Raw genomic sequence first — 55,648 nt, forward strand, 5'->3', positions numbered from 1 at the left:
ATTCCCCCCAATGGGTGCCGCCTTCTTCTGTCTCCGGCGCCGGCTGCAGGTGGCCGCCGGGGAGTATTCGAATATCGCTTATAGTTCTGCCACTATCAGCTCTATGCTTCTGAGATGACCGATCTCTTCCTGGCCGTCGTCGTCGACATCGTGGGTTCCCGCCGTCTCGACGATCGCACCCGCGCTCAGCGTGCGATCCAGGACGTCTTCCTCCAGGTGGAGGCCACCTGGCCCGCCGAGCAGCCGCTGCGTCCCACGGTCGGCGACGAGTTCCAGGTCGTCTACGCGGACGTCGCGACCGCACTGCGTGCCACCACCCTCGCGCGACTCCTGTTCCCTGCCGAGGTCGACTGCCGGTTCGGCCTCGGCTGGGGTGAGGTCACGGACATCGACGCCGGGCAGGACGCGCTCATCCAGGACGGCTCCGCCTGGTGGCGGGCCCGGGCCGCCATCGACGAGGCCCATCGGAGGGAGGACAAACGTCAGCCGTACCTGCGATCGTGGTTCGAGGGCGAATCGCCCCAGGACGGAGACTCCATCGTGAACGCACTCCTCACCCTGCGCGATCACACGATCGATCAGATGCGGAACCCTCGACAGCGACAGCTCGCCGCGGGTGCGCTCCTCGGCCGATCGCAGGAGTCGATGGCGGCCGAGGTCGGCATCTCGCAGTCCGCGGTGTCGCAGAACCTGCAACGATCGGGCGGCGCCGCGCTCGTCTCGGCCCTCGACCTGCTCGCCGGAGCGCCGATTCGATGATCACGGCCGTCCTGCTGCTCATGATCGGGGTCGCCGACATCTGTCGTGGACTGATCCGGGGACCGCGCTGGTCGCCGGCGATCGGGCTGGTGGTGGTCTGGCTGTTCGCCGTGCTGGGCCTCGGGCTCGACTGGTGGTGGCCGACGCTGACCGGCCTCGTCGCCCTCGGGTGGATCGTGGCGATGCCGTCCTCGGACACCTCGCGACCACGCGGACTCTGGCCCGTGCTGCTGCTCGGTCTCCTCGTCGTCGCCTCCATGCTCGTGTTCGGGGCGGGCGGGACGGCCGACAGCGCCGCAGCGCAGGTCTACGCGGGCTTCGACCTCGGCGTGCTGCAGGAGGTGCCCCTGGCCCTCGCCGTCGCGGCCGGGTCGACCCTCGTCTTCCTCACGCGGAGCAGCAACCTCATCGTGCGGGCGTCGCTGCGCCGCGCGCGTGAGGACGATGAGCCGCAACCGGCCGCGGCACCCGCCTCCGCCTGGACGGTCAGGATCCGCGGTCGAGAGTTGGGGAGCGTCGAGCAGGGCGGCACGCCGCTGCGTCCGACGACGCAGCTGCTCGGTGGCCGACTCATCGGCCCGCTCGAACGGGTCTTCATCGTCGTCCTCGCGCTGAGTGGTACCGGCATGGTGATCGCCGCCATCGTCGCGGCCAAGGGGATCGTGCGCTTCCCGGAGATCTCCGAGGATCGCGGTGTCGGCGGCAAGGCTGAGGAGTTCCTCGTCGGCAGCTTCACGAGCTGGGCGATCGCCGCTGCTGCGGTGCTCTACCTCTGGGTGATCGCGGCCGGGTGAGGCGCCACGGGGTCCCGCGTCGGTTCACGAGGGACCCCGTGGCTCATCGCTGCTCGAGGAACGCCGCGAGCTGCTCCTGATCGGGGTATGAGGCCTGGGCGCCGGCCCCGGTCGCCGCGTAGCTGCCGACGGTCGAGGCGAATCGGGCCGCGTCGACGAGCTCGTCTCCGGCAGCGAGTCGCAGCGCGAGGGCGCCCATGAATGCGTCGCCGCAGCCGGTGGTGTCGACGGCGTCCACCGTCGGCGACGGAACCGACGTCGGGTCGGCCTCGCCGTCGATCACGACACTGCCTGCGGCCCCGGTCGTGACGACGGCTCGGCGGATGCCGTGGCTGCGCAGTGCCGTGGCGGTCGCCTCCCACCCGGCCTCCTCCGGGTCGACCCCTGCGAGGTCGGCCGCCTCGTGCTCGTTCACGAGGAGGACGCCGGTCGCCTGGAGGAGCTCCTCCGGCACCGGACCGTAGGGGGAGAGGTTGAGGAGCACGAGCGCGCCGGCCGAGGCGCCCCGCCGGGCCGTCTCGAGCACGGTGTCGATCGGCACCTCGAGGCACAGGCAGACGACACCGGCACCGTCGAGAGCCGTCCACGCCTCGCCGATCCGATCCGGCGTGAGGGTGCCGTTCGCCCCGGGCGACACGATGATCGTGTTCTCCCCGGCGTCGTCGACGGTGATGACCGCGGTGCCCGTCGCGACGTCGTCACGTCGGGCGATCCGGGTGACGTCGACCCCGGAGCTCGACAGCGACTCGAGCAGGAGGGACCCGTGCGCGTCGTCGCCGACCGCGCCGACCATGGTGACGTCGCCGCCGAGTCTTCCCGCGGCGACCGCCTGGTTGGCGCCCTTGCCGCCGGGGATGACGGCGAGTTCGGATCCGGTGAGCGTCTCCCCGGGCTGCGGGAAGCGTGCCGTGCGGACGACGAGGTCCGCGTTCAAGGACCCGACGACGACGATGCGTGGACTCTGCATGGTGACCTTCCTAGGCTGCCGAGGCGGTCTCGGCCGGACGGACCTCGGCGCCCGCGGGCTTCGGGATGAGGAACGACACCAGCAGGGCGACCGCGGTGATGCCCGCGCCGACCAGCATGGCACTCGTGTACCCGGCCGTCGACGTGCCTCCGGCGGGTGCGACGGCGATCTGGACGGCGGGGAGGACGACGAAGCTGAGGCCGGCGCCCAGGTTGAAGGCGCCCGCGTTCAGTCCGGGCAGGAAGCCCGGGTTCTCCTTCGGCGACAGGACGATGCCCAGCCCGTTGAGCATGATGTTGCCGATGCCCGCGTAGGTCGCACCGATGAGGACGGTCGTCGCGATGAGCACGGGGAGCGAGTGCACACCGACGAGCGCCATGATGACGATCGAGACGATGCTGCCGATGAGGCCGATGCGGAGCACGTTCAGGTAGCCGAGCGTGGGCGCGAGACGACCGGCGAACGGGCCGACGAGCCAGCCGACGAGGGCGTACGGCGTCAGGAACGCGAGGGAGGCGAGGTCGGCCTCCATGCTGAAGCCCGCGTCGGCGTTCTGGGCGATCGAGGTGACGAGGCCGTTGGCGACGGCGAAGACACCGGTCATCGTGAGCAGCGTCGTGAGCAGGAGTGCCCAGGTGCTGCGCTGGCGGAGGTACTTCGTGGCGACCAGCGGTTCGGCGACGCGGTTCTCGACGGTCCAGAAGATCGCGAACGCGACGAGGGCGAGGACGATGAACCCGCCGACGAGCAACCAGTTCGCCGCTGCGAGCTTGCCGGCCTCGTTGAACGCGGTGAGCAGTGCGGCGATCGACACGACGAGCGGGAGCACGCCCCACCAGTCCATCCTCGTACCCTTCGAAGGCTGCGAGTTCACGGCCCACAGGACGACGAAGACGATCGCGACGGCTGCGACGACGGCCATGGTCCAGAAGACGGACCGGAAGCCGTGGTTCGTGACGAGCCAGCCGCCGGCGAGGGCGTCGATCCCGGCGATGCCGCCGTTGACCGCGGTGATGAGGCCCATCATGGCGCCGTACCGCTTCGGGTCGGTGACCTCGGCGCGCAGCATGAGCAGGGTGATGGGCACGACCGGCCCGGAGACGCCCTGGATGATGCGGCCGACGAACAGCATCTCGACGTTCACGGCGAGGGCTGCGACGACGGTGCCGACGAGCATGATGACGAGCATGCCCGTCAGGACACGCTTCCGTCCGATGATGTCGCTGAGGCGGGGGAGGAAGACGGAGAACAGCGCCGCCGTGGTGAAGAACATCGTCTGCGACAGGCCGATGGTGGCGTCGTCGGTCTGCAGTTCGCGCGCCATGCTGACGAGCGCGGGGCTCAGCATGCTGGCGTTCAACTGGAACGCGACGCAGGCGGCGAGCAACGCCGTCATGAGGGCGCCGATGCGGACGGCGGGCTTCGTGGAGCCCAGGAGGTCGCTCACAGCTCGATCTCCCCGATGTTCTCGAGGGCGTCGGTGACGAGGCCCCAGAAGCGTGCGTGGTCGAGCTCGGTCGCGGCCCAGGTGCTGCAGTCGTCCGGAGCCGGGCTGCGGAAGTCGGCGACCGTCATGCCGAGGGTGAGCGTGCCCGTGAGTTCGATGTCGATCGGCACCTTGACGGTCCGCACGATCGTCGGGTCGATCACGTAGGCGACCGCGCACGGGTCGTGCACCGGCGGGCTGTCGAAGCCCTGCGCGTCCTTGTAGGTGGTGCCGAAGAACTCGAGCAGCTCCTCGACGAAGCGCGCCGGGCCGGTGCCGATCGCGGCGATCCGCTCGACGACCTCCGGGGTGGCGAGGGCCTGGTGCGTGAGGTCGAGGCCGACCATGACGACGGGCCAGCTCTCGTTGAAGACGATGTGCGCGGCCTCGGGGTCGATCTTGATGTTGAACTCGGCCACCGCCGACCAGTTGCCGACGTGGTACCCGCCGCCCATGAGGACGACCTCCTTGACGCGCTCCACGATGCGCGGCTCCTTGCGGGCTGCGAGGGCGATGTTCGTCAGGCCGCCGGTCGGGACGAGGGTGATCTCGCCCGGCTCGTGCGACATGACGAGGTCGATGATGAGGTCGATGGCGTGCCGGTCGTCGAGGGCGATCGTCGGTTCGGGGAGGACGGGGCCGTCCATGCCCGATTCGCCGTGGATGTCCGGCGCGTTCTCGAGCGGGCGCACGAGCGGGCGGTCGGCACCGGCGGCGAACGGCACGTCGGTGATCCCGGCGATGCGGGCGACGGCGAGGGCGTTCCGGGTGACCTTCGGGAGCGTCTGGTTGCCGACGACGGTCGTGACGGCGAGCAGCTCGATCTCGGGGTTGCCGTGTGCCAGGAGGATCGCGATCGCGTCGTCGTGGCCTGGGTCGCAGTCGAGGATGATCTTGCGGGGCATGGTTCTCCACATCGTTGGGGTGCTGGGGAAGCGGGCGACACGGCACGTAAAGCGCTTCAGGTCCGCCGGGAGCAGCCTACGTCAAGCGCTTTAGGTTCGCCAAACCGGGTTGTTCGGCCCAGGGTTCCGCGGCCCCGATACGATCGACGGGTGCCCCTCGAACCGAACGATCCCCGGCCACGCGCCGCCCGTCGCGTCACGGCGGCGATGGTGGCGGAGCGGGCCGGGACCTCGGTCGCGACCGTGTCGCTCGTCGCCAACGGCAAGGATGCCGGGCACGTCTCGGCACAGAACGCCGAACGGGTGCGCCAGGCGATCGCGGAGCTCGGCTACGTCGCCGACCACGCCGCGCGGGCGCTCGCGAGCGGGTCCAGCAACCTTGTCGTCTTCGTGACGCCGGATGCGTCGAACCCCTATTTCGGTGCGGTGATCCGCGGGCTCCGGGCCGGCCTCGGCGACGCGTACCAGTTGCTCGTGTCGGTGACCGGGGAGGGCGACGTGCCGACGGCGGCGGCGCTCGGCCGACTCGCGGCCCTCCGACCGGCCGGGGTCGTGGTCGACGCGCCGAGCGAGGCCTTCCTGGACGAGCTCCGGCTCGACACCGCGCTCGTGTTGCTCGACGCACCCCGCCTCCCGACGACGACGGCGGAGGCAGCGTCCGGTGCCGTCGTCACCGACCGACGCGCCGTCTCCGTCGACTTCGACCTCCTCGGCGGTGTCCGAGCACTCCTCGACCACCTCCACATCCTGGGTCACCGGCAGCTCGGGTACCTCGGCGGCCGCACGGCGACGGACACGTTCCTCCTGCGTCGATTGCTGCTCGAGCGCGAGGCTGCCGTGCGCGGTATGCGGGTGCACGCCGACGATCGCGCGGAGAGCATCATCGATCTCGAAGCGGCGGCCGCGGCATTCGTCGACAGCTGGCCGCGGTGGCGCGACTCCGGGGTGACCGCGCTGGTCTGCGCAACCGACACGCACGCGTACGGGGTGCTGCAGTCGGCGCGGGCGATGGGCATGCCGGTGCCGGGGGAGCTCGCGGTGGTCGGGTTCGACGACCTGGCGTCGTCGGTGGTGAGCGATCCGCCGTTGACGAGTGTGCGGTTGCCCGGTGAGGCGCTCGGTCGCGCGGGCGCCGAGCAACTCCTCGCCCGGATCGAGGGCCGGACGGTGGAACCCGCCCCGGTGATCGCTGCGGACCTCGTCATCCGCGCCTCGACGATCGGTCGCTGAGGCGGGGCGACGTCCGCCTGACCCCGCTCCACAACCGCGACCGTTCGCGTGACGTCGTGTGGTCCGCGCCTCCACACTGCGGTGCTCGTACGGGCGCGCCTACGCTCGCCGCATGTCCGATCGCTTCGTCGTCTCCGTCCCGCCCGATGCCGCTCCGCCCGACCCGCCGGGGGCGGCGGCCGACACCGAGCCCGCGCGTGCGGCCGAGTCGCGCGGGGTCACGGCGCTCGCCGACTTCGGGGCTCTTGCTCCCTACCTCGCCGATCCGGGGGTCACCGATCTCTTCGTGAACGGTTCGTCCGGCCTCTGGCTCGACCACGGTGCCGGGCTCGTCCGGGAGGCGGGGTGGCGCTCCGATGAGGCGACCATCCGAGCGCTCGCGGTGCGCCTGGTGGCGAGGGGCGGGCGGCACGTCGACGAGGCGACCCCGTGCGTCGACGTGCGTCTGCAGGACGGGGTGCGGGTGCACGTGGTCCTCCCGCCGGTGTCGACCCGGGGGACGTTGCTGTCCATCCGGGTGCCGCGGGACGAGGCGCTGGGGTTCGATGCGCTGCAGGCCGCCGGGATGTTCCCGGCGGCGGTCGCCGAGCTGCTGCGCGACGCGGTCGCGGCCCGGACGAACATCCTCATCACCGGCGCGGGTGGCTCCGGCAAGACGACGCTCCTCGGCGCCCTGCTCGGCCTCGCCTCACCCGCCGAGCGGCTCGTCGTGATCGAGGACGTCGCGGAGCTGAGGGTCCTCCACCCGCATGTCGTCGCACTCCAGTCGCGCCAGGCCAACCTGGAGGGGGCCGGCGGCATCGACCTCGAACGCCTCCTGCGCGAGGCCCTCCGCATGCGTCCCGACCGGCTCGTCCTCGGCGAGTGCCGGGGGCCCGAGGTGCGCGAGCTGCTGTCGGCGCTCAACACCGGGCACGACGGTGGTGCCGGCACCCTCCATGCGAACTCCGTGACCGACGTGCCCGCCCGTTTGGAGGCGCTCGGTGCGCTCGCCGGCATGAGTCAGGAGGCCGTCGCCCGTCAGGCGACGAGCGCGATCGGACTCATCGTGCACCTGGCACGGCTCCCGGTCGGCCGACAGGTGGTCGCGGTCGGCCGCCTCCTGATCGACGAACACGATCGCCTCTCCGTCGAGGAGCTACCGTGACCCGGCTACGGGTCCTGCGGCGAGTGCTCGCCGCGCTTCCCGGTGCGGCCCAACCCGATGACGACGGCCCGGCACGCGTGGCGCGCACCACCCGTCGTCTGGCCGTGCTGCTGGGTGCCGGCGTCGCACCCGGCAGCGCTTGGAGGCATCTGGCCCTGGAAGCGGACGCCGATGCGCGGACGCGATCAGCAGCGGGGTCCGTCGGGCTCGCGACGGATGAACCGGACGACGAAGCCGGCCCGACGAGCGATCATCGGGCCGACGCGGCGGTGCTGTCAGCGGTGGCCGATGCTGCAACGCACGGCGGCGACCTGCCGGCGGCGATCGCCGCCATCGCTGATCAGGAGACGGGTGCTGGCGCGCGCACAGCCTGGGCGGGCCTGGCAGCCGCTTGGCAGGTCGCTGCGATCAGCGGCGCACCACTCGGCGTCTGTCTGCGCGACCTCGCCGGGTCGCTGCGCGAGTTGGACCGCATCGGTCGCGACGTCGGCACAGCGCTCGCCGGACCGTCCGCGACGGCGAGGCTGGTGCTCTGGTTGCCGCTCGTCGCCGTCCTCCTCGGGATGGCCCTCGGCTTCGACACACTGCGGACGCTCTTCGCGACGCCTCCTGGGCTCTGCTGTCTCGCGGCGGGCGTGGCGTTCCTCGTCGTCGGTGCGCGCTGGAGTTCGGCGCTCAGTGCACGGGCGGCCAGGCGCGACCCGGCACCGGGGTTGTCGCTCGACCTCGTCGCGGTGGCGATGGCGGGTGGGGGAGCGGCGCCGGCGGCCCGGTCGATCGTCGAGGAGGCGTGCGAGCGGTTCGCCGTCCCCTACGACGGTGCCACGATCACGAGCGTCCTCGCCCTGTCGGCCAGGGCGGGCATCCCCGCCGGTGAGCTGCTGCGCAGCGAGGCGGAGCAGCAGCGTGATCAGGCGCGGTCCGACGGTGAGCGGGCAGCCGCGATCCTCGCGACCCGCCTCATGATCCCGCTCGGGGTCTGCATCCTGCCGGCCTTCCTCCTCGTCGGTGTGGCTCCGCTCCTCCTCAGCGTCGTCACGTCGACGACGCTCGGCTTCTGACGAACTGTTCGCCGCAGACCCGCCTTGCTGCAGTGGCGTTGCTGCTTCAGTCGCGCGAGCGTGGCAGTGCACGCCAGCAGCGTGCACCGACGAGCACGGCGACGGCGATGATCACGATCGGCACGAGGATCCACGCGACGTCGCCGGACCAGCCGACGCCGATGCCGTCTTCGTTGGCGAAGGCGAGCACGTCGACGAAGAAGAACCGTGCGTGCGCTTCATCGAGTGTCGACTGCTCGACCACCGAGAGCATCCCGAGGGTGAACAGGGCGAACGAGAACCAGTAGGCGAGGATCGCGACACCGCCCCAGATGACCCCGATCGACCAGGTCGGTCGCAAGCGGGCCGGGTCGTCGGCGTAGCGGGCGGCCAGAGCGCGTGGTGAGCCGAGGTCGGCCACGGCGATCGTCATCGGTCGCTGATCGACCGAGAGCTCGTCCCGGAGTGAACGGATGATCGAACGGCGTTCCCGCCCCGTGACCACGGCCTCGAGGTGCCAGTCGAGGCGCTGCAGGTACGAGTCGCGTCGCCAGCGGTCCGCGACGCTCAGTCCGCGTGCAGCGCGCTCGGCGAGCAGGTCGTCCGGGGTGGCGTGCTTCTGGTCGATCATGCTGATGCTCCTTCAGGGTCGATTCCTCGTTCGGCGATGTCGGTCATCGCCCTCCAGCGGGCGATGGCGTCGAGCCTCGCCGCGTCTCCTCGTTCGGTGATCGCGTAGTACTTCCGTGCTGGTCCGCCCGAGGAAGCGACCCGACGCGCGGTCACCAGTCCGTCGCGTTCGAACCGGCTGAGGACCGGGTAGACGACCCCGGTCGCCAGATCGGCCAGGCCGAGTGCTCGGAGCCGCTCGACGAGCTCGTATCCGTAGGTCTCGCCCCGGTGCACGGTGGACAGGATGAGCATCGGCAACACACCTCGGAGGAGTTGCGAGTCGCGCGCCGCCAGCTGTTCATCCATGACTATTATTCAAGCATGAATAGTGGTTCGGTGCAAGGCGAGTTCGCTCCACAACCGGCCGGTCGACCCGGCCCGTCGCCGACGTCGGATCCGCCCGCGCGTCGTTGGACGCGGTCGCCGAACATGGAGGTGTTCGTGCCACGAGCGCAGCACTCCGGTGCGGGGAAGGAACATCATGATCACGATCGGTCGTCGAGTCGAGCAGCGTGTCACGCGCGAGGTGCGGCGCGTCCTGCAGGACGAACGGGGGTCCGCCACGGCGGAGTACGCGGTGGCCACGATGGCGGCCGTCGGGTTCGCCGGGCTCCTCGTCGCCATCCTCCGCGGAGACGAGGTGCGGGGCATCCTCACCGACCTCATCCGACGAGCCCTGACGGCGAACGGTTGAGCCGTGCGGCTGAAGGTACCGACGTGCCGTTCGGAGGACGGCGCGGTGACGGCGGAGTTCGCTGTCGTCGTCCCGGCCGTCGTCCTCGTGCTGGCCATGGGACTCTCCGCGGTGCAGGTGGGGCTGACCCAGCTCCGTGCGACCGACGCAGCGGCCGACGCCGCCCGGAGCCTGGGGCGAGGCGACGACGCCGGGACCGCGGCGGGTCGGGTCGCGCGCGTCCTGCCGGGGGCCACTATGACGAGTGGCGTGGAGGGCGACCTCGTCTGCGTGCGCGTCGACGCCGTCGGCGGGTCCGGCCTGGCCGGCGTCGTCCCGGTGTCGGCATCCTCATGCGCCATGGGCGGCGGCCGATGAGCGTGAGGTGGCGCCGCCTGGTCCTCCGCGCGGCGCGAGACCTGCGCGACGAGACCGGAGCAGGGTCGGTTCTGGCGGCAGGCATCCTCGGGGCGCTGGTCGCCGTCCTCCTGGCGACGCTGCCCGTGGTGACGCTGTTCGCCGCTCATCAGCGAGCGGCCAACGCGGCCGACGCAGCCGCGTTGGCGGCAGCCGACACCGCGTCCGGTCGTCTCCCAGGCTTCCCCTGCGAAACTGCTCGCATGGTCGCGGCGCGCAATGCGGCGTCGCTCGGCACCTGCAGTGTGGAGGGCGTCACCGTCCTCGTCGACGCCACTGTCGACACGGCCTTCGGCGCCATCACGGTCGCCGCGAGAGCCGGACCTCCTCCGGAGGCGTCCGGCGCCGTCGTCGGGGTGCCCGCGACCGCCACCTATTAAGAGGTAGCGGTGCGATCGGTCAGCCCTGACCGGAGTCGGTCGTGAAGACCGCCTCCAGGAAGCGGTAGTCGACGGCGCTCGGGGCACCGGAGTCGTCGTACTCCTCGCCGGTCGTCCGGGCGTACCGGTAGACCTTGCCGGCGGTGCCGCTCGGCACGTCGACGGTGGGCGTCGGTGATCCGCGGTCGCTGAGTCGGGCGCTGATCGTCTTGCCCTCCAGTGGACCGTCGGTCAACTTCACGGTGTAGTTCGTCTGGGTACTCATGGCAGACATTCTGCTCCGAACGCCGCAGAACGCAAGGGGATGGACACGCACGTGGCCGCCCCACGATTGGACAAGCCTGCTGTGCACGTGTGTATGGTGTGCCTGATGGAAGGAGCCTCGTGGCAGGCAAGAAACTCGTGATCGTAGAGTCACCGACCAAGATGAAGTCGATCGCCGGATATCTCGGTGACGACTACGAGGTGCTGTCCTCGGTCGGTCACATCCGCGACCTCATCGAGCCGAAGAACCTTCCCGCCGAGCTCAAGAAGGGCTCGCTCGGCAAGTTCTCGGTCGACGTCGACAACGGCTTCGAGCCGTACTACGTCGTCTCCGACGCGAAGAAGAAGACCGTCGCGGACCTCAAGCGCGCACTCAAGAACGCCGACGAACTCCTCCTCGCGACTGATGAGGACCGCGAAGGCGAAGCCATCGCGTGGCACCTCCTGCAGGTCCTGCAGCCCAAGGTCCCCGTCAGCCGCATGGTCTTCCACGAGATCACCAAGGACGCCATCCTCGCCGCGAAGGACAAGACGCGGCCCCTCGACACCGACCTCGTCGACGCCCAGGAGACCCGCCGCATCCTCGACCGCCTGTACGGGTACGAGATCTCGCCCGTGCTCTGGCGCAAGGTCGGCCCCGGGCTGAGCGCCGGACGCGTGCAGTCCGCCGCCACCCGACTCGTCGTCGACCGGGAGCGGGAGCGCCTCGCCTTCCGCGCCGCCTCCTACTGGGACGTCATCGCTCGCTTCCTCCCCGAAGCCGACGCCACCGGAGCGCCCTTCACCGCACGTCTCGTCCGGCTCGAAGGCGACCGCGTCGCCACCGGCCGCGACTTCGACGACCTCGGACAGCTCAAGGGCAGTGCCGTCCCGCTCGACGAACAGCGGGCCACGGCGCTCGCCGCAGCACTTGAGCAGTCGAAGGCGACCGTCCTCTCCGTCGAGTCCAAGCCGTACTCCCGCCGGCCGGCGGCTCCCTTCACGACCTCCACGCTCCAGCAGGAGGCCGGTCGCAAGCTCCGGTTCTCCGCTCGCCAGACGATGAGTGTCGCGCAGTCGCTGTACGAGAACGGCTACATCACGTACATGCGTACCGACTCGCCGTCGCTGAGCAAGCAGGCGATCGACGCGGCCCGGAAGCAGGCTGCTGCCCTCTACGGTGCCGAGACGGTGCCCGACAAGCCGCGCCTCTACAGCGGCAAGAGCAAGAACGCGCAGGAGGCGCACGAGGCGATCCGTCCCTCTGGCGACACGTTCCGCACGCCGTCCTCGCTCGCCTCGACGCTCCGCGGCAACGACTTCAAGCTGTACGACCTGATCTGGAAGCGCACCGTCGCCAGCCAGATGGCCGACGCGAAGGGCTCCACCGCGACGATCACGCTCGAGTCGAAGACCGACGTCGGCCGCGCCGAGTTCACCGCGTCCGGCACCGTCATCACCTTCCGCGGCTTCCTCGCCGCCTACGAAGAGGGCCAGGACGAGGACCGCAACTCCCAGGACGACGCGTCCGAGGCGAAGCTGCCCCCGCTCACCGAAGGCCAGCAGCTCGGCATCGAGGACCCGGAGGCGAAGGGGCACGAAACCTCGCCGCCGCCGCGCTACACCGAGGCCAGCCTCGTGAAGCGGCTCGAGGAGCTCGGCATCGGCCGACCGTCCACGTTCGCATCGATCATCTCCACGATCATCGATCGCGGCTACGTGACGCAGCGCGGCCAGGCGCTCATCCCCAGCTGGGTGGCGTTCAGCGTCGTCCGTCTCCTGGAGGAGTACTTCGAGGAACTCGTCGAGTACGACTTCACCGCGGAGATGGAGAACGACCTCGACCGGATCGCCGGCGGCTCGGTCGACCGCGTCGACTGGCTCAAGGGCTTCTACTTCGGCGACGATTCGGGTCGCGGCCTGCGTCAGGTCATCGACAACCTCGGCGACATCGACGCCCGCCGCATCAACTCGATCGTCATCGACGACGGGGTCACGCTCCGCATCGGCAAGTACGGCCCGTACCTCGAGGTCACGCCCGACGGTCCGCCGCCGGCCGAAGGAGAGGAAGCCCCGACGCCGCGTCGGGTCAACCTGCCCGAGGACCTCGCGCCCGACGAACTGACGCCCGCGAAGGCGCACGAGCTCATCGACGCACCCGTCGTCGGCGATCGCGTCATCGGTGTGAACCCGACGACCGGCAAGGAGATCGTCGCGAAGGACGGACGCTTCGGCCCCTACATCACCGAGGTCGACCCGGAGCCCGAGGCGGAGCTCTCCGTCGACACGGCGACCGGCGAGGTGACCGAGCCTGCTGCGAGTGCCAAGAAGAAGGCCCCCGCCAAGAAGAAGGCGGCAGCCGAGAAGCCCCGCACCGCGTCGCTCTTCAAGTCGATGGACCTCGCGACCATCGACCTCGAGACCGCGCTCAAGCTCCTCGACCTGCCTCGCGTCGTCGGTGCCGATCCTGAGTCCGGCGAAGAGATCCTCGCGCAGAACGGTCGCTACGGTCCGTACCTGAAGAAGGGCACCGACACCCGGTCGCTCACCTCCGAGGACGACATCTTCGCGGTCGACCTCGCCGGTGCCGTCGAGCTGTTCGCACAGCCCAAGTACGGAGCCCGGAAGGCGTCGAGCGCCCTCAAGGAGTTCGAGGCCGACCCCGAGAGCGGGAAGCCGATCAAGATCAAGGACGGCCGTTTCGGCGCCTACGTGACGGACGGCGTGACCAACGCGACGATCCCTCGTGGCGAGGAGGTCGAGGACGTCGACTTCGAGCGAGCGGTCCAGCTCCTGGCGGACAAGCGTGCGAAGGGCCCGGCGAAGCCGAAGGCCGGTCGCAAGGCTCCCGCGAAGAAGGCACCCGCGAAGAAGGCTCCGGCCAAGAAGACCGCCGCCGCGAAGACGGGGACCGCCAAGACAGCGGCCACGAAGTCCGCGACGGCCACGTCGACCGCCCGTTCGGAAGCGGCGAAGAAGGCTGCCGCGACCCGCGCCGCGAACAAGGCGGCTGCGGCGAAGGCCGACGCCGTCACGTGAGCGAGGGAGAACGCCCTCGGGGCCTGTTCATCACCCTCGAGGGCGGCGACGGTGTCGGGAAGTCGACACAGGCGCGGCTCCTGAGCGACTGGTTCGAGCAGCAGGGACGGACGGTCGTCCGGACTCGCGAGCCGGGCGGCAGCGAGCTCGGTGTCGAGATCCGCGAGATCGTCTTGCATCACCGGGGCGACATCAGCCCGCGTGCCGAGGCCCTGCTCTACGCAGCGGACCGTGCTCACCACATCGCCACCGTGGTGCGCCCGGCCCTCGCGAGGGGCGAGGTCGTCCTGCAGGACCGGTACCTCGACTCGTCGGTCGCCTATCAGGGCAGCGGACGCGTGCTCGACGCCGAGCAGATCCGCAGCATCTCGCTCTGGGCCGCCGAGGACCTCCTGCCCGACGTCACCGTCCTCCTCGACCTGGACGTCGCGGTCGCCCGTGGTCGTCTCGACAACGCCAACAAGCGGTTCGACCGGCTCGAGGCCGAGGCGCAGGACTTCCACACCCGGGTGCGGGAGTCGTTCCTCGCCCTCGCGGCCGCGGAACCCGAGCGGTTCCTCGTCGTCGACGCCGCGCTCCCGCCCGAGCGACTGGCCGCCGACATCCGGGCCCGCATCGCGCCGCTCCTCTGAGCGCACCCCACTCCGGTCCCTGAGCCTGTCGAAGGGCACATCCTCCCGGTCCCTGAGCGCACACCGTTCCGGCCCCTGAGTGCACACCGTCCCAGCCCCGCCGGCTCAGGTCGGTGCCGCCCGGTATCGTAGAGGCATGGCTTCCTGGACCGACTTGACGGGTCAACGCGACGCGATCGAGCTCCTCCAGTCGGCGTCGGACCCGGTCACGCCCAAGGGCCTCACCCACGCCTGGCTCATCACCGGGCCGCCCGGTTCCGGCCGGTCGACCCTCGCCTACGCGTTCGCCGCCGCGCTCCTCAGCCGCGAGCCCGGGGGCGACGACGTCACCCGTCGTCAGGTGGAGGCGCGCACCCACCCCGACCTCTCCGCGCTGAGCACCGATCGCGTCATCATCACGATCGACGAGGTCCGCGACCTCGTCCGGAACGCCTACCGCGCGCCGTCCGTCGGTCGCTTCCGCGTCATGGTCGTCGAGGACGCCGACCGCATGACCGAGCGCACGTCCAACCTGCTGCTGAAGTCGCTCGAGGAACCGCCGAGCAGCACGATCTGGGTGCTGTGCGCGCCGAGCGAGGCCGACCTGTTGCCCACCATCCGGTCGCGCGTCCGCTCGGTCCGCCTCGGCGTCCCCACCATCGACGACGTCGCCGAGCTGCTGGAACGGCGCGACGGTGTGGCACCTGAACTCGCCGAACGCGCCGCTCGCGAGGCGCAGAGCCACGTCGGCATGGCTCACCGTCTCGCGACCGACCCCGGCGCTCGGCAGCGCCGTGAGTCCACGCTCCGTGCCGTGCTCGACATCAGGAGCGCGGGGCAGGCTGTCGTCACCGCTGGTCGCCTCCTGGAGCTGGCGGGCGACGATGCGAAGGCGTACACCTCGCTCCGCGACGAGGCCGAGCGGGAGAGCACACTGCGCTCACTCGGCGTCGAGCCCGGTCAGTCGGTCCCGCCGGCCCTCCGCTCGCAGGTGCGGGCGATGGAGGAGGACCAGAAGCGGCGTGCCACCCGCAGCCTGCGCGACGGGCTCGACCGGATCATGGTCGACCTGCTCTCGCTGTACCGCGACATCGTGCTCCTGCAACTGGGGCACGACGCCACGATCATCAACCGTGAATTGCGTCCGGAACTCGAGGAAGCCGCTCGCCGGACGACGCCTGCGGTTACGATCGAAACCTTGGAGGCGATCTCCGTCGCCCGCACACGAATCGAAGGGAACGTCGCCCCGGCGCTGGCCTTGGAGGCCATGCTCGTGTCGGCGGTCCGGTAGGGAGCCTCTGTGACTTCGCCCAGGCAGCAGCCGTCGGACTCGACGGGATCGATCGGTGCACCCCGTCGCAGGGGCCCCGGTGCGCGCCGTGCGGCGCGGGTCGCCCTGGTGGCCGGTCTCGCGGTCGCGGCACTCACCCTGAGTGGGTGCGTGACGGCCTTCCTGCCGCCGAAGGCCGCCGAGCCGACGACGTCGTCCTCCTCGCCGGCGACGAGCGACGTCGACGCCGAGCTGAAGCCCTTCTACGAGCAGAAGCTCGACTGGAAGACCGGCGGCTGTGCCGACGGCTTCGAGTGCGCCACGGCGAAAGCGCCCATCGACTGGGACAACCCCTCCGACGGCGAACTCTCCCTGGCGCTCGTGCGTCACCAGGCGACGAACGGCAAGCCGATCGGTTCGCTCTTCATGAACCCCGGCGGCCCGGGGGGTTCCGGCTACAGCCTCGTCGCCGACAGCCTGGACTTCGCGGTCGACAAGGACCTCCAGGAGAACTTCGACGTCGTCGGCTTCGACCCCCGCGGTGTCGGAAAGTCGACGCCGGTGACCTGCCTGACCGACTCGGAAATGGACGCGTACCTGTACGACGTGACGCCGGGGAAGCGCGGCTCCGACGAGTGGATCGCCGCGAACGAGAAGGCCGCCAAGGACTTTGGCGACGCGTGTGCGGAGGAGACGGGCAAGATGCTCGAGTTCGTCGATACGCAGAGCGCCGCGAAGGACCTCGACATGCTGCGCGCCGCCGTCGGCGACAAGCAGCTCTACTACCTCGGGTACTCGTACGGCACCTTCCTTGGCGCGACGTACGCGGAGCTCTTCCCGAAGAACGTCGGGCGCCTCGTGCTCGACGGTGCGATCGACCCGTCGACGTCGAACTTCGAGGTCGTCAAGGAGCAGGCCAAGGGCTTCGAGAGTGCTCTGCGCGCCTACCTCGAGGACTGCATTACGGGCAAGGACTGCCCGTTCAGCGGCTCCGTCGACAGTGCGATGACCGAGATCAAGACGCTCCTCGACGAGGTCGACGCGAACCCGATCCCCGGCGACGACGGACGTGAACTGGGCGGCAACACCCTGCTCACGGCGATCATCTACCCGCTGTACCAGGCCGATGCGTGGCCGTACCTCAGCCAGATGTTCGACGAGGTCATGCAGGGCGGGACCGACATCGCCTTCCAGTTCGCCGACGGCTACAACGGTCGCAACGAGTCCGGCAAGTACGCCGACAACCAGACCGAGGCCTTCAACGCGATCAACTGCCTCGACTACAGCTACGACGACGACAAGACGAAGATGGCCGACGAGGCGAAGCAGCTGGAGGAGGCGGCTCCCGTGATCGGCCAGTACATGGCCTACGGTGACACGTTCTGCGCCAACTGGCCGTACCAGACGCGGACCGAGCGTGGGGAGATCCACGCGAAGGGTGCTGCGCCGATCCTCGTCGTCGGGACGACGAACGACCCGGCCACGCCGTACGTCTGGGCGCAGAATCTCGCGGAGCAGCTCGACAAGGGTCAGCTGATCACCTACAAGGGTGAGGGTCACACCGGCTACAACAAGGGCAGCGACTGCGTGAACCAGGCGGTCGACCAGTACCTCATCGACGGCACGGTGCCGTCGAAGGACCCGATGTGCAGTTGACGGCGGGATCCTGATGACCATGACGGCGCCGGCTGAACTCGGGCTCCGCGAGCGGAAGCGGCTCGCGACGCGTCGGGCGATCCAGCACGCGGTGTTGACGCTCGCGAGTGAGCAGGGGCTCGAGAACGTGACGGTCGAGGAGGTGAGCCGTCGGGCGGAGGTCTCGCCGCGGACCTTCTTCAACTACTTCGGGACGAAGGAGGAGGCGCTGATCGGCGACATCCCGCTGATCCCGGACGGCGACGCCCTGCACGCATTCCTCACCGCGGGGCCCGCCACCGACGTGCTCACCGATCTGGGGGAGCTCCTGGCCCGGACCGTCGGTGACGCCGACGAGGACGTCGAGATCCACCATCTCCGCAAGGACGTCCTGCGCGACCACCCGCACCTGCTGGGTGCGCGGATCGCGAGCATGCGCGGCTTCGAGGAGGGCCTGTACAAGGTCGTCGAGCGGCGGGTGCTGAACGACGACCCGACGCTCGCGGAGGACGCCGAGGCACTGTTCGACCGCTGCTGGATGGTGACGATGGTGGGCTTCGCCGGCCTGCGTCATGCCTGGCGCTGCTGGGCCGATGCGCCGACACCAGGGTCCCTCGCCGAGCGGATCCGTCGTTCTTTCGCCGAGCTGTACACGACGGTCCAAAAGCTGCGCTAACATGGATACTCGTGCGCCGGGCGACCAGCGCACGCGCCGCCCTAGCTCAGTCGGCAGAGCATCTCACTCGTAATGAGAAGGTCAAGGGTTCGATTCCCTTGGGCGGCTCCACCAGCATCACCCGGCCGTTGCCCTGGAAACCCCAGGTCAGCGGCTGTTCTGGTTTTCGGGAGGCTCCTCGTCCGCCGCCGAATCCTGTGCGGAGACAGCCGTAGGATGACCGGATGGGTGCACTCGCCAGAACCACGGACGCACAGATCGATGCCGTCTGCGAGGCCTTCACGTCGGTGTCGTGGCCGCTGGGTCGCGACGACTTCACGGCGCTCGCGGAGCGTCTCGGGTGGCAGTTCAAACTGGAGACGTCGAGCGGTGTGCAGCACCGTTCCGGGTATCACGTGAACCTGCCGACCGTTCGTTCGCTCGTCGCAGATGAAGCGATCGCCCAGGTCGTGATCGCGGTCTCCGACAAGAGCGACGACCCCGGCGCGCTGCGGAGCGCCGCACAGGAGTTGCAGTCGGCGCTGAGCGCGCATCTTGGTCAGTCCTCCGGAGCCCAGGCCGGCGACCCGTACTGGGAACTGGCGAACGGCGGCAGGATCTGGCTCAAGACGGTTCCCAAGAAGGTGCTGCTCGTCGTCGAAGGGCAGCGGTTCGCCGACGTGGAGCGGGGCGAGGAGCGGCTGGGCATCGATCCCGGCCGTATGCCGGGCGCCGTTGACGACACTGACTGATCCCGTCTGGTCGACTGCGGTGTCATGACGACCCGTCCGCCGGCCTGATGAACACGCTCGCGATCGCGGTGAGGAGGATGAGCGCCGCGGCGATGACGAGGCTGAGTTGCAGCCCGGCGATGAATCCCGTCGAACCGGTGAGGAGCGCCCCGAAGACCGCGATGGCGACCGCACCGCCGAGTTGCCGGAAGGTGTTGAACACCGCACTCGCGGTGCCGGCGCGCGATGCCGGGACGCTCGCGAGGACCACGGAGGTCACCGGGGGCATCGCCACGGAACCTCCCGCGGCGGTGAAGCACGCGAAGACACCCACCCAGATCGGCGACCCCAGGTGCGCAGTGGCGACGGTGCCGACGAGCCCGACCACCATGAGGAGCAACCCCGCCACGATCGGCACGCGCACCCCGAAGCGGTTGGCGACGGTGCCACTGACGATGTTGCCGACGACGGCGAAGAGGGCCGACGGAAGGAACACCAGGCCCGCGAGCAGCGGCGGCAGCCGGAGCTGCTGCTGCAGGAACAGACTCAGAACGAACACGGTCCCGAAGTTGCTCACCATGAACGCGAATCCAACGGCGAGGGCGATGCGCATACCGCTCGATCGGAACAGATCCAACGGCATCATCGGGTGCGCGCTCCTGGCCTGGATGACGAGGAAACCGACGATGCCGACCAGCGCGACGCCGAGGCTGGCGACCGCGACGGTACTGGCGAACCCGTCCGCCCCGCCCTCGATGAGTCCGAACACCAGCGCCGTCGACGCGATGAGCCAGACGAACTGTCCGGCCCAGTCGAACGGCTCGGGCCGTGACGGGGATGATGCGACCGTCCTGAGCAGCAGGAGCATCATGATGCAGACGGGCAGGTTGATCGCGAACACCAGTCGCCAGTCGAGCGTCGTCAACGCGCCACCGAGGACCGGCCCGAGCGCGGTGGCGACCGCGCCGCCGACCGCCCAGACACCCAGCGCGCGAGCGCGCTCGCGAGCTCCCGGGAACGCCTCACGGATGAGCGCCATGGACGCCGGCAGCATCAACGCCGCTCCGGCACCCTGTAGGGCTCGAGCGGCGATGAGGACACCGATCGACGGGGCCTCCGCACACGCGATCGACGTGACGAGGAAGACGGTGATGCCGACGCCGAACGCCCGCTTCGCGCCGAACCGCTCCGAGAGGTTGCCGGCGAGGAGCAGGAGGGCCGCGAACAGCACCGTGTAGGCGTCGATCACCCACTGCAGCGATGCCGTCGTTCCGCCGAGGTCTCGCGCGATGCTGGTGAGCGCGATGGTGACGATGAGGATGTCGAGGGTGATCAGGAAGAACCCGAGCGCAGCCAGCAGCAGCGTCAGGCGTTGTCGCGGCTTCCGGCCTTCACGGTCGGCGAGGTCGTCGTCCGGGGCCGGTGATGACACGCGGTGTGCTGCCGCGTTCCCGTGGTCGATCTGCATCCCTCGATCACACACCACCGGCGATGAAGCAGGGATACTCCGCCAGGGCACGTCTCACGGCGGCGCGAGCACGTGCGACGCTGCGCGCCTGCTCGGACGGCTTCCACGAGGTCGAGGATGGGTGTCCTGCGGGAACACCCCAGCGCCGGAGGCCGCGTCATATCGTTGTCGGCATGGACAATCGAGACGAGGTGCGCGAGTTCCTGACGACCCGTCGGGACCGACTCACGCCAGAGCAGGTGGAGCTGCCTGGCGGAACGAATCGACGCGTGCCTGGGCTGCGTCGCACCGAGGTCGCGATGCTCGCCGGAGTGAGCGTCGAGTACTACTCGCGTCTCGAGCGCGGGAACCTCTCGGGGGTGTCGGAGGCGGTCCTCGACGCGATCGGCACCGCACTGCGGTTGGACGACGCGGAGCGCTCCCACCTCATGGACCTCGCTCGTGCGGCGAACGAATCGCCGATCCGGGCCCGCCGACGGTCTGCGCCGGCCGGCGTGCGGCCCGGTATGCAACTCGCCCTCGACTCCATCACCGCAGGCCCGGCGTTCGTCCGGAACGGTCGGATGGACGTCCTCGCCGAGAACGCGCTCTTCCGCGCGCTGTACGCCGACCTCTACGCGCTCCCGGAGCGCCCGGTGAACCTGGCTCGGTTCGTGTTCCTGCACCGCGACCTCGCGGAGGCGTTCTATCCGAGCTGGTCGACCTCAGCCGACATCAACGTCGCCATCCTCCGCACCGAGGCGGGGCGCAACCCGCACGATCGGGCCCTGCAGGACCTGGTGGGTGAGCTGTCCACGCGCAGCGAAGAGTTCCGCGTCCGTTGGGGCGCGCACAACGTCCGCCATCACACGTCCGGCGAGAAGGTGTTCCATCACCCGGTCGTCGGCGAGCTCCGCATGATCTACGAGGCGATGGAGCCGATGGATCAGCCCGGCCTGAACTTCCTGATCTACAGTGCCGAACCCGGCTCACCGAGCGAGGAGTCACTCAAACTCCTCGCCAGCTGGGCGGCCACCTCCGAACACCCCTCGCCCCACCACTGACCCAAGGAGCACCAAGCATGGAGTACACCCGCCTCGGAGCGACCGGCCTCCGCGTCAGCCGCCTCGCACTCGGTTGCATGACCTACGGCGATCCGAACCGCGGACTCCACCGTTGGACCCTGGACGAAGCGGCGTCCGCGCCGTTCTTCCGGCAGGCGGTCGAGCTGGGGATCACGTTCTGGGACACTGCGAACGTCTATCAACAGGGCAGCGGCGAGGAGTACGTCGGACGCGCGATCAAGCGGTTCAGTCGCCGTGAGGACATCGTCCTCGCGACGAAGGTCTCGGGGAGGATGCATGACGGGCCCGGGGGTTCGGGACTCTCCCGAACGGCCATCCTCGAACAGGTCGACGCGTCGTTGCGACGACTCGGGACCGACCACATCGACGTGTACTACGTCCACCGTTTCGATGAGGAGACGCCGGTCGAGGAGACGATGCGAGCGCTCGACGACATCGTCCGCGCGGGGAAGGTGCGCTACCTCGGCGCCTCCTCCATGTACGCCTGGCAGTTTGCGAAGCTGCAAACGGCCGCAGCGGTCAACGGGCTGACGTCCTTCGTCGCGATGGAGAACCAGTACAACCTGCTGAAACGCGAAGAGGAACGGGAGATGATCCCGATGTGCGCGGACACCGGCGTCGGTCTCACGCCGTACTCGCCGAACGGCAAAGGACGACTGGCCCGGCCGCGCGGCGCAGCCACGGACCGCTCGAACATCGACGAGGTGGCGAAGGCGTTCGACACGGACGCCGACGGCCCGATCATCGACGCCGTCGAGGAGATCGCCGTCGAGCGAGGAATCCCGATGGCGCAGGTCGCACTGGCCTGGGTCCTGCGGAACCCGACGGTCGCAGCTCCCATCATCGGTGCCAACAAACCGGCACACCTCACGGATGCCGCCGCCGCGCTGGACGTGCAGCTGACGGACGACGAGGTCGCCAGGCTCGAATCCCCCTATGTGACGCAAGCGCCCTTCTGGTGGTGAGCACCGCTCGGCCCGGGCGCCGGTGAGGACATCAGCAGATCCCGTCCGGTCGACTGCTGCGGTGCCGCTCAGAGCGTCGTGATCCGCAGGATGCTGGCGTACCCGTCGACAAGCGCAACCGACTGCTTCCAGTAGGCGTCCTCGATCGCGGCGTCGACCTTCGCTTCCACGCTGCCGTGCTCGTCAGGCAGCAGGAGCAGGACGGTGCCTCGGCGGGTGCTGGCAACGGCCTGGGCACCCGGACTCGACTGGACGACACTGTCGATCAGCCGGCTCACGAGATCGTTCGCGTGCGCCACGCCGTAGGCGTCTTTGACCACGGTGAGATCGACGATCTCGATCGAGTGGACCACGGAACCCGGGTTGTCACGATGGAGCGCCCAGAGCCGACGGACCGTCGTGAAGCAACCGGGTCCTCCGCTCGCCCGCCGACTGGAGAGCTCTTCGATCCGCAGGAACACCAGGACCAACGTGGTGACGACGACGAACACCAGGTTGATCACCGTCGTGATCTCGGTGTTGAAGTACCGCTCGAACACATCGCCACGGGGGCCCTGGAGACCGAAGACGACGGCGCGCACACCGCTGTAGGACGCGTGGAGTGCGTGCACGATCGTCATCGCCCAACTCACCCGGAACGACCCGAACAGACCCCTCCGCGATTCGACTGCCGTCAGCACGGCGAAGAGGCTCAGGCTCAGGAGTTTCGGGACGACCCCCGCCCAGTTCGGACCTCGGGACTCGGGCAGGAACGTCAGGATCATGACGATCAGCACCACCGTGACGACCAGCCAGAACCGGATCCGTCGGCCGTTGAACGCCTGGCAGCCCAGCCAGACGAACCCGACAGCGCCGACCATCGCGCCGTTCCCCACCGCCACCACCAAGGGCGGATGCCCCAGCCCCGTCGCGGCCAGGTAGGAAGCGGTGCACAGGACGGCGAGCATGGAGGCGGTGAGCCAGAGGTTGATGTACCTTCCGGACAGCGACTGACGGCTGTCGACGACGAACAACAGCGCACACGACCCGGCAACCAGCACGGATACGGCGAGCAGGACGAAGGTCTCGGAATTCATCGGTCCTCCGCATCGTCGCGCCTACCCGTTTCGCCAGCACTCTAGTCCTCTCACGCCCTTCGCCGTCGAGGCTCGATGGGTATCGCTCGCACGGTCACGTCAGGACAGCCCCGGGAACGGTCGATGGCCTCCGACGGTTCGTCGACGCGCACTGCGCCGCCGTGCCGATCGCCTCGTCGGTGTCGTCAGCCGACCGTGCGCTTCCGACGGGCCAGCGGCAAGCGGACGATGAAGGTCGTACCGGGGTCTCCAGTGGCGAACGCCTCGATCGTGCCACGGTGCGCCTGCGCGATGGATCTGGCGATGGTGAGTCCGAGGCCCGAGCCGCGGATCGTCTCCTCGCGCACGTTCCCGGCTCGGTGGAACCGTTCGAAGACCCGGGTGAGTTCGTCCGTCGGGATGCCGATGCCCGTGTCGGTGACGCGGATGATCGCATCCACGCCGTCCGAGCGCACGCTCAGGAAGATCTCGCCGGCGCGGGTGTAGGTCACGGCGTTGTCGAGCATGATCGAGAGCAACTCACGGAGTCGTGCCCGATCGCCGACGAGCTGCAGCGTCGGCACGGCGGCCGTGCGCAGCTCCACGCCGTCGGGCAGGCCGAGTCGTCGTCGCTCGTCAGCCGCTTCCAGGACGATGGTGCTCAGGTCGACTGGTTCGTCGGTGATCTCCAGGTGGGGTGCGCTCGCTGCGAGGAACTGTTCAGCCAGGCGCCCGAGATGATCGGCGCTCCGGCGGATGACGGTGAGCTGGGCCTGCACCCGGGGCGCGACGTCCGCGTCGTCCTCGAGCATGTCGAGGTACCCGAGGATGCTCGTGAGCGGTGTCCGGAGTTCGTGGCTGAGGCTCGTGAGCGACTCGGTGCGCATCCGGACGGCTTCGGTGAGCTCGGTCACGTCCTGTCCGACGAGGAGCGCTCCGTTCGGTTCGCCGTCCGCGCCACTGACCGGTCGGCCGTTCGCGACGAGGGCTCGTTGCTTGCCGGGAGGCCCCACCCAGTAGAAGAAGTCGCGGACGTCCTGTCCATCGAGAACCCGCACGACTGGTTGGTCCTCCGTCGCCAGCGGGGTGACGCCGTCCGCCGCCCAGATGAAACGGGCGCTCCCGGTCGACGCGTCGTAGCCGGCCAGCGCCGCGAGTTCCACAGCGAGCCGGTTGTTGAGGATCTGGTCTCCGTGCTCGTCGAAGAAGACCAGCCCGACGTTCACCTCGTCGGCGACGGTGCGGAGCATCACGGCCAGCCTGTTCTGCCGCTCCAAAGCTTCGACCCTCGCCTCGCCCTCGGCCCGCACGCTTGCCTGGGCTCGTTCGAACCGCTGCGACTGCAGGCCGACGGCGAGGATGACCAGCACCAGCAGGAGGGTGAGCGCGACGAGCTCGCTCCGGTCCCGCGCGCTCTCGGGAGCCTCGCCGTACAGCAGGCTGGGCAGCCAGATGACGAGCACGCTCCCCACGAGAGCGAGGACGACGCCGAGGCGCCCGAAGCTGTAGGACAGCCAGAGCACCGGGAAGGCGAGTAGCACGATCGATGCGCCGAGGACGGGGGACACCGCATGGTTCACGAGTCCCACGACGGCGAGGTCGGCGCTGACGAGGGTGAGCGCCCACGGGCGCGCGATCCGCTCCCACGGAAGCACGAGTGTCGCGACGAGCGCGAGTCCCATGACGGCCCAAGCCAGTTGGAGCTCGGTGACCCGGAGGACGGCCGGACTGGTGGTGCCGACGATCGCCGTGACGATCCCCACGCCCAGCGCCAGCGGACCCTGACTCCGGCTCAAGAGGCTGAACCGGGGGTGGTGCTCCGTGCCTTCGATCCAGCGTGGCATCGGGCCTCCCAGGTGTCCCGCCCGGTGTCGGGCCAGTTCACTGTATCGCCGCCGTGATCGATGGCGGCTCCCTTGATACGCGCTCATCCGACGGCCTATGTGCTGGACGCGTCCGCCTCCGTGGCCGCGTCCGAGCGACCGATGCCTACACTCGTCGCATGGGCTTCTTCCGACGCAACTCCCAGCAGCCACCGACGCCGCTCGCCGCGACCGAGCCTACGGTGGGCGGGCCCGACGGACCCGACGACCTCGACGACCTCGACGAGCGGGGATGGGACGCCGTCACGCAGGCGGTGTCGCAGCACTACCCGGGTGCCCGTGAGTTCCATGTCGCTTACTCGCCGGGACTGCACTTCGGGTCCGCTCTGCAGGGGTGTTCGGCACTGCCGGGCCCCGACCACTGGTTCTACGTCACCTACGGGCTCACCGAGCTGTGGGGCAAGGACTCGGACGATCCGACCACCAGTGGTTTCGGGTACGAGCTCACGATGCGCGTGCGCCGGTCTCCGGCCGACGAGACGCCGCCCCAGTGGCCGTACCGCGCGCTGATCGTCCTCGCGCAGTACGTGCGCAGTGGGCCGCAGGAGTTGTGGCTGGGGGATCGGATCCGACTGGCCGACGGCGTGACCGACGATCCCGACGGCGCCCTCACGACCCTCGCGGTGAGGCTTGACCCGAAAGTCGTGCCGATCGAGACGCCGAACGGCCGAGTCGCCTTCTGGCAGGCCGTCGCGCTGACCGACGCCGATGTCGAGGAGGCGAAGCGGTCGACGACGGACGAGGTGCTGGACGGCCTCGCAACGGGCGACCCGCTCCTGATCACCGACCCGGAGCGCCGCTGAGCCGTTGCCGGGGTCGAGCGGTCACGCAGTGCCGGTGAGAGACCGCGTCCGAGCCTGACGTTCAGTCCCGTTCGTCGATGTCGCCGCGGTGGAGACGGCTGAACGGCGCTTGCGGGAAAACCTGCTCGGTGAACGTCACTCGGCCGTCGCCGACGAAGACCTCGATCAGGTGGGCGTCCACGATGATCGTCAGTTCGACGCTGGAGCCGGTGTCGGCGGGGAGTGCGGCCCAGTCGACCGAGGGGTAGGTCGGATGGAAGGTCGTGTTCCCGGAGGTGGTGCGGTCGCAGCTGATCCTGCGCTCCGAGCCGTCGACACTGATGACGAATCGCTCGTCGGTGGTCGTCTCAGGGGTCAGCGTCAGGGTCGTCCGGACGCCGTCGGCGCAGGGGACCGTCACCTCGAAGCGGGTCACCTCGTCACCCGGCAGCACCGGCGCCTGCACCACGTGGACCCGCCCGTCGGCGGCCCGCACGAGTTCGATCTCGCGAGCGAGGGACATCGCCGACCGCCACGGTCCCGTCGGCGTCTCATTGGCGTACTCCCAGTTGCTCGCCCAACCGATCATGAGCCGCCGGCCGTCCGGAACATTGCTGAACGAGACCGCCGCATAGTAGTCGCGGCCGAAGTCCAACCAGTCGTAGTCGGAGGGGTCGAGTGAATCGCTGAGACGCTCGGCGGTGAAGACCCGTCCGTCGAAGTCACCGATGAAGTACTGCGTGCCGGAACCCCCGGCGATCGCTCCCGGGTTGAGGCTCACGACGAGAACCCATCGGGTCTCGTTCGTCCCGCGGATGCGGAGCGGGAACAGGTCGGGGCACTCCCAGACGCCGCCGACAGCGTGCGCCGGCCCGAAGTGCGAGGCGAGTGCCCAATCGATGAGGTTCGGCGAGGTGTAGAACCCGATGCGGTGCTCCACGGGATCGGCGACGACCATGACCCAGTGACCACCGTCACCATCGCCATGCCAGAACACCTTCGGGTCCCGGAACTCGCTCGACCCGATGTCGAGGACGGGGTTGCCGGCGTAGCGCGTCCACACCGCACCGCCGTCGGTGCTGAACGCCAGTGCCTGGGCCTGGGAGCCCGGGTCGTCGTCGGTCCCGTGCCGAGCGGCCGTGTAGATCGCGACGAGTGCCGGTCGTTCTCCCGACGCGAACCCTGCGGTGTTGCGATGGTCCACGACGACGCTTCCGGAGAAGGCCATCTCGCCGTCCTCCTCGGGGATGGCGACGGGGCGGTGCTCCCAGGAGAGCAGGTCGGTGGAGACCGCGTGTCCCCAGGCGATGTTGCCCCAGGTGGAGCCGCTCGGGTTGTTCTGGAAGAACAGGTGGTACTCACCCTCGTAGAACACGAGCCCGTTGGGGTCGTTCAGCCAGGTCGACTCGGCGGTGTAGTGGGCTGCTGGGCGAAGGGACTGGGGGGTGGTGGTCGAGGGCGTGGTCATGGTGCTCCTGACGGAAGTCGGTCGGTGTGCGGGCGGTGGATCGGTGTGCTGTCGGGGAGTCGGGGGCGACGCGGACGTCGCCCCCGAGGGGGCTACTCGCCGCCGGCCTGGAAGCGGTCGTAGGCCTGCTGGTAGGTGGCGATGACGTCGTCGATCCCCATCGAATCGAGCTGCGTGACGTAGCCGTCCCATTCGTCGTCGACGGTGCCGTTCACGATCCAGCTCGCGAACTTCTCCTTCACGAGCGTGTTGATGTCGGTCACCGCGAAGGACGTGGCATCGAGCTCGTCGTTCGAGAGCATGACCGGCGGGTACGCCTCGTTGGCTTTGAACGGTGCGTAGAACTCGTTGACGAGGTCCTGACGTTCCTTGGCGCGCGGCTCCGGCGCGACGACGGTCTCGAAGTCCTCGGTCGTCGTGATCTTCGGTCCGCCAGGGGCCACCTTCTGACGTCGCTCGCCTTCGGCCTCCCCGGCGGGTGCCGGGATCTGGACGAGGACACCGTCGGCGTTCTCCTCGAGGGTCACGCCGATCGGGCCCCAGTTCACCTGGGCGCTCATTTTCGGGTCGAACAAGCGGTCCGCCCAGCGCATCGTCGCCGCGGGGTACTGGTTGGCGCGGGTGATCGCCATCGCGCCGCGGTTGATCTCCTGGTTGTTCGCGACGCTGGCGAGCTTCTCTCCACCGACGCCCTCGAGCACGCCGAGCATCGCGTAGTCGCCCATACGGTCGTCGCCGACCATCTCCTTGAGCTCCCACCAGAAGAAGGAGCCGAGGACCGCGGTGTCGGCCTTGCCCTTCGAGAGGTAGGCCAGGTCGTCCTGCGAGAACGACTCGGGATCGATCAGGCCGTCGGCGTACCAGTCGGACAGGGCCTCGACGCCGGCCCGGTAGCCGTCGGTGTTGGCCGTGAACTCGACCTCACCGTCACGCACGATGCGGTGGTCGTTGTTCTCGGGCTGGCCGCCGAGGGCCGCGATGAGGTCGTTCGGGTTGGCGCAGAAGGAGTCCGTCCGGAACGAGAGCGGGATCTCGTCGGCCTTGCCGTTGCCGTTCGGGTCCTGCGTCCTGAACGCCTCGAGGGCGGCGTGGTACTCGTCGATCGTGCTGGGCATGGGCAGCCCCAGCGCGTCGAGCCAGGCGGTGTTGATGTAGAGGAAGTTCGGGTACCGCAGGATGCCGAGCTCCTCGACGGAGGGCAGCGTGTAGATGTGGCCGTCGGACGCCGTGATCGCCGCGCGGATGTCGGGGCGGTCCTCGAGGATGCCGGACAGGGTCGGCGCGTACTCCTCGATGAGGTCCTCGAGGGGCAGCAGGGTGCCGTTCTCGCCGTTCTGCACGATCTCGGCGTCGGTCAGTCCCGAGTTGTAGAGGACGTCCGGCAGCTCATCGCTGGCGAGCATGAGGTTCTTCTTCTCGGCGTACACCTGCTCGGGCAGGTTCTTCCAGTCGATGGCGATGTTGGTGTCCGTCTGCCACTGCTGGACGAGCTGCATGTCGCCGTAGTTCGGGGCGAGCGCGGACTTCGTCCCGCCGAACGACAGGGTGAGGGTGTCGTCGACGATCGGGAGGCCGGTCTGGTTGAAGCCGAAGTCGTCGGACTTGTCCGCGACCTCGGTGGAACCTCCGCCGCCGGTGCAGCCGGCGAGGAGCAGGGCGCCACCGGCCGCGAGTGCGGTCAGTGCGCTGAAACGACGGTGTCTCATGATGGTCTTCCTTCTGTGATGGTGCAGGGATGGTGGTGCGGCTGGGGTCGGCGTCGCGGAGGCGCGCACGATCAGCTCTTCACGGCGCCGAGGAGGGCGCCCTTGGTGAAGTGCTTCTGCATGAAGGGGAGGATGATCAGCAACGGGATGCTGGAGATCACGATCATCCCGTACTTGATCAGTTCCCCGATGCGCTGCGCAGCAGCGTAGGAGTCGAGCCCGCCGGTGCCTCCGGCGGAGGTCACCTCGGACTGGATGAGGACGTTCCGGAGGACGAGCTGGAGCGGGTACTTGCTCTCGTCGTCGAGGTAGATGAGGGCGTCGAAGAAGGCGTTCCAGTTCGCGACGAGGTGGATCATGATCATCAGGAAGATGAGCGGTTTCGACAGCGGTAGGACGATCTGCAGGAAGAACCGGAAGTCGTTCGCGCCGTCGAGCTGGGCCGCCTCTCGGAGCTCCGCCGGCACGTTGTTCTCGAAGAACGCCCGGGCGATGATGAGGTTCCACACGCCCACTGCGCCGGGGAGCACGACGGCCCAGACGGTGTCGAGCATGCCGAGGTCGCGGACCACGAGGTACCGCGCGATCAGGCCGCCGTCGATGAACATCGTGACGATGAAGAACAGCATGAAGGCGGTCCGGCCGTACAGGTCCTTCCTCGACAGCGCGTAGGCACCGCAGAGGATGCAGATCACGCTGATGGCGGTGCCCAGGACGGTGTACAGCACGGAGTTCGCGAAGCCACGCCAGATGGTCGCGTCCGCGAAGATGCGGGCGTACCCCTCCGTCGTGAACCCCTGTGGCCAGAGCCAGACGTTGCCGTTGAGGATCTCGGCCGGTTCGCTGAAGGAGGCGATGACGATGAAGTACAGCGGATAGATGATCGCGGCGATAGCGAGGACGAGCGTGCCGATCGCGACGACGTTGAACAGCGGGTCGGCGAGGCGTCCGCGACGATCGGGACGGACCGGCGGCGGGCCCGGGTGCACGGGCCGTCGGGCGGCGCGTCGTTCGGCGGGCTTGGGCGGGGTGGAGATCGTGTGCGTCATCGCGTCATCACCAAAGGCTCGATTGGCCTGCTCGCCTGGCGATCCAGTTGAAGGTCAGGAGCAGCACCAGGTTGATCAGGGAGTTGAAGAGGCCGATCGCGGCCGAGTAGCTGAACTGCGCCTGCTGCAGTCCCGCCTTGTAGACGTAGGTCTGGATGACCTCCGAGGTGGGGAGGTTCAGGTCGGTCTGCATGAGCAGGACCTTCTCGAACCCCAGGTTGAAGAGGTTGCCGATGGCGAGGATGAACAGGATGGTGATCACCGGCAGGATCCCGGGGATGTCGATGTGGCGGATCCGCTGCCATTTGTTCGCGCCGTCGACGCGGGCCGCTTCGTGGAGCGCCGGGTCGATCGCCGTCAGGGCGGCCAGGTACACGATCATCGAGAAGCCGGCGTTCTGCCAGATGTCGGAGCCGATGTAGAGCGGACGGAACCAGTCGGGCGAGCCCATGAAGAAGATCGGTTCGCCGCCGAAGGCCACGAGCGCGTTGTTGACGATGCCGGCCCGCGGCGAGAACAACAGGTGGATCATGCCGACGACGACGACCACGGAGATGAACGAGGGGGAGTAGAGCACGGTCTGGGTGAACTTCTTGAACCGTTCGCTCTGCAACTGGTTGACGATCAACGCGAGGATGATCGGCACCGGGAACGCGATGAGCAGACCGAGACCGTTGATCGTCAACGTGTTGGCCAGCAGCCGCTCGAACTGGAACGACTCGATGAACCGCGTGAAGTGCTCCAGGCCGACCCAGCGACTCCCGGCGAACCCGTCCGCAGGGTTGTAGTCGCGGAAGGCGATCTGCGCGCCGTACATCGGCCAGTACTTGAAGAGCAGCACCGAGACCGTCGCCGGGAGGAGTAATACGTATAACTGCCAACTCCGCAGCGCGCGCTTGACGTGTTCGCGAGGCCCACGTCTCGGCCTGATGACGCGCTGCTTCGCGCTGGGGTGGGGAGGTGATGCAGTGGTCATGATGGCACCTTCGCCTTCGACACCGATCCGCGGAGGATCAGTGAGCATTCGATCGGGGTTCTGCTGGGCTGTTCGCCGCCGCCGGCGAGCAGGATCTCGAGTCCGGTGCGCGCCATCTGCTCGTAGGGGAGCTCGACGGTGGTCAATCCGGGGTCGAGATAGGGCGCGATCATCTCGTGGTTGTCGAAACCGACGATCGCGCAGTCGTCGGGGACGCGGAGTCCGAGCCGCTCGATGGCGCGGTACGCACCCCAGGCCGTCCGGTCGTTGCCGCAGAAGATCGCCGTCGGCCGGTCCGTTGCGGAGAGCAGTTCGGCGGTGATCGCCAAGCCGTCCTCGACGATGCCCGAGCCGTGCCGGATCCACTCCGGGCGCTCGGTGAGGCCCGCGTCAGTCAGTGCCCGACGGAACCCCGCCAGGCGGCCGATGCCGGCGGGCAGGTCGCTGTCCTCGTCCTGGATGTTGATCATCGCGATGCGGGTGTGGCCGGCCTCGATGAGGTGACGGGTGGCCGCGTAGCCACCGAGTTCCTCGTCCGGGAAGACGCTCGGAACATCGCCCGCGCGGTCCTGTGCATTGACGATGACGGTCGGGATGTCCCCGAGGGATGCGGGGAGGTCGAGCAGGCGGTGGTACATCGACGCGTAGACGACGCCCCGCACACGGTACGACCGCATCATGTCGATGGCCGCCGCCTCGAGGCCGGGTTCGTTGTAGGTGTCGACACTGAGGATCACGTTGCCCGTCTCCCAGGCCGAGAGCTGGGCGCCCTTTAAGAGTTGGCCCGCGAACGGTGCGCTGGCGACCTCGTCGGAGATGAAGCCGATCATGCCGGACTCACCGCTGCGCAGTGACTTCGCAAAGGCGTTCGTCCGGTAGTCGAGATCGTTCACGGCGTCGAGAACCCGATTGCGTGTCGCCTCGGCGACACGATTGCCTTCCACGTTGTTGAGCACGAGGGACACGGTGGCCTGCGAGACGCCCGCGCGCTCGGCGACCTGCCACATGGTGACCGTCTGCGTCTTCCGTGCCAAGGTGTCCTCTTCATCGAGTGGGTTAATCGTATGACCTGATGCTAGACGGCTCGGCGGCCCGTTGCAAGCGCTCCGCAGTGCCGACGCACGTCGGTCAGCGCAGCGTCGGCGGAAGACCGCGCGAGATCCGCAACTTCTGGGCCCGACGCTCGACGACGTAGTACCGCCACGCGATCGGGGTGAAGAGCATCTCGAATCCGAGGAAGAACCACTCCACCGGACCGAGCGGGTGGTCGTCCGGGTTGCTGGCGAGGAGGCCGTTGGCCTGGGCGATCCCGACACCGATGAGGACGAGGATGAACACGTTGAGCACGGTCAAGAGGAGCGCGATGAACAACAGACCGCCCGCCGAATTGACCGGTCGGACGATACTGCCGACGTCGCCCTTGTAGACGCCGTACTCCTCGGCGGTGAGGCCCCGGCGCTTCGCGTCCTCCGATGACAGCTCGTCGTAGAAACCCTGCTTCCGGGCCGGACGGGGTGCGAGGGGCGCGCGTGTCATACGGGGTTTCGGCGGGGCACGGAAGAACCGGACGACGCCGAGGACCAGGACGCCGATGGCGAGGATGACACCGACGATCATCGTGAACGTGACCGTACGGATGGCCTCCCTGGGGGCGTCCACCGATCGCAGGGCGACGATGAGGAGCACCGCGGCGACGATGATGACGGGGATGGTCACGAGCGGTGCCACCCAGGTGCGGTGCCGACGCGTGCGAACCACGCCGAGGGTCGGCGTGTTCGTCGGCGGCCCGCCCTGAACCGCCGCCGACCAGGTCTGCTGCGGCTGCATCGGCCCACCAGGCACCCACTGCGCTTGCCGGGCGGCCTGCCTGGAGCGGTACTCGCGCTCGGCGCTGCGTGCGACAGTGAAGCGCCACCATGCGGCGGGTGTCGCCGCGACTGCGAGGAACAACCATGCTCTGGACCCACCCGTCCCAGCCCGTTCGGCGATGAAGTCCCCGAACCCGGCGACCATGACGATCACCGACACGATCGTGAGCCCGATGGCGACCGCGAGCAGGACGCCGGAGGTCCGTCGAGGCTCCAATTCATCGCCGGGGAGTGGGTTCACGTTGGCGCTCATGCATACAGTCTGACGCCTTCCGGCGCCAGAGCCCGAGGGCCCGCCTGCGCCACCGACCTTTCGGACGGCCCACGGGTGCGGCAACATGGATGGCGCCGACTCGCAGACCGTTGAAGGGGACCTCGTTCATGACCGCACCGCACCGCAGCCGACTCGCCCTCGTCTGGGGCTCCGCCCTCCTCGTCGCCGGCCTCCTCGCGGGATGCTCTGCACCGTCCAGCGGGGACCGCGACTCCGCGGCGCCGTCGTCGACCCCGACAGCCACGGCGACCGCCGATGCCGCGGACGGGCCCGCCGACTACACGGCGTTCTGCGCGGCCAACCGCGCGGCGGCGACCGCGAAGTCGGGCACCGTCGGCGAGGACCTCGAAGCCGTGCAGGCGCAGGTCACGACGATCCGCGACCTCCTGCCGCTGGACGATGTGAGCGCCGAGGTCGCAGCCGGCGCCGATGTCTTCGCGACCGCCGCTGAGGAGACCGCCGCGATCCTCGCCGAGTTCCCGGCAGACAGCCTCGTCTCCGACGTCGGGCTCGACCCGAGGTTCACCGAGTCGCAGGCCGTGCAGAGCGCCGCGACCGACCCGGACTACCAGGCGTTCATCGCCTGGACCATCCAGACCTGCGGATTCGACGCCGCCGGCGAGTGAGCCGGCCCTCCGCCCGACGGACGACACCGCCCGCCGACGGTGCCGCCGTCACCACGTCTGCGCGATGATCGCCTCGGCGACCACCCTCACCCCGAGCTCCGATCCGACTCGGACAACCCGGCGATCGCGGCCCGCACCGTCTCGCGCCCGCGTGAGAGTTCCTGCATCCGCTCCTCGATGACCTCGAGCTGCTCCCGCAACAGGTCCACACGCTGCGAGACGGGCATGGTGTCCCAGTCGCGCATGCGATCCCGCATCTCGTCGAGCGAGAAGCCGGCCGCCCGACCCGCCTGGATCAGTTCCAGACGCCGCACGGCGCTCGGCCCGTAGTCGCGATACCCGTTCGCGCGCCGTTCGACCTGCCCTGGGCTGAACATGTCGCGCTGCTCGTAGAAACGGATCGCGGACGTCGCCAGACCGGTCCTTCTCGCCAGCTCACCGATCCTCATCGGAGTCCTCCTTGACCTTCAAGTGACTTGAATCTCTAGCCTCATGGACGGAAGCCCGTTCCACAACGTCCTGAAGGGTCATCATGTCTCAACCGATCTTCGTCCTCGCCTCCGTCCTGTTCGGATGTCGACTGCTGCTGCTGATCGCCCTCCATGTCGTGCCCGGCGGGATCCACCCCGTCCGAGACACCGTGAGCGACTACGCGGTCGCCGACTCGCGCACCACGCGGACCCTCGCGACCGTGTCCTCCTGGAGTGCGGCTGCCGCCTGGGCGGCACTGGGCGCGGGCGTGTTGACCGACGTGTCCCTCGGCGACAGTCGGCTCGGCGTCGGCGGCTGGCTCCTCGTGCTCGGGGGTCTGCTGGCGGCGATGCCGTTCGTGCCGACCGATCGGACGGGTTCCTCGACGACAGCGGGCGGAAGGGTGCACCTCCTGGTCGCCGTCGCCTGGTTCACCCTCGGGTACTCGACGATCAGCCCGCTCGGACGCCTGCTCGGTGGAGCGCCGGGCGCTGTCCTGGGCGTCCTCGATCCGATCGCCGCCGTCGCGCTCGCCGCCCTCGTGGTCTCACTCCTGGTCCGGCCGCTTCGTCCGCACACCTTCGGCTTGGCCGAGCGCGCGTTCATCCTCGTCGTGACGGTCGCGCCGCTCATCGCGAGCGTCGGTCTCGCCGCTACCGGGTCTGGGCGATGATCGCCTCAGCGACCGTCTGCGCGCCGTCGCCGGAACTCACGGCGTAGAAGGTCTCGCCGACGGTGAGGTAGAGCGGCGAGCGCGGACCGTCCGCTCGGCGCGCGACGAACGCCGATTCGCCGTCGACCGCGCCTTCCAGCGTCACGGGCTCCAGGGCCGCCGCCATGTCGGGCTGAGCTGTCAGCGCGTCGATGATCGTCGCGCCGTCGCGCACGACCAGGATGTCGGTGTACCCGAAGCCCTCGGCGAAGAGTTCGCAGCTGAACGCACCGACTCGGGCGCTCGCCGCATCCTCCAGATCGCCGATCGGCTGTGCCCGCGGATCGATGACGGTGTAGGTGGTGGTGGCCTCGCCGTACTGCAGTGCGGAGACGATCCCGGCCTCGTCCAGCCCGCCGTCGCAGGTCGCGTCGCCCTCGCGTGGCGCGAGCGCGGGCCAGGCGAGCTGAGCCTCGGAGGCGGGCTCCACAGCCGAGAACGTGGTCTCCGCCGCCGTGGCGAGGTTGTCGAGGACTTCGCCCGTCGGCGTTCCCTCGAATCGGCTGCCGGTGGAGGTCAGCCCGGAGGCGGTGATCGACAGCTCGACCCAGGCCGAGCCGATGGGAGCGGACACGCGCCATCCGGTCTCGCCCGACGACGTGGTCGCCTCGACACCGGCGATCGTCCTCGTGTCCTCGGACGGTGTGTCGCCGGCGTAGGGCGGGGCCCAATCGTCGGCAGCGCCCGGCAGGATCTCGATCGAGAGGTAGGCCCAGTCGCCCGCTCCATCGCCGATCATCTGCTGTCCGGCGCCCACCCGCCAGGAGCAGGCGAGCCCGCCGGCCGCCGTCAGGACGGCCAGATCCACGGCATCGGACGGCTGCACGGCCTCGACGACGTCCGCCGGTTCAGCAGCGAGGACGCCGGCGACGGTGTCGAGCGATGCGAGGTCGCTGCACGCGAGGAGGTCGGCCGACGCCGGGGTGCTCGGTGCATCGGAGGTCGGCGACGCGTTCGGCGTCGCGGACGACGCGCACGCCGACGCCGACAGCACCACCATCACGGCAAGCCCCGCACTGATCCCGACCAACCGTATTCCCGCACCCCTGATCCCCATGCGCCGAGACTATCGGTGAAGCGGGTCGTCCGCTTCCGAGGGAGGATGGAACCGGCGTCGTGCCGATGCCATCACCGAACCGAGGAGTTCCCCTGTGCCCACGACCCGTCGCGCCCTGATCCTGATCGACGTCCAGCAGGAGTACTTCGCCGGGCCGCTCGCGATCCAGTACCCGCCGCGCGAGGAGTCGATCCTGCGCATCGCGGACGCCATCGATGCGGCGACGGCCGCAGGAATCCCGGTCGCCGTCGTCCAGCACTCATCCGGCAGCGGGGCCCCGGTCTTCGACCCGGAAACGAGCGCGTTCGAGCTGCACCCCGAGGTCGCCCGCCGGGTGCAGCCGTCCTGGAAGGGTGTCGTGAAGCAGTACGGTTCGGTCTTCGCCGGGACGGACCTCGAGGCGTGGCTGCGCGAGCAGGGCGCAGGCACGGTGACGCTCGTCGGGTACATGACGAACAACTGCGTCATCGCCTCCGCGGCGGGCGCCGAGGAACTCGGCATCGACGTCGAGGTGCTCTCCGACGCGACCGGTGCGATCAACCTCGAGAACGCGGCCGGGTCCGTCGACGCGAAGACGGTGCACACGACCCTCATGGCGCTGCTCGACTCGAACTTCGCCGCGGTCGCGACGACGGTGTCCTGGACGCAGGCCCTCACGGACGGCACGGCGCTGCCGAAGGACGATCTGGTGTCCTCCGCCACGCGCGCTGCCGAGCGCGGCTAGCCTCCCGCCGACGATCAGTCGGTGACGGCGACGTCCCGGAGGTCGAGGTGCTCGCTGACGAAGTCGGTGGGGAAGCCGGTGACCCCGTCGCGCACGACGGTGAGGGAGATCCCGGTGTAGAGCCAGTCTGCGGCGTGGTCCTTCGAGACCAGCGCCGCGGCTTCGCGGAGTCGTTCATCCGCGACCTCGGGGTCGGTCGCAGCCCTGGCCTCGGCGACCAACGACTGCACCGTCGGGTTGTCGTAGCCGAAGTAGTAGTCCGGGTCCGCCCAGTGCTGGACGTCGCGTGCCTCGACGTGGTTCACGAGACTGAGGTCGTAGTCGTGGTTCGTGTAGACGTCGTTCAACCACGTGGGGAACTCGACGCTGTCGACCGTGAGGGTGACGCCGACGGCCTTGAACTGCGACACCAGGACGTTGGTCGCGGCGGTGCCGTAGTGGTTCGGGACGGTGAGCGTGAGTGCGAGGTCTTCCTGGCCGGCCTGGGCGAGGAGCGCCTTCGCCGCTTCCGGGTCGTAGCTCACGACGTCACTGAGGTCCTCGTAGCCGGGGTCGAGCTCCGGGATCGGTCCGTACTGCAGGGCCGCGGCGCCGCCGACCGCCTCGACGATGGCAGCGTGGTCGATGGCCGTGCGGAGCGCCTGCCGGACGAGGGGGTCGTCGAGCGGTGCGCGCTGGTTGTTGAAGGCGAGGGTGTACTTGTCGGTGGTCTTCCCCTCGACGATCGTCAGGCCATCGACACGCTCGACCTGGTCCCGCAGGTTCGCGTCGAGACCGATCTGCACGTCGACCTCGCCCGCGAGGGTCGCGTTGACGGCTGAGGATGCATCGGGGATGTAGCTGAAGACGACCTCCTTGACCTTCGGAGCGTCGCCCCAGTAGTCGTCGTTCCGCTCGACGGTGATGCTGTCGCCCTGCTGCCACGACGTGAGCGTGAACGGGCCGGTGCCGTTCGCCGTCGTCGACAGGTCGTTGTCCGCCCCGGACTTGAGGACGAGTCCCGCACGACCCGTCAGCGCCCACAGCAGGTCGGAGTCGGGGGAGCTGAGCTGCAACCGGACGGTGCGGTCATCGGTCGCCGTGACGGTCTGGAGCTGCGCCAGGTCGAGGTGGTCGACGAACGCCGCGTTCTGCTGCACCTGGGTGAGCGAGTCGACCACGTCGGCGGCGGTGAGCGGAGCGCCGTCCTGGAAGGTCACGCCGTCGCGGAGGACGAAGGTGTAGGTGAGCCCGTCGGCACTGACCTCGTGGCGCTCGGCGAGGGTGTCGACGATCTCGTTGTCCGACGTGCGCGAGACCAGCCCCTGGTAGACGTTGTCGATGAGGACCTGCTCGAGTGCGACACCGGAGGTCGTGCGGATGTTCAGGTCCGACGGCTCGAGGACGAGGCCCACGCGGAGTGTCGCGTCGGTGTCCGCGGTCGGGGTCGTGGCGGGGCCCGCGCAGCCGGTGAGGACGAGGAGTGAACCGGTGGCCGCGATCACGGCGGTGAGGAGGTGACGACGCAGTCGGTGACGGGGCATGGAGAACATTCTCGCGGATCCCGGCACCGCGCCGGGTCAGTCCGAAGCGTCGTCCGACAGCGAGCCGCTGATGACCGCGAGCGTCGCCGACTGGGCGCGCTGCGCACGATCGCCCCGTCGGCCCACGAGCAGGCCGACCACGGATTCCGTCACGAGCATGATGGCCGCCCGGGAGGTGTGCACGAGTTCGTCCCGGAAGGTCGCGTCGATGGGAGCGACCACGAGCGCGACATCGGCGAGTTCGGCGACGGCCGAGCGCGGGAAGGAGGTGATCGCGAGGACGGTCGCGCCACTCGCCCGAGCTGCCGCGGCCACGTCGACGGACGCCCGGTTCGCGCCCGAGCCGGACAGGACCAGACACGCCGCGCCCGGGCCGAGGTGGGTGGCGGCGATCTGCTGCCCGAGCGTGTCGGGCAGGTACTCGGCCGGCCGGCCTGCGGAGATGAGCCGCATCGCCAGATCGGAACCGAGCGGTGAGGAGAGGCCGTTCGCCGCGATGAGCAGTCTCGGTGCCTCGTCGAGCACGCGGACGAACCGTTCGAGCGTCTCCTCCGTCATCGCCGACGTCGTCTGGCCGAGGCGACCGGCGAAGTGGTCGATGGCCCCGCGGAGGGCGCCGAGCATCGTGTCGTCGCCATCGTCGCGGGCGGTCGGTGTGCCGAGCGCGACCTCGCGGGTGAGGGCGACCCGCAGCTGCGGGTAGCCCTCGTACCCGAGCGACTGCGCGGTGCGGATGACGGTGGCGCGGCCGACGCCGGCGAGGTCGGCGACCTCCTGGGCGGTGCGCTCGATGCTCGCCTCGATGTCCTCGGCCACCGTCTCGGCCACCCGGCGTTCGCTCGGCTGGAGCGACGGCGCGAGCATCGCGATCCTGGCCGTCGGCGGGGCGTCAGCGGACCCTGTCCACATTGCGGCTCCTCGTCGTGCGGGCGGGAAGGGCGGTACGGGTTGTGCGGGCGATGCCGGGGCCCCGGGTGATCCGGCGTCGGATGGCACCCGAGATCGCGTCCATCGTCATGGTCACGACGACCACCACGATCAGCAGCATCCCGACTGTATCCCACTGTCGATAGTTGGTGTAGTTCGCCAGCATGCTGCCGATCCCGCCCGCGCCGACGAGCCCGAGGACCGCCGAGGTGCGGATGTTGATCTCGAACCGGTAGAGCGCGAGCGACAGCAGTGCCGGGGCGGCGGCGGGCCAGAGCGCCCAGCGCGTCACTTCGGCGGTACCGCCACCGGCTGCGCGGACGGCCTCCGAGGCGCCCTCCTGCACGGACTCGATCGTCTCGTAGACCCACTTCCCCTGGGTGCCGATGCCGGCGATCCCGAGGGCCAGCGCGCCCGTGAACGGGGTGAGCCCGGTGATCGTGAGCAGGATGAGGGCGATGATCACCTCCGGGACCGCGCGGATCACGGCGAACACCCCGCGCAACGGCAGCCGCAGCCAGACCGGACCGACCGACCCTGCGGCGAGCATGCCGAGCGGGATCGAGACGAGGACGCAGAGGATGGCCCCGATCCAGGCCATCGAGATCGACCGCCACATCTCGGTGAGCGCCCGCGGCAGCTTCTCCCAGTTCGGGCTCTCGAACATGAGCCCGCCGAAGTGCACGAGCTGCGCCGGGACGGTGCCGAGGTCGCGCCAGTCGATCGGCAGGCCGGCGGTCGCGGCGATGACGACGATCCCGACGGCGACGGCCGCGACGGTTGGGACGAGTCGCGAGGGACGGCGGGGGAGCAACGTGTTCGGATCGTTCGCGGTCATACGAGTCGCCTCCGTAGCAGGTTGGACGCGACCTCGATGAGCACGACGACGACGAGGATCTCGAGGACGATCACCGAGACGTCGTCGTAGGCGTAGAACGCCCGCCGTTCGTCGAGCAGCCGACCGATGCCGCCGGCGCCGACGATGCCGAGGATCGCGGAGATGCGGACGTTGAGCTCCAGGGTGTACAGCCACTGGTTCGCGAACAGCGGCCAGACCTGCGGGAGGACGGTGACGCGGTTGATCTGCGTCTGCGTCCCACCGGCGGCCGTGCCGGCCTCGATGTACGGGTGGTCGGCGGAGTCGATGGCCTCGGAGACGAGTTTGACGATGATGCCGAGGTCGAAGAGGAAGAGCGTCAGGAGGCCGGGCAGCGCACCGACGCCGACCATGGCGACGAGGATGGTCGCGTAGACGAGGTCGGGCACCGCTCGGATGACGTTGACGATCGCGCGCAGGATGCGACGCGACAGGCCGTTCGGGTTCGTCGGGGCCGCCGCCCACAGCGTCAGCGGAACGGACAGCAACGCAGCCGCCACCGCACCCACGAGCGCCATCTGCAGCGTCTCGAGCATCGGTTGCACCGTGCGCGGCAGGAAGGCGAAGTCGGGTTGGAAGAGCTGGAGGAGCAGACCGGAACCGTTGTCCCAGTGGGAGACGAGCGCGCCGAAGTCGAGCTGCACGCCGCCGATCGCCGGGAGGCAGGTGGCGATCGTGAAGGCGGCCACGGCCCCGATGATGAGCGCGGTCCGCAGTCGGGTGCTCGGCCTGGGCGGCAGCTGCCAGTCGGTCCCGGACGGCGGCTTCGCGTCGGTCCTGGTCGTCGTCATCGGTCCAGCCGATCGTCGGGCTGGATGGGGCGACCGTAGATCCGCTCGAAGTCCGCTTCGGTGGCGTCGGCTGCGGAGCCGTCGTAGACGAGTTCGCCGTCGCGGAGCCCGATCATGCGGGTCGTGTAGGTGCGGGCGAGGTCCATGAGGTGGATGTTCACGAGCACCGTGAGACCCGTCTCGGTGTTCACCCGGCGCAGGTCGTTCATCACCGTGTGCGCGGTCGGCGGGTCGAGACTCGCGACGGGCTCGTCGGCGAGCATGACGCTCGGCTGCTGCGTGAGGGCGCGGGCGATCGCGACCCGCTGCTTCTGCCCACCGGAGAGTTGCGCCGCGCGGGTCCAGACCTTGTCGAGCATGCCGACCGACTGGAGCGAGCGCAGGGCGAGCTCCCGGTCGGCGGCGGTCGTCAGACCGAGGACGTTCCGGTACGTCGGGGTGCTGGCGAACCGGCCCACGAGCACGTTGCGGTACACGCTCGTCCGGTCGGCCAGGTTGAAGCCCTGGAAGATCATCCCGACGTGCCCGCGCAGCCGACGGAGCTGCCGGCCGCGCAGACCGGTGACGGTGTGCGGGCCGACGGCGACGGTCCCGCTCGTCGCCGGCACGAGGCCGTTGATCGTGCGGATGAGCGTCGACTTGCCGGAGCCGGAGAGCCCAACGACGGAGACCATCTCCCCGGCGGCGATGTCGAGTGAGACGTTGCGGAGCGCCTTCGTGCCGTTCGGGTAGGTGACCGAGACGTCGTCGAGACGGATGGACCACGACGCAGAGGCCGCGAGCTGGGCTCGGGCCTCCGCGCGATGCTGATCAGTGTTCATGCACCGGATTCCTGGAGAGGGTCGATCGGTTGGAGCGGGTCAGTTCGAGAACTGGTCGAGGATCTCGCCGTAGCGGGTGATCTCGTCCGGTGCGGTCTTGTCGGTCCAGCCGGAGAGGCCGACGAGGTCGAACATGACCTTCTTCGCCGCATCGGAGGAGTCCGCGTAGCCCGCCATGAGCTTGGTGAGCTGCTTGGTGAGGTCGGCCGGGAGCGACTTCGAGACCGCGACGCCGCCGTTGGGGATCATCTCGGTGTAGGCGAACGCGACGACCTTGTCGGCGACGTCGGGCGCCTCCTTGAGGACGGTCGTGCGCGCGTCCCAGTAGCCGAACGAGACCTCGGCGTCGCCGTTGTAGACGGAGAGGACCGCGTTGTTGTTGCCCTCCACCGGGACCTGGGTGATGTCGGCGTCCGTGTCGATGCCGGCGTCACGCATGGCGACCACGGGGTACTGGTATCCGGCGGGGGATGTCGCGGCCTGCAGGGCGACCTTGGTGCCCTTCGAGATCTTGTCGAGGGCCTTCAGCGCGGCCGGCCCTGCGCCGGTCGCCGCGTCGGCGCCGGGCTCGATGCCGTTGCAGTACGAGAGCGGGGTGTCGCTCGCCGCGTAGGTGACCATGACCGGCGCCTCGGCGCAGTACTTGTCGGGGTTATTCGTATAGGCGACCGACGCGTACGAGGTCGCGCCGAAGCGGACGTCGCGCAGCACGAGGTTCGCGTCGTAGCGCTCGGTCGCGTTGTAGAGCGAGCCGGCGTCGGTGATGATGACCTGCGCCTGGTCGCTGCCGAGGGCCTCGACGGTCGCGGCGTAGTCGGTCGCGACGACCCCGTTGACCTCGATGCCGAGGTTCTCCGACAGGTAGCTGGTGAGCGGGTCGAGTGCTTCGGCGAGGTCCTCGCCCTCCACGGACGGCACGAGCGAGATGGTGATGGAGTCGGGCCAGGACGCCGTGCCCGTGGCCGACGGGGAGGAGGCGGCGGGGCTGCAGCCGGCGAGGGCGAGGGCGGCGACGGCCGCGACGCCGGTGAGGAGCAGGGTCTTGCGCATGTTCGGGATGCCTTTCGAGGGTGGAGGGTGATCAGGAGGCGGACGGAGCGGGAGTGGAGGTCTGGGAGGCGTCGGGGAGGCGCGATGCGGCTGCGGCCCAGGCGATGATCTGGTCGTACAGGTCGGCGAGTGAGCGCCCACGCATCGTGGCGGTGGCCGTCGAGCGCTCGAAGGTCGCGCCGACGAGGGCGGTGTCGGCGCCCAGTTCGGCGGCGGGAGCGAGGTCGTTCTCGACGATGTCGCCGACGGCGAGGACGGGGCCGGCGGCGAGCGCGTCACGGATGAGTGGGACGAGGCCTGCCGGCTTCCCGACGGTGAAGTGCACGGCGTCGAACGCCTCGGCGACGCCCCAGGACTGGAGGAGCGCCGTGATGCCGTCGCCGGGGGCGTTCGTGGCGAGGACGAGTCGGGCGTGGGTGCCCAGCGTCTCGAGGAACGCGGGCAGGTTCTCGGGAGAGTCGACCGCCGCTTCGCTCGAGCCGAGCAGCGCGCGGGAGTCGTCGTAGGACGCGCCGATGACGTCGGCACCGACGCCGGCTTCGCGGGCGATCCGGGTCACGGCGTCGTACCCGTCGCGGGCGTCGGTCTCGCCGGTCGTGAACGCGGCGAGGGCGGCCTCGGCGCGCATCGCGAATCCGGTGTCGCCGGTGCGCTCGGCGATGGCGCGGGCGAAGGCCGTGATCGGCCCGTCGCCGAGGGCGAGGGTGCCGTCGAAATCGAAGAGGATGGTGGGGGCCACAGGCGCTCCTTCTGAGCGTGTCGTTCACACGGCCGCTCCTGCGGACGCTGCGTCCATCATGGACGGCGAGTGTGGACGCAATCACCATGGCGGGTGAACGGCGGGTGAATTCACCGACGCACGAGCCGCCTATGCTGTGGTGCTGTGATGATGACGGAGCTCGCGCGACGAGCAGAGACCGAACCCTCGACCGTGCTCGAGGAGCACTCCTGGTTGGGTGCAGCGATCGACGAGGACACGGTGGCCGGCCGGTTCGCCTCGTGGGGTGCGTCGACCGTCATCGACGAGCACACGGGCGGGCCCGTGATCCCACGTGCGCTGTTCGAAGCGCTGCATGCGCGCGCCGGCCTCGCCGTGGCCTGGCCGGTCGGGAACGCCGGGCTCCTCCACGTCTACGGCTACCTGCTCTCGGCGGTCCCGACACCCTACGGGTTGAAACGCGACCGCTGGCTGGACGGAGCGCTCGCGCGCGCGTTCGGTCTCCCTAACGACGAGTTCATCCCATGGGCCCGTGCGTCGTCCCTGCTGTCGCGGGTGACGGCGGCCGCGCAGGACCTGCTCGCACGACCGGTACGGACGGCCGACGGCCCGTCCGGTCGGATGCGTCTGGCGCTCGGCGACCCGACGGACACCGACGCCGTCGCGCTCGTGTACGGCATCGACGAGCGCCTGATCACGACGTTCCCGGTCGCCTCCGGAGCAGCGGTGCTGGAGGAGTGGGACGCCGCCCCTGACCGTCTCCGGTGGAACGCGGCTGTCGAACGCTGACGCGGATCAGGCGTTGGAGGATCCTCGGCGGGCGTCCCCGCGACGCACGGATTGCACGCCCGATCGGCGGAGGCGCCCGGTGACGAGACCGGCCAGCTCCATGGCGAGGATGTAGCTCACGACGCGGACCGCGAGCAGCACGATGACGAGCACCGGCGAGATGAGGTCGGGCGAGATCACCGCGAAGGACAGCGCCCAGATCGCGACGCCGCCGGCCGCGGCCGCAAGCCAGGTCGTCACGCGGGCGGGGTGACGGCGGCGGGCGAGCACCAGGTCGATCGCGGCTGCCGGAACGACGAGCGCGACGATGATCGCCGGGCCGAGGGCCGTGACGGGCAGCGCGAGGAGCCCGGTGACGGCTGCGGTGAGCACCGTCGCACCGGGGACGCCCGTCCAGCGCCTGGCGAGCATCGGCATCACCATCGTGACGGCGGCGATCGCGGCGTAGAGCACGGGGTTGAGCACCGCGGCGGTCGACGTCAGCGGGCTGACGAGGACGAGGATGACGGCACCGACGGCGCCGAAGGCCGCGCAGCGGAGCAGGGTCGTGGTGGTCGCGGTTCTCATGGCCTCAACAGGGTAGTGGTGGTGGAAGGACGACGGGCGGGCCGAGCCCGAAGGCTCGACCCGCCCGATCGGTCAGGTCCGGGTCAGCGTCCGGTGACGAGGCGGCGTCGGATGACGAGCCCGGTACCGAGCAACAGCAGGATCGCCGCCCCGACCACCAGTGGTGCGACGGTCGTTCCGGTCGAGGCGAGCACCGGACCCGGCGTGCTCACGGTCGCCGTGGACGGGTCGGAGGTGAACGACTCGCCGCCCGGCGTCGTGCCGGTCCCGAACGCGGTGTTGCGGATCGAGCCCGCGTTCAGGTCCGCCTGGGTGACCGTGTAGGTCGCGGTGCAGACGACCTGGAGCCCGGGGGCGAGGAGCGCCGTGCCCGTCGGGCAGGTGATCGCGGACAGCGTGCCTGTGCCGGTGAAGTCACCTTCCTGGACCGCGACGTCACGAAGGGTGACGTTGCCGGTGTTCGTCACCTGGAAGGAGTAGGTGATGACCTGTCCCGCAGTCGTGGCCCGCTCGACATCGGCCGTCTTGACCACCGAGAGGCCGGGGACGGGCGGCGACGGGATCGTGACCTCCGATGGCGGCGAGACCGGAGGCACACCGTTCACACTGCTCGGCGGAGTCGCCGTCGCGGTCGCCGAGTTCGTGATCAGCCCCGCGTCGACGTCTGCCTGCACGACCGTGTAGGTGGCCTCGCAGGTGATCGTCGCGCCCGGTGCCAACGAAGCGGCTTCGGCCGGGCAGACGACGTCGGACAGCTCGCCGGCGCCGGAGAACTCCCCTTCCACCACCGTCGGGTTCGTCAGCGTGACGTTCCCGGTGTTGGTGAGGAGGAAGGAGTAGGTGACGACCTGGCCGACCGCGAGGCCGTCCTGGGCCACCGCATCGGCCGACTTCACGATCGTGATGGCGGGTGTCGCCGGGAACGCGACGCTGGTCTCCGACGGCGGCGAGACCGGGGGAGTGCCACCGTTCGGCGGGGTGCCGGTCGCGGTCGCGCTGTTCGTGACCGATCCCGCATCGACGTCGGCCTGGGTCACCGTGTAGGTGGCCTCGCAGGTGACCGTCGCGGCGGGAGCGAGCGAGCCGGCCGCCGGCGGGCAGACGACCTGGGACAGCTCACCGGTGCCGGTGAAGTCGCCCTCGACGACCTGGACGTCGGTGAGGGTGACGTTGCCGGTGTTGGTGACGAGGAACGAGTAGGTGACGTCCTCACCGGCGTTCGCGACCGTGGTCGGCATCGCGGACTTCGCCACCGTGATGGCGGGCGCGGCGGGGAACTCGACCGTGGTCTCCGACGGCGGTGAGACCGGGGGAGTGCCGCCTGCCGGCGGGGTGCCGGTCGCGGTCGCCGAGTTGGTCACCGAGCCGGCGTCGACGTCGGCCTGCGTGACCGTGTAGCTCGCCTCGCAGGTGACGGTCGCCGCCGGGGCGAGCGAGCCGGCTGTGGCCGGGCACACCACGTCGGAGAGTTCGCCGGTGCCGGTGAACTCTCCCTCGATGATCGAGACGTCGGTCAGAGTGACGTTGCCGGTGTTGGTGACGAGGAACGAGTAGGTGACGTCCTCGCCGGCGTTCGCGACCGTCGTCGGCGTCGCCGACTTCGCGACGGTGAGCGCCGGGGCCTGGGCCACGCCCGGGATGGTGACCTCGGACGGCGGTGAGACCGGTGGCTGGCCCTGCGGCGGGGTCCCGGTCGCGGTGGCCGAATTGGAGACGGTCCCGGCATCGATGTCGGCCTGCGTCATCGTGTAGGTGGCCTCGCAGGTGACGGCCGCCGCGGGGGCGAGCGTCGCCGCTCCCGGCGGGCAGACGACGTCGGAGAGGTCACCGGTCCCGGTGAACGCGCCCTCGTCGACCTGGACGTCGGTGAGCGGCACGTTGCCGGTGTTGGTGACGAGGAAGGAGTAGGTGATCTCGTCGCCGACGGCGTACTCCGCAGCAGCGGGTGACGCGGACTTCACGACGGTGATCGCGGGAGCCTGCGGCACGAACTCGACCGTGGCGTCGGCCGGCGGGTTGAGGCCCACGCTCGTGATGTTGTCGGGACCGTTCGTGAACGTCCCGGCGACGGGTGAGGTGACCTCGACGGTGACGGCGCAGGAGGTCATGCCCTGGCTGAGGTTCCCGGTGACGTCGATCGACGAGCCGCCCTCGGGCGCGGTGACCACACCCGACGGGCAGGTGGTCGAGGCGTCGCCGTCGGCGATCGTCAGGCCGGCGGGCAGCGCGTCCGTGAAGGACCAGCCGTTCTTCGCCGCGAGCTCGTCGGTGTTGGTGATCGTGAGGGTCAGCGTGGACGTCTCACCGGCGACGACGCTCGCCGGGCTGAACGACTTGTCCAACTGCGGGGAGACGTCGAGCACCTGGATGTTGTCGAAGGCGTGGTCGTTGCCGGCCGTGCCGCCGCCGGTCAGGTTGCGGGCGACGATGCCGACGGTCGCCCCGGGGAGCAGGACGGCTCCCGGCGAGACGTAGGTGCCGACGCGGACGTTCTCCGCCCCGGCCGCACCGGTCGCCGGTGCGGTGACGGAGCGGGAACCGGCTGCGGTACAGCCGTTGACGGCCCCGACGGAGTGGGCGCCGCCCTGGTCGTCGGTGAGGAAGAACTCGAGGACGGGCTGCTGCGACGCGTTGCAGGACACCGCGGCGAGGTCCACCGAGGTCGTGAGGAACCGGCCGGCGCTCGTGAGCGCGATCGGATCGACGGTCGCGAACTCGACCGCGTTCGGCGGGTTCATGGTGAGGTTCTGCTGCGACGTCCAGGCGCTCACGGAGTGGTTGGCCGTGTCGCCGGCGCCGAGGGCCCAGGCGAGCTGCCGCGTGCGTCCTTCACCGGACGCCGATTCCGCGAAACACTGCGGCTCCGCTGACGAGGCGAAGCTCGTCACGTTGCCGTTGCACTGGGCGTGGTCGCGCCAGGAGGCGTCCGCGGTGTAGCGCGTGCCGTCGGCGCCGACGTAGTCCTCGATGTACGTCGGCGACGTCGCTCCGTTCTCGAAGTCCTCGGCGTAGACGATCGATCCCGACTGCGGCGTTCCCGGCGTCCCGGGCAGCGCCTGCGCGCTCGAGCCGACCCCGACGAGCGAGAGCGCCGACAGGACGGTCACCCCGATGATCCCCATGGTCGCGCGACCGGCGGACGGTGCCCCCCACCGGTTCCGCCACCGTGCGCGGTGACCCCTTCGACCCGTGTGCTGCTGCATGTGTGTTGCCTCCCCGTGAAGCGGCGGTGCGCCCGCCGAAAACCTGGCCCCAGCTGTGGGGCCGAGGATCAGTAGAGCGGCAACCCCGACGCGGTCCGGGCGGATCGGCCAAAGACCACCCCGCATCCTGCCCCGGGTGTTCCCCGACAGGTGACGGTCACTTAGGGTTGACCCGTGCACATCGGTCGGAATAGGTACTTTCCCTCCCTCGGGGCGGGGTTCCTCCACCCCACGGACGTCGCCCCGGTCACCCGTCTCCTCACCACGGCCATCCAGGAGGAGGACTGGGACACGGTCGTCTCGGTGATCGAGTACGAGTGGGGGATCCTCATGGCGCTCGACCTCGCGACGCTCGACCGCGCGCTGCAGGCGCTCCCGGCGCGCGTGCTCTCGAACCACCCCATCGTCTTCGCCGTCCGGGAGATCCGGCTCAACATCCGCGGAGAGACCGACGCACTCGACCAGTCGGTGGGGCAGTTCCAGCTCCCGACCCATCCCGACGACATCCGTGACCGCGCCCGCTCCGAGCTCGCGCGCATCAGCCTGAGCGCATCGACGGCGTTCATGATCGCCTACCGCGTGCACGGCCGGCACCAGCGCGCGTTGCACTACGCGCGGATCACCGAGGAGCTCGCTCGCCGGGCCCGCGTGCACCGCCCGACCGAGTTCGCGCCCCGCGTCCCCACCGCCCTGCTGCAGGTGGGGATCACGAAACTGCTCGTGGGAGACCTCCATGAGGCGAGCCTCGTCCTCCGCGAGGCGTACGAGCTCCGGCACGAGTCCTGGGACGGCCGGAACGGCGGGGACGCCTCAGGCAAGCTCGCCCTGCTCTACGCCGTGCGCGGCGAGATCGTCGAGGCGGACCGCTGGCTCGAGCGCCACGACGACGGGGGCGGCGCGCACGGGTGGATGGTGCCGCTGGTCCAACTGTCGGGTGCCATCGCCCGGGCCTTGATCGCCATCGCCCGCGTCGACCGGGCAGCGGCTGAGGCGGCGCTCGCGACGCTGGAGCTCCAGGTCAACCGCGAGCGGTCCTGGGCCCCGTTCATCACCTACGCGCAAGCGCAGCACGCACTCCTCTGGGGCGATCGACGGGCGGCGCTGCAGCTCATCGAACGCACCCGCGTGTTCGCCGGTCGCAGCCTGCGTCACGCCGGGTCGGAGCGACTGCTCGATGCCGTGGAAGCGTCACTCCTCCTCGCCCTCGACCGGCCGACGGAGGCCAGCGTCCTCCTCGACGGCCGTGACCGCAATGCCCACACCGCGGCGGTCGCCTCGCGGCTCGCGCTCCTGAGCGACCGCAAACCCCTCGCCCGGGAACTCGCCACCGCCGGGCTCGCAGAGGAGCACATCGACGCCGGTGCGCAGACGGAGCTGCTCATCACCTCGGCGCTCGCCGACGACTCGGACGAGGACGGTCGGCGGCATCTCCTGCAGGCGATCGCGACGACGGCGCGGACCGGGATGCTCACACCGTTCGTGGTCGCGCCGCGCAGGCCGCTTCGACACCTCCTCGGCACGATGTCGCCCAGCGAGACCCATGCGCGGATCGAGCGGACGCTCGCCTCGAGTCCCGAGCCGACGCCGGAGACCGTGCAGCTCGTGGAGCTCACCGCCACCGAGCGTCGGATCCTCCAGCTCTCCGCGGAGGGCCGGACCCGGCAGGACATCGCGCAGGCGCTGTACGTGTCCGCGAACACGGTGAAGTTCCACTTCCGGAACGTCTACCGGAAGCTCGGTGTCGACTCCCGCGAGGACGCGCTGGCCACCGCACGGCGGTTGGGACTGCTCCCGACCGAGCGGTGACGCGCGGCGCATCCGTGCCGCGTGTCACCGCGTCTCCGGGTCAGCGGGACGCCGACACCTCGACGGCCGTGGGGAGGGCCAGGGACCAGGCCTCGGCTCGCACGGTCGCGTCGTGCCGCACGGCGTATCGCTCGCCGTCGGCCGGATACGCCCGGAACGTCCGAGCGGGGTGCCCGGTGTGGTGGATCTCGACGATGGACGCGTCGATGAGGATCCGGACCTCGTCACCCTCGGCCAGCTCGCCCCGCCAGATCACCTGCATCTCCGAGCCCTCCAGCTCGAGGGAGGCCGTGCCTGCGCCCGTGAGTCGCACCTCCGCCTGATCAGGGAGTTCCGCCGCGTCGACGACCTCGGCCCGGAGTCCCGTCAGTTCCCGCGCCGGGATCAGCTCGACCTCGTCACCGTGGACCACGAGTTCGCGCGGGAACGTCAGCATGCCCGACCAGCCCTGCTCGTCGGTGTCCGCCTGTGTCCGGCCGCGCACGCCCTCGGGGGCGATCTCCTGCGCCCAGCCCCAGAGCAGCACCCGCTCCGACTGTCCGTCCGAGCCGTCGGACTGCACGGCCTGCGGCGCGTAGAAGCTCGACCCCTCGTCGATGATGCCGGTCCGGCGGGCGCTGAACACGGGTCGCCCGGTGGCCTCGTCGAGCTCCATCGAGCCGAGGGCCCAGGCCACCCCGCGGTGCGGCTGGCCGTCGAGCCACAGTGACACCAGCAGCACCCAGTCGTCGCCGACCCGCACGAGCTGCGGGCACTCCCACCCTTCGCACGGAGCGAGCTCGGAGACGACCGGCGCATCGGCCGTCAGCAGGTACCCCTCCTCGGTCCAGGCGTCGAGGTCGTCGACGCCGTAGAGGAGTAGCGCGCCACCGACGTCGGCGCGGCCGGCGCCCTGGATCGCCCAGCGGCGCCCACCCAGCTCGAAGAGGAACGGGTCGCGCACCATCGTCACGCGCTCATCGGCGGGGAGCCCGGCAGCGACGATGCGTTCGCCGGTCCAGTCCTGCGCATCCGCCGAGCCGTGGACGACGACGACCTCCGAGAACCCGTGCCGGTCACGCGCGCCCGAGTAGACGACGGACGGCCGGCCCTGGTCGACGACCCCGACGCCGCTCCAACAGCCGAAGCCGTCGGTGGTGCCCGGGCGGGGTGCCAGGGCCACCGGGTGCTCCTCCCAGGCGAGCAGGTCCGGCGAGCTCACGTGACCCCAGTGGATTTCCTCGTGCCGGGCCGACCCCGGGTTGTATTGGAAGAAGACGTGCCAGCGACCGTCGACGAACATGATGCCGTTCGGATCGTTCAACCACCCGGCCTCGGGTCGCGGGTGCAGCAGCGGGAAGCCGCGGTCGAGGACGTGCGTTGCGTGGAGGCCGGTCATGGCTTCCTTTCGGTTCGAGATCAGTCGGATCGAGGGGAGGGCGGTGGTGCTGGTCACTTGCTGACGCCGGCGGTGAGCCCTTCGCGCAGCGGCTTCTGGCCGAAGACGAAGACCAGCGCAGCCGGGATCATGGACAGGACGACACCGGCGAGGACGGTTGCGACCGACCCGGTGCCGAGGTTGCCCTGCAGGGTCACGAGCCCGAGCGGGAGGGTGAAGTTCTGCTCGCTGATCGTGAGGATCAATGGCCGGAAGAACTCGTTCCAGTGGTAGTTGAAGGCGAGGATGCCGACGATGGCGAGGCCCGGGGCGGCGAGCGGCAGGTAGATGCGGAAGAAGATCTTCCACGGACCCGCCCCGTCGATCTGCGCCGCCTCGGCGAGCTCCGGTGGCAACCCCATGAAGTACTGCCGCATGAGGAACGTGCCGAACGCCGTCGGGATCATCGGGATGATGAGCGCGAGGAGCGTGTCCGAGAGTCCCATGCCGCGGATGAGCATGAACACGGGGACGATCGTCACCTGCATCGGCACCATCATCGTGGCGAGGATGAGGCCGAACAGGATGCGCTTGCCGCCGAAGTCGAAGCGCGCGAACACGTAGCCGGCCATCGCCGCGCTGAGCATCTGCCCGGCCGCGATGAGGAGCGTCACGAGCGCGCTGTTCCACGTGTAGAGCAGGATCGGGATCTTCTGGAAGACATCGATGAAGGCGCCCGGGCCGAACTCGGTCTGCCCGGTGGCGACGTTCGCGGGGGTGAGCGCGGTGATGAGCGTCCACACGACGGGCGCGAGCGTGAGGAACGCGGCGATGACGAGGACGAGGAACTTCCCGGCCGAGGCGAGTCGGCGGCGTGATGAGTCGGGGGTGACTGCTGCGATGGAGATCTGGGACCTCATCCGTAGAAGACGAAACGCTTGCTCAGCCGGAACTGTGCGGCGGTGACGAGCATGATCAGGAGCGTCAGCACGATGCCGATCGCTGCGGCGAGACCGAAGTCGAGCTGCTGGAACGCGGACTCGTAGATCACCATCACCGCGGTACGGGTGTCGTCTCCCGGCCCACCTCGCGTGAGGACGTACGGCTGGTCGAAGATCTGCAGGGCGCTGATGATGGCCATGACGGACGCGACGAGCATGGTCGGGCTCACGAGGGGCAGGGTGACGTTCCGGAACTGGCTCCAGCCGTACGCGCCGTCGAGCGACGACGCCTCGTAGACCTCGCGTGGGATCGCGGCGAGTCCGCCGATGAACAGCAGGAAGGTGAAGCCGAAGTTCTGCCACACGTAGACGAGGAGGACGACGATCTTCGCCCCGAACCCGGTCGTCAGCCAGCCGATGTTCCCGACGCCGAAGAGCCCGAGGAACTCGTTGACGAGGCCGAACTCCTGGTTGAACAGGTACGACATCACAAGCGACACGGATGCGGCCGACAGCACCAACGGGAAGAACAGCGCGGAGCGGAAGAAGGTACGCAGCCATTCCGGCATCCGCGACTGCACGAGGATCGCGAGGAGGAGCGCGACGGCGAGCTGGAGCGTCACCGCCACGACCACGAAGCCGACCGTGTTCAGGAAGGACACGCGCACCGTGGGGTTGGCGGCGAGGTCGACGAAGTTGCCGACGCCGACGAACTCGGGTGCCGAGATGATGTCCCACCGGAAGAAGGCGAGGACGAACGACCCGATGATCGGCACCAAGCTGAAGAGTCCGAGGCCGATGAGCGTCGGGGCGAGGAACACCCAGACGAGCAGCCGGCTGCCGCGAGGGGCACGCTTGCGCCGTCCGGTCTTGGCCTCGGGCGGGACGACCAGTGCCCGGGTCGCCGTCGGTGACTGCAGTGCCATCATCGTCCCTTCAGCGCGAGCTCAAGGTCCCGCTGCATGGTCTCGAGGCCTCGGCGGACGCCGTTCGGGCCGTTCGTGATCGTGCCGACCACGTTCTTGATGAGGGCCGACTCGACGGCGGCCTGTTGGGGCGGTGCGGGCATCGGGCCGGTCGTCGGGAACCGGTCGAGGGTGTCGTAGAAGACCTCCCAGTGCTTCGGTCCGATGTCACCGCCGTACAGCTCGGCGTTGAGTGAGCGCCGGGGCAGCGACGAGTCGGGCTGGCTGTGCGCGATCGACATGCCCTCGACGGAGATGCAGTACTTCATCCACTCCCACGCCTCGTCCTTGCGTTCGGAGGTCTGCATCATCGCGTACCCGCCGGCTCCGAACTGGTGGCGCTGTCCGCGCATCTTCGGGAAGTAGGTGACGTCGTACTCGTCGTCGCCGAGGCCGGCGTCGTTGAGTCCCTTGACCCAGAACCCGCCGGCCGGCGTCATGCCGACCGAGCCGCGGGAGAAGAGCGAGACGAGCTCGTTGCCGCCGCCCTGGGCGGGGTTCGCGGCGATGCCCTCGGAGACCATGCGCTGCAGGACCTCGAAGCTCTCGACGGTGCGGTCGCTCAGCGCGTCGGCGTTCTCCCACAGGTACCCACCACCACGAGGGGTCTCGTCCGGGTAGAACTTCGACCACATCCAGTCGCCGCCGGGTGCCTTCTCCTCGGTGAGGAAGCTCGTGTCGTTGATGTACAACCAGGGCACGACACCGCCCCAGAGCCGGTTGTTCCAGAAGTAGGGGAGGAACGATCCGGGGGCGCTGGCCTGCATGGTGCGGCCGACGGCGAAGAAGTCGTCGACCGACCAGTCGTCGCGCGGACGCTCGAGGCCGGCCCGCTCGAACGCGGAGGTGTTGTAGTACATGTTCGCCGCGTTGAAGTTGTCCGGCAGCTGGAACAGGTTGCCCTTGTACATGAACGACTCGATGAGCGAGGGGTTCACGTCGTCGAAGTACTCCTGCAGCTCGGCGGCGTCGCGCTGCACGTACTCGTCGATCGGGTGGGCGAGGCGCTCGGCGAACAGCTGGGTGCCCTCCGTGGCGACCGACACGATGTCCGGCGGGGTGCCGGCCGCGACCATCGTGAGGATCTTGGCGAAGAAGTTGCCCCAGTCCTGGCCCTGGATCGCGATGATCCGGACGGGGATGTCGGGGTGCAGCTTCTGGAAGCCGTCCACGAGCGACTGCCGGGCGGCGGCGTCCTGGGCGGTGCCGAAGAGGGCGACGGTGAGGGCGTCGTCACCTCGGCCGGGGATGTCTCCACCGGTGAGGCGCGGCCAGGAGATGGCCGTGCCCGCCAGACCGAGACCGAGCAGGGCGAGTGCCGCCCTGCGACTCAGATCAACCACGTTGTTGCTCCTGCGAAATCGGGGCCGACCGTTCGCAGGGCGCGGACGATGAGCCGTGAATGGAGGTGCTGAACGGATTCAGCAAACGAAACATAACACAGCTCCGCGCGATATGCTGAACTGATTCAGCAAACCGCACGAGGGAGTGTCATGTCCACGCAACGCCGCCGCACGACCCTCGCGGACGTCGCGGAGCGCGCGGGCATGTCCAAGGCCGCGGTGAGCATGATCATGAACAACCGCCCCGGTTCCCGGCTGTCCGCGGACGCCGTGGAGCGGGTTCGCGCCGCCGCAGCGGAGCTCGACTACCGCCCGAACCCCGCGGCCCAGGTGCTGCGCCGCGGGAAGACCAGGACGATCGGGTTCATCTCCGACGAGGTCACGCTCACCCGGCACGCCTCAGGGCTCATCGGCGGTGCGCTCGAGGTGTCGAAGGCCCACGACCACACGATGCTCATCGCGGAGACCGAGGGGATCGAGGGCGGTCTCGCCCGCGCCTTCGAGACGATGATCGACCACCGGGTCGACGGCATCCTCATCGGCCTCCTCGGCGCCCGCCTCATCGACCTCCCCGCCACCTCGACCGGTGTCCCCGTCGTCGTGCTCAACGGAGCGTCCTCCTCGGGACATGCGAACGTCCTGCCCGACGAACGAGCTGCCGGGTACGCGGTCGCGAAGCGGCTCGTCGACGCGGGTCACCGACGGATCGGCGTGGTCGGCGACCTGCCCCAGGACGTCATCAACGATCCGCGACAGACGGCGACGGTGGCACTCCGCTTCGCGGGCATCGCCGCAGCGTTCGCGGAGGCCGGGATCGAACCTGCTCGGGTCGACATCGTCGAGTGGCAGCCGGAACCCGGCTACGAAGCCACGGCCACGCTCCTCGAGCGCCACCCGGACGTCACGGCGATCCTCGCCGCGAACGACGGCGTCGCCTTCGGTGCCTACCAGGTGCTGCTCGAACAGGGTCGTCGGATTCCGCAGGACGTCTCCGTCGTCTCCTTCGACGACGAGATCCTCGCCGGCTACCTGCGCCCGGGCCTCACCACCGCGCGGCTGCCCTACCAGGAGATCGGCGCGCTCGGAGCCTCGATGCTCCTCGGTCAGCACGCCCTCGGGCACGAGCTGGTCACGATGCCGATCATCGAGCGCGACTCGCTCATCGCCG

53 protein-coding genes and 1 tRNA gene (1 of these 54 cut by a window edge) are annotated in these 55,648 nt (G+C 69.5%); 24 read left to right on the plus strand and 30 right to left on the minus strand.

Going from position 1 to position 55,648, the window contains the following annotated elements; translation table 11 throughout:
• The first annotated feature begins 114 nt into the window (after positions 1-114).
• Both ACQG07_RS07180 and ACQG07_RS07185 read left to right on the plus strand, forming a co-directional pair.
• Complete coding sequence (locus ACQG07_RS07180; RefSeq protein ID WP_426737875.1) at positions 115-759, plus strand: SatD family protein; 645 nt, start codon at positions 115-117, stop codon at positions 757-759.
• Entirely contained in the window at positions 756-1,553 is a 798-nt protein-coding gene (locus tag ACQG07_RS07185; protein WP_426737876.1) for a hypothetical protein, read from the plus strand. The genes ACQG07_RS07180 and ACQG07_RS07185 overlap by 4 nt, the downstream gene beginning before the upstream one ends.
• A gap of 43 nt (positions 1,554-1,596) precedes the next feature.
• Here the strand turns inward: ACQG07_RS07185 and ACQG07_RS07190 are convergent, their stop codons facing one another.
• From ACQG07_RS07190 to ACQG07_RS07200, 3 genes are read right to left on the minus strand one after another with little or no spacing between them, the layout of a single operon-like run.
• Positions 1,597-2,520 carry a ribokinase gene (locus tag ACQG07_RS07190; RefSeq protein WP_426737877.1) on the minus strand — a complete coding sequence of 308 codons (924 nt, stop codon included), beginning with the start codon at positions 2,518-2,520 and terminating at the stop codon, positions 1,597-1,599.
• Positions 2,521-2,530: 10 nt separating this feature from the next.
• Entirely contained in the window at positions 2,531-3,967 is a 1,437-nt protein-coding gene (locus tag ACQG07_RS07195) for an MFS transporter (protein ID WP_426737878.1), read from the minus strand.
• Positions 3,964-4,911, minus strand: coding sequence for a nucleoside hydrolase (locus tag ACQG07_RS07200; RefSeq protein ID WP_426737879.1), 948 nt, complete (start codon positions 4,909-4,911; stop codon positions 3,964-3,966). Before ACQG07_RS07200 ends, ACQG07_RS07195 begins: the two co-directional genes overlap by 4 nt.
• Positions 4,912-5,061: 150 nt before the next feature.
• Between ACQG07_RS07200 and ACQG07_RS07205 the strand changes: the two genes are divergently transcribed.
• From ACQG07_RS07205 to ACQG07_RS07215, 3 genes are all read left to right on the plus strand, one after another.
• Entirely contained in the window at positions 5,062-6,141 is a 1,080-nt protein-coding gene (locus tag ACQG07_RS07205; protein WP_426737880.1) for a LacI family DNA-binding transcriptional regulator, read from the plus strand.
• Positions 6,142-6,253: 112 nt separating this feature from the next.
• Positions 6,254-7,288 (plus strand): TadA family conjugal transfer-associated ATPase, encoded by a 1,035-nt coding sequence (locus tag ACQG07_RS07210; RefSeq protein WP_192019353.1) that lies wholly within the window; start codon positions 6,254-6,256, stop codon positions 7,286-7,288.
• A complete protein-coding gene (locus tag ACQG07_RS07215; protein WP_426737881.1) occupies positions 7,285-8,349 on the plus strand; it encodes a type II secretion system F family protein in 1,065 nt (354 codons plus the stop codon). The genes ACQG07_RS07210 and ACQG07_RS07215 overlap by 4 nt, the downstream gene beginning before the upstream one ends.
• A gap of 46 nt (positions 8,350-8,395) precedes the next feature.
• Here the strand turns inward: ACQG07_RS07215 and ACQG07_RS07220 are convergent, their stop codons facing one another.
• Both ACQG07_RS07220 and ACQG07_RS07225 read right to left on the minus strand, forming a co-directional pair.
• A complete protein-coding gene (locus tag ACQG07_RS07220; protein WP_426737882.1) occupies positions 8,396-8,959 on the minus strand; it encodes a hypothetical protein in 564 nt (187 codons plus the stop codon).
• Positions 8,956-9,306, minus strand: a complete 351-nt coding sequence (locus ACQG07_RS07225; RefSeq protein ID WP_079706884.1) for a PadR family transcriptional regulator — start codon at positions 9,304-9,306, stop codon at positions 8,956-8,958. The genes ACQG07_RS07220 and ACQG07_RS07225 overlap by 4 nt, the downstream gene beginning before the upstream one ends.
• Before the next feature lie 175 nt (positions 9,307-9,481).
• On the opposite strand from ACQG07_RS07225, the gene ACQG07_RS07230 reads away from it, so the two are divergent.
• Genes ACQG07_RS07230 through ACQG07_RS07240 form a run of 3 tightly spaced genes read left to right on the plus strand, consistent with a single transcriptional unit; the run spans position 9,482 to position 10,470 of the window.
• Positions 9,482-9,694: a DUF4244 domain-containing protein gene (locus tag ACQG07_RS07230; RefSeq protein WP_121293956.1), complete on the plus strand. Its 213-nt coding sequence runs from the start codon at positions 9,482-9,484 to the stop codon at positions 9,692-9,694.
• A 45-nt stretch (positions 9,695-9,739) separates the two neighbouring features.
• The gene (locus tag ACQG07_RS07235; RefSeq protein WP_159879647.1) at positions 9,740-10,051 is read left to right on the plus strand and encodes a TadE family type IV pilus minor pilin; all 312 of its coding nucleotides are present in this window, start codon (positions 9,740-9,742) and stop codon (positions 10,049-10,051) included.
• Positions 10,048-10,470, plus strand: coding sequence for an Rv3654c family TadE-like protein (locus ACQG07_RS07240; protein ID WP_426737883.1), 423 nt, complete (start codon positions 10,048-10,050; stop codon positions 10,468-10,470). The genes ACQG07_RS07235 and ACQG07_RS07240 overlap by 4 nt, the downstream gene beginning before the upstream one ends.
• Before the next feature lie 19 nt (positions 10,471-10,489).
• Here ACQG07_RS07240 and ACQG07_RS07245 read toward each other — a convergent pair whose 3' ends face one another.
• A complete protein-coding gene (locus tag ACQG07_RS07245) occupies positions 10,490-10,735 on the minus strand; it encodes a hypothetical protein (protein ID WP_274500560.1) in 246 nt (81 codons plus the stop codon).
• Between the two features lie 161 nt (positions 10,736-10,896).
• On the opposite strand from ACQG07_RS07245, the gene topA reads away from it, so the two are divergent.
• The 7 genes from topA (at position 10,897) to ACQG07_RS07280 (ending at position 18,675) form a co-directional block, all read left to right on the plus strand.
• A complete protein-coding gene (gene topA, locus ACQG07_RS07250; protein ID WP_426737957.1) occupies positions 10,897-13,752 on the plus strand; it encodes a type I DNA topoisomerase in 2,856 nt (951 codons plus the stop codon).
• Positions 13,749-14,384 (plus strand): dTMP kinase, encoded by a 636-nt coding sequence (gene tmk, locus ACQG07_RS07255; RefSeq protein WP_426737884.1) that lies wholly within the window; start codon positions 13,749-13,751, stop codon positions 14,382-14,384. Before topA ends, tmk begins: the two co-directional genes overlap by 4 nt.
• 136 nt (positions 14,385-14,520) lie before the next feature.
• Positions 14,521-15,654: a DNA polymerase III subunit delta' gene (locus ACQG07_RS07260; RefSeq protein ID WP_137243700.1), complete on the plus strand. Its 1,134-nt coding sequence runs from the start codon at positions 14,521-14,523 to the stop codon at positions 15,652-15,654.
• Between the two features lie 9 nt (positions 15,655-15,663).
• Positions 15,664-17,289 carry an alpha/beta hydrolase gene (locus ACQG07_RS07265; RefSeq protein WP_426737885.1) on the plus strand — a complete coding sequence of 542 codons (1,626 nt, stop codon included), beginning with the start codon at positions 15,664-15,666 and terminating at the stop codon, positions 17,287-17,289.
• A gap of 19 nt (positions 17,290-17,308) precedes the next feature.
• On the plus strand, positions 17,309-17,944 hold the full coding sequence (locus ACQG07_RS07270) for a TetR/AcrR family transcriptional regulator (protein ID WP_175117477.1): 636 nt from the start codon (positions 17,309-17,311) through the stop codon (positions 17,942-17,944).
• 35 nt (positions 17,945-17,979) lie between these two features.
• Positions 17,980-18,055, plus strand: a tRNA-Thr gene (locus ACQG07_RS07275).
• Between the two features lie 113 nt (positions 18,056-18,168).
• Positions 18,169-18,675 carry a DUF6301 family protein gene (locus tag ACQG07_RS07280; RefSeq protein WP_426737886.1) on the plus strand — a complete coding sequence of 169 codons (507 nt, stop codon included), beginning with the start codon at positions 18,169-18,171 and terminating at the stop codon, positions 18,673-18,675.
• Between the two features lie 22 nt (positions 18,676-18,697).
• Here ACQG07_RS07280 and ACQG07_RS07285 read toward each other — a convergent pair whose 3' ends face one another.
• Positions 18,698-20,122 (minus strand): MFS transporter, encoded by a 1,425-nt coding sequence (locus ACQG07_RS07285; RefSeq protein ID WP_426737887.1) that lies wholly within the window; start codon positions 20,120-20,122, stop codon positions 18,698-18,700.
• 173 nt (positions 20,123-20,295) lie between these two features.
• Here ACQG07_RS07285 and ACQG07_RS07290 point away from each other — a divergent pair, with 173 nt between their 5' ends.
• Both ACQG07_RS07290 and ACQG07_RS07295 read left to right on the plus strand, forming a co-directional pair.
• Complete coding sequence (locus tag ACQG07_RS07290) at positions 20,296-21,165, plus strand: helix-turn-helix transcriptional regulator (RefSeq protein ID WP_426737888.1); 870 nt, start codon at positions 20,296-20,298, stop codon at positions 21,163-21,165.
• A gap of 17 nt (positions 21,166-21,182) precedes the next feature.
• Positions 21,183-22,151 (plus strand): aldo/keto reductase, encoded by a 969-nt coding sequence (locus tag ACQG07_RS07295; protein WP_426737889.1) that lies wholly within the window; start codon positions 21,183-21,185, stop codon positions 22,149-22,151.
• Positions 22,152-22,219: 68 nt separating this feature from the next.
• Here the strand turns inward: ACQG07_RS07295 and ACQG07_RS07300 are convergent, their stop codons facing one another.
• Both ACQG07_RS07300 and ACQG07_RS07305 read right to left on the minus strand, forming a co-directional pair.
• Complete coding sequence (locus tag ACQG07_RS07300; protein ID WP_426737890.1) at positions 22,220-23,227, minus strand: hypothetical protein; 1,008 nt, start codon at positions 23,225-23,227, stop codon at positions 22,220-22,222.
• Positions 23,228-23,412: 185 nt separating this feature from the next.
• Positions 23,413-25,050, minus strand: coding sequence for an ATP-binding protein (locus ACQG07_RS07305; RefSeq protein ID WP_426737891.1), 1,638 nt, complete (start codon positions 25,048-25,050; stop codon positions 23,413-23,415).
• Positions 25,051-25,208: 158 nt separating this feature from the next.
• On the opposite strand from ACQG07_RS07305, the gene ACQG07_RS07310 reads away from it, so the two are divergent.
• Complete coding sequence (locus ACQG07_RS07310) at positions 25,209-25,892, plus strand: suppressor of fused domain protein (RefSeq protein ID WP_426737892.1); 684 nt, start codon at positions 25,209-25,211, stop codon at positions 25,890-25,892.
• A 61-nt stretch (positions 25,893-25,953) separates the two neighbouring features.
• Here ACQG07_RS07310 and ACQG07_RS07315 read toward each other — a convergent pair whose 3' ends face one another.
• From ACQG07_RS07315 to ACQG07_RS07340, 6 genes are all read right to left on the minus strand, one after another.
• Complete coding sequence (locus tag ACQG07_RS07315) at positions 25,954-27,339, minus strand: glycoside hydrolase family 32 protein (protein WP_426737893.1); 1,386 nt, start codon at positions 27,337-27,339, stop codon at positions 25,954-25,956.
• Positions 27,340-27,431: 92 nt separating this feature from the next.
• On the minus strand, positions 27,432-29,045 hold the full coding sequence (locus ACQG07_RS07320; protein ID WP_426737894.1) for an ABC transporter substrate-binding protein: 1,614 nt from the start codon (positions 29,043-29,045) through the stop codon (positions 27,432-27,434).
• 71 nt (positions 29,046-29,116) lie between these two features.
• Entirely contained in the window at positions 29,117-30,094 is a 978-nt protein-coding gene (locus tag ACQG07_RS07325; protein ID WP_159879617.1) for a carbohydrate ABC transporter permease, read from the minus strand.
• 7 nt (positions 30,095-30,101) lie between these two features.
• Entirely contained in the window at positions 30,102-31,070 is a 969-nt protein-coding gene (locus ACQG07_RS07330; protein WP_426737895.1) for an ABC transporter permease, read from the minus strand.
• Entirely contained in the window at positions 31,067-32,104 is a 1,038-nt protein-coding gene (locus ACQG07_RS07335) for a LacI family DNA-binding transcriptional regulator (protein ID WP_159879613.1), read from the minus strand. Before ACQG07_RS07335 ends, ACQG07_RS07330 begins: the two co-directional genes overlap by 4 nt.
• Before the next feature lie 94 nt (positions 32,105-32,198).
• On the minus strand, positions 32,199-33,191 hold the full coding sequence (locus ACQG07_RS07340) for a hypothetical protein (RefSeq protein ID WP_426737896.1): 993 nt from the start codon (positions 33,189-33,191) through the stop codon (positions 32,199-32,201).
• Positions 33,192-33,319: 128 nt separating this feature from the next.
• Here ACQG07_RS07340 and ACQG07_RS07345 point away from each other — a divergent pair, with 128 nt between their 5' ends.
• On the plus strand, positions 33,320-33,838 hold the full coding sequence (locus tag ACQG07_RS07345) for a hypothetical protein (RefSeq protein WP_426737897.1): 519 nt from the start codon (positions 33,320-33,322) through the stop codon (positions 33,836-33,838).
• Positions 33,839-33,924: 86 nt separating this feature from the next.
• Here the strand turns inward: ACQG07_RS07345 and ACQG07_RS07350 are convergent, their stop codons facing one another.
• Positions 33,925-34,287 (minus strand): MerR family transcriptional regulator, encoded by a 363-nt coding sequence (locus ACQG07_RS07350; protein ID WP_426737898.1) that lies wholly within the window; start codon positions 34,285-34,287, stop codon positions 33,925-33,927.
• 83 nt (positions 34,288-34,370) lie between these two features.
• Here ACQG07_RS07350 and ACQG07_RS07355 point away from each other — a divergent pair, with 83 nt between their 5' ends.
• Positions 34,371-34,982: a DUF998 domain-containing protein gene (locus tag ACQG07_RS07355; protein ID WP_426737899.1), complete on the plus strand. Its 612-nt coding sequence runs from the start codon at positions 34,371-34,373 to the stop codon at positions 34,980-34,982.
• Here ACQG07_RS07355 and ACQG07_RS07360 read toward each other — a convergent pair.
• Positions 34,963-36,021 carry a hypothetical protein gene (locus ACQG07_RS07360; protein ID WP_426737900.1) on the minus strand — a complete coding sequence of 353 codons (1,059 nt, stop codon included), beginning with the start codon at positions 36,019-36,021 and terminating at the stop codon, positions 34,963-34,965. The genes ACQG07_RS07355 and ACQG07_RS07360 overlap by 20 nt on opposite strands.
• Positions 36,022-36,172: 151 nt before the next feature.
• Here ACQG07_RS07360 and ACQG07_RS07365 point away from each other — a divergent pair, with 151 nt between their 5' ends.
• Positions 36,173-36,802, plus strand: a complete 630-nt coding sequence (locus ACQG07_RS07365) for an isochorismatase family protein (protein ID WP_426737901.1) — start codon at positions 36,173-36,175, stop codon at positions 36,800-36,802.
• 14 nt (positions 36,803-36,816) lie between these two features.
• Here the strand turns inward: ACQG07_RS07365 and ACQG07_RS07370 are convergent, their stop codons facing one another.
• Genes ACQG07_RS07370 through ACQG07_RS07400 form a run of 7 tightly spaced genes read right to left on the minus strand, consistent with a single transcriptional unit; the run spans position 36,817 to position 43,530 of the window.
• Positions 36,817-38,325, minus strand: coding sequence for an ABC transporter substrate-binding protein (locus tag ACQG07_RS07370; protein ID WP_426737902.1), 1,509 nt, complete (start codon positions 38,323-38,325; stop codon positions 36,817-36,819).
• A 36-nt stretch (positions 38,326-38,361) separates the two neighbouring features.
• The gene (locus ACQG07_RS07375) at positions 38,362-39,234 is read right to left on the minus strand and encodes a MurR/RpiR family transcriptional regulator (protein ID WP_426737903.1); all 873 of its coding nucleotides are present in this window, start codon (positions 39,232-39,234) and stop codon (positions 38,362-38,364) included.
• Positions 39,215-40,090, minus strand: coding sequence for a phosphonate ABC transporter, permease protein PhnE (phnE, locus tag ACQG07_RS07380; RefSeq protein ID WP_426737904.1), 876 nt, complete (start codon positions 40,088-40,090; stop codon positions 39,215-39,217). The genes ACQG07_RS07375 and phnE (ACQG07_RS07380) overlap by 20 nt, the downstream gene beginning before the upstream one ends.
• Entirely contained in the window at positions 40,087-40,920 is an 834-nt protein-coding gene (gene phnE / locus ACQG07_RS07385; RefSeq protein WP_426737905.1) for a phosphonate ABC transporter, permease protein PhnE, read from the minus strand. Before phnE (ACQG07_RS07385) ends, phnE (ACQG07_RS07380) begins: the two co-directional genes overlap by 4 nt.
• Positions 40,917-41,741, minus strand: coding sequence for a phosphonate ABC transporter ATP-binding protein (phnC, locus tag ACQG07_RS07390; RefSeq protein WP_426737906.1), 825 nt, complete (start codon positions 41,739-41,741; stop codon positions 40,917-40,919). Before phnC ends, phnE (ACQG07_RS07385) begins: the two co-directional genes overlap by 4 nt.
• Before the next feature lie 39 nt (positions 41,742-41,780).
• Entirely contained in the window at positions 41,781-42,791 is a 1,011-nt protein-coding gene (gene phnD, locus ACQG07_RS07395) for a phosphate/phosphite/phosphonate ABC transporter substrate-binding protein (RefSeq protein ID WP_086474191.1), read from the minus strand.
• Between the two features lie 31 nt (positions 42,792-42,822).
• Positions 42,823-43,530 (minus strand): HAD family hydrolase, encoded by a 708-nt coding sequence (locus tag ACQG07_RS07400; RefSeq protein WP_426737907.1) that lies wholly within the window; start codon positions 43,528-43,530, stop codon positions 42,823-42,825.
• A gap of 150 nt (positions 43,531-43,680) precedes the next feature.
• On the opposite strand from ACQG07_RS07400, the gene ACQG07_RS07405 reads away from it, so the two are divergent.
• The gene (locus ACQG07_RS07405) at positions 43,681-44,298 is read left to right on the plus strand and encodes an amino acid deaminase (RefSeq protein ID WP_426737908.1); all 618 of its coding nucleotides are present in this window, start codon (positions 43,681-43,683) and stop codon (positions 44,296-44,298) included.
• 6 nt (positions 44,299-44,304) lie between these two features.
• On the opposite strand, the gene ACQG07_RS07410 is transcribed toward ACQG07_RS07405, so the two are convergent.
• Complete coding sequence (locus tag ACQG07_RS07410) at positions 44,305-44,865, minus strand: hypothetical protein (RefSeq protein ID WP_274500581.1); 561 nt, start codon at positions 44,863-44,865, stop codon at positions 44,305-44,307.
• Positions 44,866-44,948: 83 nt separating this feature from the next.
• Positions 44,949-48,068 (minus strand): DUF7507 domain-containing protein, encoded by a 3,120-nt coding sequence (locus ACQG07_RS07415; protein WP_426737909.1) that lies wholly within the window; start codon positions 48,066-48,068, stop codon positions 44,949-44,951.
• A gap of 174 nt (positions 48,069-48,242) precedes the next feature.
• Between ACQG07_RS07415 and ACQG07_RS07420 the strand changes: the two genes are divergently transcribed.
• The gene (locus tag ACQG07_RS07420) at positions 48,243-49,874 is read left to right on the plus strand and encodes a LuxR C-terminal-related transcriptional regulator (RefSeq protein ID WP_426737910.1); all 1,632 of its coding nucleotides are present in this window, start codon (positions 48,243-48,245) and stop codon (positions 49,872-49,874) included.
• A gap of 40 nt (positions 49,875-49,914) precedes the next feature.
• On the opposite strand, the gene ACQG07_RS07425 is transcribed toward ACQG07_RS07420, so the two are convergent.
• The 4 genes from ACQG07_RS07425 to ACQG07_RS07440 are packed head-to-tail and all read right to left on the minus strand — an operon-like array spanning position 49,915 to position 54,480.
• On the minus strand, positions 49,915-51,252 hold the full coding sequence (locus ACQG07_RS07425; RefSeq protein WP_274500584.1) for a glycoside hydrolase family 32 protein: 1,338 nt from the start codon (positions 51,250-51,252) through the stop codon (positions 49,915-49,917).
• Between the two features lie 53 nt (positions 51,253-51,305).
• Positions 51,306-52,151 carry a carbohydrate ABC transporter permease gene (locus ACQG07_RS07430; protein WP_426737911.1) on the minus strand — a complete coding sequence of 282 codons (846 nt, stop codon included), beginning with the start codon at positions 52,149-52,151 and terminating at the stop codon, positions 51,306-51,308.
• A complete protein-coding gene (locus tag ACQG07_RS07435; protein ID WP_426737912.1) occupies positions 52,148-53,098 on the minus strand; it encodes a carbohydrate ABC transporter permease in 951 nt (316 codons plus the stop codon). The genes ACQG07_RS07430 and ACQG07_RS07435 overlap by 4 nt, the downstream gene beginning before the upstream one ends.
• The gene (locus tag ACQG07_RS07440) at positions 53,098-54,480 is read right to left on the minus strand and encodes an ABC transporter substrate-binding protein (protein WP_426737913.1); all 1,383 of its coding nucleotides are present in this window, start codon (positions 54,478-54,480) and stop codon (positions 53,098-53,100) included. Before ACQG07_RS07440 ends, ACQG07_RS07435 begins: the two co-directional genes overlap by 1 nt.
• A gap of 150 nt (positions 54,481-54,630) precedes the next feature.
• Here ACQG07_RS07440 and ACQG07_RS07445 point away from each other — a divergent pair, with 150 nt between their 5' ends.
• Positions 54,631-55,648, plus strand: partial view of a LacI family DNA-binding transcriptional regulator gene (locus tag ACQG07_RS07445; protein WP_426737914.1) — the 5' portion only. Its footprint extends 23 nt past the window's final position; the window shows 1,018 of its 1,041 coding nt (coding positions 1-1,018); its start codon is at positions 54,631-54,633; its stop codon lies beyond the right edge, outside the window.

It is taken from the genome of Plantibacter sp. 2H11-2 (assembly GCF_050031945.1).
Lineage (GTDB): Bacteria > Actinomycetota > Actinomycetes > Actinomycetales > Microbacteriaceae > Plantibacter > Plantibacter auratus.

What these genes read in the sequence shown, in the direction of transcription:
- ACQG07_RS07180 (WP_426737875.1), top strand. Translation starts at nt 115, where the DNA reads ATGACCGATCTCTTCCTGGCCGTCGTCGTCGACATCGTGGGTTCCCGC.
- ACQG07_RS07185 (WP_426737876.1), top strand. Translation starts at nt 756, where the DNA reads ATGATCACGGCCGTCCTGCTGCTCATGATCGGGGTCGCCGACATCTGT.
- ACQG07_RS07190 (WP_426737877.1), bottom strand. Translation starts at nt 2,520, where the DNA reads ATGCAGAGTCCACGCATCGTCGTCGTCGGGTCCTTGAACGCGGACCTC.
- ACQG07_RS07200 (WP_426737879.1), bottom strand. Translation starts at nt 4,911, where the DNA reads ATGCCCCGCAAGATCATCCTCGACTGCGACCCAGGCCACGACGACGCG.
- ACQG07_RS07210 (WP_192019353.1), top strand. Translation starts at nt 6,254, where the DNA reads ATGTCCGATCGCTTCGTCGTCTCCGTCCCGCCCGATGCCGCTCCGCCC.
- ACQG07_RS07220 (WP_426737882.1), bottom strand. Translation starts at nt 8,959, where the DNA reads ATGATCGACCAGAAGCACGCCACCCCGGACGACCTGCTCGCCGAGCGC.
- ACQG07_RS07225 (WP_079706884.1), bottom strand. Translation starts at nt 9,306, where the DNA reads ATGGATGAACAGCTGGCGGCGCGCGACTCGCAACTCCTCCGAGGTGTG.
- ACQG07_RS07230 (WP_121293956.1), top strand. Translation starts at nt 9,482, where the DNA reads ATGATCACGATCGGTCGTCGAGTCGAGCAGCGTGTCACGCGCGAGGTG.
- ACQG07_RS07240 (WP_426737883.1), top strand. Translation starts at nt 10,048, where the DNA reads ATGAGCGTGAGGTGGCGCCGCCTGGTCCTCCGCGCGGCGCGAGACCTG.
- ACQG07_RS07245 (WP_274500560.1), bottom strand. Translation starts at nt 10,735, where the DNA reads ATGAGTACCCAGACGAACTACACCGTGAAGTTGACCGACGGTCCACTG.
- topA (WP_426737957.1), top strand. Translation starts at nt 10,897, where the DNA reads ATGAAGTCGATCGCCGGATATCTCGGTGACGACTACGAGGTGCTGTCC.
- ACQG07_RS07260 (WP_137243700.1), top strand. Translation starts at nt 14,521, where the DNA reads ATGGCTTCCTGGACCGACTTGACGGGTCAACGCGACGCGATCGAGCTC.
- ACQG07_RS07270 (WP_175117477.1), top strand. Translation starts at nt 17,309, where the DNA reads ATGACGGCGCCGGCTGAACTCGGGCTCCGCGAGCGGAAGCGGCTCGCG.
- ACQG07_RS07280 (WP_426737886.1), top strand. Translation starts at nt 18,169, where the DNA reads ATGGGTGCACTCGCCAGAACCACGGACGCACAGATCGATGCCGTCTGC.
- ACQG07_RS07285 (WP_426737887.1), bottom strand. Translation starts at nt 20,122, where the DNA reads ATGCAGATCGACCACGGGAACGCGGCAGCACACCGCGTGTCATCACCG.
- ACQG07_RS07290 (WP_426737888.1), top strand. Translation starts at nt 20,296, where the DNA reads ATGGACAATCGAGACGAGGTGCGCGAGTTCCTGACGACCCGTCGGGAC.
- ACQG07_RS07295 (WP_426737889.1), top strand. Translation starts at nt 21,183, where the DNA reads ATGGAGTACACCCGCCTCGGAGCGACCGGCCTCCGCGTCAGCCGCCTC.
- ACQG07_RS07300 (WP_426737890.1), bottom strand. Translation starts at nt 23,227, where the DNA reads ATGAATTCCGAGACCTTCGTCCTGCTCGCCGTATCCGTGCTGGTTGCC.
- ACQG07_RS07305 (WP_426737891.1), bottom strand. Translation starts at nt 25,050, where the DNA reads ATGCCACGCTGGATCGAAGGCACGGAGCACCACCCCCGGTTCAGCCTC.
- ACQG07_RS07310 (WP_426737892.1), top strand. Translation starts at nt 25,209, where the DNA reads ATGGGCTTCTTCCGACGCAACTCCCAGCAGCCACCGACGCCGCTCGCC.
- ACQG07_RS07315 (WP_426737893.1), bottom strand. Translation starts at nt 27,339, where the DNA reads ATGACCACGCCCTCGACCACCACCCCCCAGTCCCTTCGCCCAGCAGCC.
- ACQG07_RS07320 (WP_426737894.1), bottom strand. Translation starts at nt 29,045, where the DNA reads ATGAGACACCGTCGTTTCAGCGCACTGACCGCACTCGCGGCCGGTGGC.
- ACQG07_RS07325 (WP_159879617.1), bottom strand. Translation starts at nt 30,094, where the DNA reads ATGACGCACACGATCTCCACCCCGCCCAAGCCCGCCGAACGACGCGCC.
- ACQG07_RS07330 (WP_426737895.1), bottom strand. Translation starts at nt 31,070, where the DNA reads ATGACCACTGCATCACCTCCCCACCCCAGCGCGAAGCAGCGCGTCATC.
- ACQG07_RS07340 (WP_426737896.1), bottom strand. Translation starts at nt 33,191, where the DNA reads ATGAGCGCCAACGTGAACCCACTCCCCGGCGATGAATTGGAGCCTCGA.
- ACQG07_RS07345 (WP_426737897.1), top strand. Translation starts at nt 33,320, where the DNA reads ATGACCGCACCGCACCGCAGCCGACTCGCCCTCGTCTGGGGCTCCGCC.
- ACQG07_RS07350 (WP_426737898.1), bottom strand. Translation starts at nt 34,287, where the DNA reads ATGAGGATCGGTGAGCTGGCGAGAAGGACCGGTCTGGCGACGTCCGCG.
- ACQG07_RS07355 (WP_426737899.1), top strand. Translation starts at nt 34,371, where the DNA reads ATGTCTCAACCGATCTTCGTCCTCGCCTCCGTCCTGTTCGGATGTCGA.
- ACQG07_RS07360 (WP_426737900.1), bottom strand. Translation starts at nt 36,021, where the DNA reads ATGGTGGTGCTGTCGGCGTCGGCGTGCGCGTCGTCCGCGACGCCGAAC.
- ACQG07_RS07370 (WP_426737902.1), bottom strand. Translation starts at nt 38,325, where the DNA reads ATGCCCCGTCACCGACTGCGTCGTCACCTCCTCACCGCCGTGATCGCG.
- ACQG07_RS07375 (WP_426737903.1), bottom strand. Translation starts at nt 39,234, where the DNA reads ATGTGGACAGGGTCCGCTGACGCCCCGCCGACGGCCAGGATCGCGATG.
- phnE (WP_426737904.1), bottom strand. Translation starts at nt 40,090, where the DNA reads ATGACCGCGAACGATCCGAACACGTTGCTCCCCCGCCGTCCCTCGCGA.
- phnE (WP_426737905.1), bottom strand. Translation starts at nt 40,920, where the DNA reads ATGACGACGACCAGGACCGACGCGAAGCCGCCGTCCGGGACCGACTGG.
- phnC (WP_426737906.1), bottom strand. Translation starts at nt 41,741, where the DNA reads ATGAACACTGATCAGCATCGCGCGGAGGCCCGAGCCCAGCTCGCGGCC.
- phnD (WP_086474191.1), bottom strand. Translation starts at nt 42,791, where the DNA reads ATGCGCAAGACCCTGCTCCTCACCGGCGTCGCGGCCGTCGCCGCCCTC.
- ACQG07_RS07405 (WP_426737908.1), top strand. Translation starts at nt 43,681, where the DNA reads ATGACGGAGCTCGCGCGACGAGCAGAGACCGAACCCTCGACCGTGCTC.
- ACQG07_RS07410 (WP_274500581.1), bottom strand. Translation starts at nt 44,865, where the DNA reads ATGAGAACCGCGACCACCACGACCCTGCTCCGCTGCGCGGCCTTCGGC.
- ACQG07_RS07415 (WP_426737909.1), bottom strand. Translation starts at nt 48,068, where the DNA reads ATGCAGCAGCACACGGGTCGAAGGGGTCACCGCGCACGGTGGCGGAAC.
- ACQG07_RS07425 (WP_274500584.1), bottom strand. Translation starts at nt 51,252, where the DNA reads ATGACCGGCCTCCACGCAACGCACGTCCTCGACCGCGGCTTCCCGCTG.
- ACQG07_RS07430 (WP_426737911.1), bottom strand. Translation starts at nt 52,151, where the DNA reads ATGAGGTCCCAGATCTCCATCGCAGCAGTCACCCCCGACTCATCACGC.
- ACQG07_RS07435 (WP_426737912.1), bottom strand. Translation starts at nt 53,098, where the DNA reads ATGGCACTGCAGTCACCGACGGCGACCCGGGCACTGGTCGTCCCGCCC.